General features: G+C 51.3%; 51 protein-coding genes, 4 tRNA genes and 1 other RNA gene (1 of these 56 running past the window's edge). 14 read left to right on the top strand and 42 right to left on the bottom strand.

All coding sequences use genetic code 11. The features are described from left to right. The 4 genes in view from rfbA to BLP78_RS06935 are tightly spaced (at most 54 nt apart) and all read right to left on the bottom strand, a layout consistent with a single transcriptional unit that may run on beyond the window. A protein-coding gene (gene rfbA, locus BLP78_RS06950) for a glucose-1-phosphate thymidylyltransferase RfbA (protein ID WP_090457888.1) crosses the window boundary here: on the bottom strand, nt 1–55 show its beginning. The gene continues 833 nt to the left of window position 1, outside the view; only the first 55 of its 888 coding nucleotides appear in the window; the start codon lies at nt 53–55; the stop codon falls past the left edge of the window. Continuing rightward, on the bottom strand, nt 52–954 hold the full coding sequence (rfbD, locus tag BLP78_RS06945) for a dTDP-4-dehydrorhamnose reductase (protein ID WP_090457886.1): 903 nt from the start codon (nt 952–954) through the stop codon (nt 52–54). The genes rfbA and rfbD overlap by 4 nt, the downstream gene beginning before the upstream one ends. Continuing rightward, the gene (gene rfbB / locus BLP78_RS06940; protein WP_090457884.1) at nt 954–2015 is read right to left on the bottom strand and encodes a dTDP-glucose 4,6-dehydratase; all 1062 of its coding nucleotides are present in this window, start codon (nt 2013–2015) and stop codon (nt 954–956) included. The genes rfbD and rfbB overlap by 1 nt, the downstream gene beginning before the upstream one ends. Before the next feature lie 54 nt (nt 2016–2069). Further along, complete coding sequence (locus tag BLP78_RS06935; protein ID WP_090457882.1) at nt 2070–2801, bottom strand: pseudouridine synthase; 732 nt, start codon at nt 2799–2801, stop codon at nt 2070–2072. 144 nt (nt 2802–2945) lie between these two features. On the opposite strand from BLP78_RS06935, the gene BLP78_RS06930 reads away from it, so the two are divergent. Next, nucleotides 2946–3022 (top strand) — tRNA-Val (locus BLP78_RS06930). Between the two features lie 170 nt (nt 3023–3192). Here the strand turns inward: BLP78_RS06930 and BLP78_RS15545 are convergent. The 16 genes from BLP78_RS15545 to xrtB all read right to left on the bottom strand — a co-directional run bounded on the left by BLP78_RS15545 (nt 3193) and on the right by xrtB (nt 24706). Then, complete coding sequence (locus tag BLP78_RS15545) at nt 3193–3759, bottom strand: FxDxF family PEP-CTERM protein (RefSeq protein WP_176752806.1); 567 nt, start codon at nt 3757–3759, stop codon at nt 3193–3195. A 203-nt stretch (nt 3760–3962) separates the two neighbouring features. Then, nucleotides 3963–5411 carry a mannose-1-phosphate guanylyltransferase/mannose-6-phosphate isomerase gene (locus tag BLP78_RS06920; RefSeq protein ID WP_090458006.1) on the bottom strand — a complete coding sequence of 483 codons (1449 nt, stop codon included), beginning with the start codon at nt 5409–5411 and terminating at the stop codon, nt 3963–3965. Nucleotides 5412–5518: 107 nt separating this feature from the next. After that, nucleotides 5519–6568, bottom strand: a complete 1050-nt coding sequence (galE, locus tag BLP78_RS06915) for a UDP-glucose 4-epimerase GalE (protein WP_090457880.1) — start codon at nt 6566–6568, stop codon at nt 5519–5521. A 70-nt stretch (nt 6569–6638) separates the two neighbouring features. Beyond that, a complete protein-coding gene (locus BLP78_RS06910) occupies nt 6639–7376 on the bottom strand; it encodes a WecB/TagA/CpsF family glycosyltransferase (protein WP_090457878.1) in 738 nt (245 codons plus the stop codon). After that, entirely contained in the window at nt 7373–8482 is a 1110-nt protein-coding gene (wecB, locus tag BLP78_RS06905) for a non-hydrolyzing UDP-N-acetylglucosamine 2-epimerase (RefSeq protein ID WP_090457876.1), read from the bottom strand. Before wecB ends, BLP78_RS06910 begins: the two co-directional genes overlap by 4 nt. Further along, a complete protein-coding gene (locus tag BLP78_RS06900; protein ID WP_090457874.1) occupies nt 8479–9411 on the bottom strand; it encodes a polysaccharide lyase family 20 protein in 933 nt (310 codons plus the stop codon). Before BLP78_RS06900 ends, wecB begins: the two co-directional genes overlap by 4 nt. 783 nt (nt 9412–10194) lie before the next feature. Then, on the bottom strand, nt 10195–11010 hold the full coding sequence (locus tag BLP78_RS06895; protein WP_143002904.1) for a class I SAM-dependent methyltransferase: 816 nt from the start codon (nt 11008–11010) through the stop codon (nt 10195–10197). 100 nt (nt 11011–11110) lie between these two features. Further along, entirely contained in the window at nt 11111–12430 is a 1320-nt protein-coding gene (locus BLP78_RS06890; protein WP_143002903.1) for a phenylacetate--CoA ligase family protein, read from the bottom strand. A 127-nt stretch (nt 12431–12557) separates the two neighbouring features. Further along, a complete protein-coding gene (locus BLP78_RS06885) occupies nt 12558–13628 on the bottom strand; it encodes a glycosyltransferase family 4 protein (protein ID WP_176752805.1) in 1071 nt (356 codons plus the stop codon). 228 nt (nt 13629–13856) lie between these two features. Further along, nucleotides 13857–14876, bottom strand: a complete 1020-nt coding sequence (locus BLP78_RS06880; RefSeq protein WP_218118933.1) for a glycosyltransferase family 2 protein — start codon at nt 14874–14876, stop codon at nt 13857–13859. A gap of 619 nt (nt 14877–15495) precedes the next feature. After that, nucleotides 15496–16197, bottom strand: a complete 702-nt coding sequence (locus BLP78_RS06875; protein WP_090457864.1) for a class I SAM-dependent methyltransferase — start codon at nt 16195–16197, stop codon at nt 15496–15498. A gap of 274 nt (nt 16198–16471) precedes the next feature. Further along, nucleotides 16472–17998, bottom strand: coding sequence for a lipopolysaccharide biosynthesis protein (locus BLP78_RS06870; RefSeq protein ID WP_090457861.1), 1527 nt, complete (start codon nt 17996–17998; stop codon nt 16472–16474). 667 nt (nt 17999–18665) lie between these two features. Continuing rightward, entirely contained in the window at nt 18666–20933 is a 2268-nt protein-coding gene (locus BLP78_RS06865; protein ID WP_090457859.1) for a beta-galactosidase, read from the bottom strand. Between the two features lie 365 nt (nt 20934–21298). Continuing rightward, a complete protein-coding gene (locus BLP78_RS06860; RefSeq protein WP_090457857.1) occupies nt 21299–22768 on the bottom strand; it encodes an O-antigen ligase family protein in 1470 nt (489 codons plus the stop codon). A gap of 322 nt (nt 22769–23090) precedes the next feature. Further along, the gene (gene epsI, locus BLP78_RS06850) at nt 23091–23783 is read right to left on the bottom strand and encodes an exosortase-associated protein EpsI, B-type (protein ID WP_090457853.1); all 693 of its coding nucleotides are present in this window, start codon (nt 23781–23783) and stop codon (nt 23091–23093) included. A gap of 2 nt (nt 23784–23785) precedes the next feature. Continuing rightward, nucleotides 23786–24706, bottom strand: coding sequence for an exosortase B (xrtB, locus tag BLP78_RS06845; RefSeq protein ID WP_090457850.1), 921 nt, complete (start codon nt 24704–24706; stop codon nt 23786–23788). A 1-nt stretch (nt 24707) separates the two neighbouring features. On the opposite strand from xrtB, the gene BLP78_RS06840 reads away from it, so the two are divergent. Beyond that, a complete protein-coding gene (locus tag BLP78_RS06840) occupies nt 24708–25082 on the top strand; it encodes a VanZ family protein (protein WP_176752803.1) in 375 nt (124 codons plus the stop codon). Nucleotides 25083–25282: 200 nt separating this feature from the next. Here BLP78_RS06840 and epsG read toward each other — a convergent pair whose 3' ends face one another. The 7 genes from epsG to epsA form a co-directional block, all read right to left on the bottom strand. Further along, entirely contained in the window at nt 25283–26212 is a 930-nt protein-coding gene (epsG, locus tag BLP78_RS06835; protein WP_090457848.1) for a chain length determinant protein tyrosine kinase EpsG, read from the bottom strand. Between the two features lie 21 nt (nt 26213–26233). Beyond that, nucleotides 26234–27616: a chain length determinant protein EpsF gene (gene epsF / locus BLP78_RS06830; protein WP_090457846.1), complete on the bottom strand. Its 1383-nt coding sequence runs from the start codon at nt 27614–27616 to the stop codon at nt 26234–26236. Between the two features lie 16 nt (nt 27617–27632). Further along, nucleotides 27633–28430 carry a polysaccharide export protein EpsE gene (gene epsE / locus BLP78_RS06825; protein WP_090457844.1) on the bottom strand — a complete coding sequence of 266 codons (798 nt, stop codon included), beginning with the start codon at nt 28428–28430 and terminating at the stop codon, nt 27633–27635. Nucleotides 28431–28472: 42 nt separating this feature from the next. Next, entirely contained in the window at nt 28473–29423 is a 951-nt protein-coding gene (locus BLP78_RS06820; RefSeq protein ID WP_090457841.1) for an EpsD family peptidyl-prolyl cis-trans isomerase, read from the bottom strand. Between the two features lie 559 nt (nt 29424–29982). Continuing rightward, nucleotides 29983–31266, bottom strand: a complete 1284-nt coding sequence (gene epsL, locus BLP78_RS06815; protein ID WP_090457839.1) for an XrtB/PEP-CTERM-associated polysaccharide biosynthesis outer membrane protein EpsL — start codon at nt 31264–31266, stop codon at nt 29983–29985. Between the two features lie 122 nt (nt 31267–31388). Beyond that, nucleotides 31389–32732, bottom strand: coding sequence for an undecaprenyl-phosphate glucose phosphotransferase (locus tag BLP78_RS06810; protein ID WP_256330151.1), 1344 nt, complete (start codon nt 32730–32732; stop codon nt 31389–31391). Nucleotides 32733–32799: 67 nt separating this feature from the next. After that, nucleotides 32800–33603 (bottom strand): XrtB/PEP-CTERM-associated transcriptional regulator EpsA, encoded by an 804-nt coding sequence (gene epsA, locus BLP78_RS06805; protein ID WP_090457835.1) that lies wholly within the window; start codon nt 33601–33603, stop codon nt 32800–32802. Between the two features lie 24 nt (nt 33604–33627). Between epsA and BLP78_RS06800 the strand changes: the two genes are divergently transcribed. Further along, entirely contained in the window at nt 33628–33888 is a 261-nt protein-coding gene (locus BLP78_RS06800; protein ID WP_090457833.1) for a hypothetical protein, read from the top strand. A gap of 607 nt (nt 33889–34495) precedes the next feature. Here the strand turns inward: BLP78_RS06800 and BLP78_RS15960 are convergent. Next, on the bottom strand, nt 34496–34630 hold the full coding sequence (locus BLP78_RS15960; RefSeq protein ID WP_256330134.1) for a hypothetical protein: 135 nt from the start codon (nt 34628–34630) through the stop codon (nt 34496–34498). Nucleotides 34631–34750: 120 nt separating this feature from the next. Between BLP78_RS15960 and BLP78_RS15540 the strand changes: the two genes are divergently transcribed. Further along, nucleotides 34751–34888: a hypothetical protein gene (locus BLP78_RS15540; RefSeq protein ID WP_176752802.1), complete on the top strand. Its 138-nt coding sequence runs from the start codon at nt 34751–34753 to the stop codon at nt 34886–34888. Between the two features lie 385 nt (nt 34889–35273). Beyond that, the gene (locus BLP78_RS06790; protein ID WP_090457829.1) at nt 35274–37145 is read left to right on the top strand and encodes an acyltransferase family protein; all 1872 of its coding nucleotides are present in this window, start codon (nt 35274–35276) and stop codon (nt 37143–37145) included. Nucleotides 37146–37239: 94 nt separating this feature from the next. Here the strand turns inward: BLP78_RS06790 and BLP78_RS06785 are convergent. From BLP78_RS06785 to BLP78_RS06755, 7 genes are all read right to left on the bottom strand, one after another. After that, a tRNA-His gene (locus BLP78_RS06785) sits at nt 37240–37314 on the bottom strand. Between the two features lie 60 nt (nt 37315–37374). Further along, nucleotides 37375–37451, bottom strand: a tRNA-Arg gene (locus tag BLP78_RS06780). Nucleotides 37452–37487: 36 nt separating this feature from the next. Then, nucleotides 37488–37564, bottom strand: a tRNA-Pro gene (locus BLP78_RS06775). 146 nt (nt 37565–37710) lie between these two features. After that, nucleotides 37711–38511: a GTP cyclohydrolase FolE2 gene (folE2, locus tag BLP78_RS06770; protein ID WP_090457827.1), complete on the bottom strand. Its 801-nt coding sequence runs from the start codon at nt 38509–38511 to the stop codon at nt 37711–37713. 63 nt (nt 38512–38574) lie between these two features. Next, on the bottom strand, nt 38575–40419 hold the full coding sequence (dxs, locus tag BLP78_RS06765; protein ID WP_090457825.1) for a 1-deoxy-D-xylulose-5-phosphate synthase: 1845 nt from the start codon (nt 40417–40419) through the stop codon (nt 38575–38577). Between the two features lie 45 nt (nt 40420–40464). After that, the gene (locus BLP78_RS06760) at nt 40465–41358 is read right to left on the bottom strand and encodes a polyprenyl synthetase family protein (RefSeq protein ID WP_090457823.1); all 894 of its coding nucleotides are present in this window, start codon (nt 41356–41358) and stop codon (nt 40465–40467) included. Further along, on the bottom strand, nt 41348–41602 hold the full coding sequence (locus BLP78_RS06755) for an exodeoxyribonuclease VII small subunit (RefSeq protein ID WP_025040964.1): 255 nt from the start codon (nt 41600–41602) through the stop codon (nt 41348–41350). Before BLP78_RS06755 ends, BLP78_RS06760 begins: the two co-directional genes overlap by 11 nt. Before the next feature lie 236 nt (nt 41603–41838). Here BLP78_RS06755 and BLP78_RS06750 point away from each other — a divergent pair, with 236 nt between their 5' ends. The 6 genes from BLP78_RS06750 to BLP78_RS06725 all read left to right on the top strand — a co-directional run bounded on the left by BLP78_RS06750 (nt 41839) and on the right by BLP78_RS06725 (nt 48191). Next, nucleotides 41839–42939, top strand: a complete 1101-nt coding sequence (locus tag BLP78_RS06750) for an aromatic ring-hydroxylating oxygenase subunit alpha (RefSeq protein WP_090457821.1) — start codon at nt 41839–41841, stop codon at nt 42937–42939. 49 nt (nt 42940–42988) lie between these two features. Next, the gene (locus BLP78_RS06745) at nt 42989–43333 is read left to right on the top strand and encodes a SpoIIAA family protein (protein ID WP_025040966.1); all 345 of its coding nucleotides are present in this window, start codon (nt 42989–42991) and stop codon (nt 43331–43333) included. 635 nt (nt 43334–43968) lie between these two features. Continuing rightward, a complete protein-coding gene (locus BLP78_RS06740; RefSeq protein WP_090457818.1) occupies nt 43969–45795 on the top strand; it encodes a fatty acyl-AMP ligase in 1827 nt (608 codons plus the stop codon). 7 nt (nt 45796–45802) lie between these two features. Then, nucleotides 45803–46717, top strand: coding sequence for an NAD-dependent epimerase/dehydratase family protein (locus BLP78_RS06735; protein WP_090457816.1), 915 nt, complete (start codon nt 45803–45805; stop codon nt 46715–46717). A 35-nt stretch (nt 46718–46752) separates the two neighbouring features. After that, nucleotides 46753–47007, top strand: a complete 255-nt coding sequence (locus tag BLP78_RS06730) for an acyl carrier protein (protein WP_025040969.1) — start codon at nt 46753–46755, stop codon at nt 47005–47007. After that, nucleotides 47004–48191 carry a serine palmitoyltransferase gene (locus tag BLP78_RS06725; RefSeq protein WP_090457813.1) on the top strand — a complete coding sequence of 396 codons (1188 nt, stop codon included), beginning with the start codon at nt 47004–47006 and terminating at the stop codon, nt 48189–48191. The genes BLP78_RS06730 and BLP78_RS06725 overlap by 4 nt, the downstream gene beginning before the upstream one ends. Before the next feature lie 408 nt (nt 48192–48599). Here BLP78_RS06725 and BLP78_RS06720 read toward each other — a convergent pair whose 3' ends face one another. Both BLP78_RS06720 and rnpB read right to left on the bottom strand, forming a co-directional pair. Then, the gene (locus BLP78_RS06720; protein WP_025040971.1) at nt 48600–49205 is read right to left on the bottom strand and encodes a hypothetical protein; all 606 of its coding nucleotides are present in this window, start codon (nt 49203–49205) and stop codon (nt 48600–48602) included. A gap of 431 nt (nt 49206–49636) precedes the next feature. Further along, nucleotides 49637–49939, bottom strand: an RNA gene (rnpB, locus tag BLP78_RS06715) — RNase P RNA component class A. A gap of 121 nt (nt 49940–50060) precedes the next feature. Between rnpB and BLP78_RS06710 the strand changes: the two genes are divergently transcribed. Beyond that, complete coding sequence (locus tag BLP78_RS06710) at nt 50061–50534, top strand: LEA/WHy family protein (RefSeq protein ID WP_090458003.1); 474 nt, start codon at nt 50061–50063, stop codon at nt 50532–50534. Nucleotides 50535–50619: 85 nt separating this feature from the next. Here the strand turns inward: BLP78_RS06710 and pyrE are convergent, their stop codons facing one another. After that, nucleotides 50620–51276 carry an orotate phosphoribosyltransferase gene (gene pyrE, locus BLP78_RS06705; protein WP_090457811.1) on the bottom strand — a complete coding sequence of 219 codons (657 nt, stop codon included), beginning with the start codon at nt 51274–51276 and terminating at the stop codon, nt 50620–50622. Nucleotides 51277–51303: 27 nt separating this feature from the next. On the opposite strand from pyrE, the gene BLP78_RS06700 reads away from it, so the two are divergent. After that, complete coding sequence (locus BLP78_RS06700) at nt 51304–52077, top strand: exodeoxyribonuclease III (RefSeq protein WP_090458002.1); 774 nt, start codon at nt 51304–51306, stop codon at nt 52075–52077. Nucleotides 52078–52135: 58 nt separating this feature from the next. Beyond that, nucleotides 52136–53524 carry an AmpG family muropeptide MFS transporter gene (locus BLP78_RS06695; RefSeq protein ID WP_090457809.1) on the top strand — a complete coding sequence of 463 codons (1389 nt, stop codon included), beginning with the start codon at nt 52136–52138 and terminating at the stop codon, nt 53522–53524. A gap of 12 nt (nt 53525–53536) precedes the next feature. Here the strand turns inward: BLP78_RS06695 and metW are convergent, their stop codons facing one another. From metW to BLP78_RS06675, 4 genes are all read right to left on the bottom strand, one after another. Further along, nucleotides 53537–54178, bottom strand: a complete 642-nt coding sequence (metW, locus tag BLP78_RS06690) for a methionine biosynthesis protein MetW (RefSeq protein WP_090457807.1) — start codon at nt 54176–54178, stop codon at nt 53537–53539. 162 nt (nt 54179–54340) lie between these two features. After that, the gene (gene ubiD / locus BLP78_RS06685) at nt 54341–55804 is read right to left on the bottom strand and encodes a 4-hydroxy-3-polyprenylbenzoate decarboxylase (protein ID WP_090457805.1); all 1464 of its coding nucleotides are present in this window, start codon (nt 55802–55804) and stop codon (nt 54341–54343) included. Next, nucleotides 55801–56679: a 4-hydroxybenzoate octaprenyltransferase gene (gene ubiA, locus BLP78_RS06680; RefSeq protein WP_090457802.1), complete on the bottom strand. Its 879-nt coding sequence runs from the start codon at nt 56677–56679 to the stop codon at nt 55801–55803. The genes ubiD and ubiA overlap by 4 nt, the downstream gene beginning before the upstream one ends. After that, nucleotides 56679–57221 carry a chorismate--pyruvate lyase family protein gene (locus BLP78_RS06675; RefSeq protein WP_090458001.1) on the bottom strand — a complete coding sequence of 181 codons (543 nt, stop codon included), beginning with the start codon at nt 57219–57221 and terminating at the stop codon, nt 56679–56681. The genes ubiA and BLP78_RS06675 overlap by 1 nt, the downstream gene beginning before the upstream one ends. Nucleotides 57222–57671 lie beyond the last annotated feature (450 nt).

The raw sequence follows: 57671 nt of genomic DNA, 5'->3' as shown, positions 1-57671 counted from the left end.
GGTAAAGCCGGGTGCCGGATCCGCCGGCGAGGATAATGCCTTTACGCTGGATCATCGATTCTTCTCAAGGGTTTCAGTGAGCATGCGTGCTACACCCGTTTGCCATGAAGGCAAACTCAAGTCGAAGGTGCTTTGCAGTTTTGCGGTGTCCAGGCGCGAATTTTTCGGTCGCGTGGCGGGTGAAGGAAATGCACTGGCAGGGACTGGGAGGATATTTTCTGGCGCCACCTCGAGCCTGACCCCAGCTTGACGAGCAAAGTTTAATACAAACCGGGCGTAACCGTACCATGAGGTTTCGCCCGCCGCAACCAGATGATAAAGGCCGGATACGTTCGGTCGCTTCACGGCCGTCCGAATGGCATGGGCAGTCACATCGGCCAACAGATCGGCGCCGGTTGGCGCGCCGATCTGATCGTCGATAATGGTGAGACGATCGCGCTCCTGTGCCAGACGCAACATTGTTTTTGCAAAGTTACCGCCACGCTCGGCAAAAACCCAACTGGTGCGGAAGATCAGATGACGGCAGCCAGACTCTGAAATTGCATTTTCGGCTTCCAGTTTTGTCCGACCATACACATTCAAAGGCCCGGTAGGATCGGTTTCTACCCAGGGTTTGCTCCCACTGCCGTCAAATACATAATCAGTGGAGTAATGGACCAGCCAGGCGCCAAGCTTACCGGCTTCTCTGGCAAGAGTAGCCGGAGCAAGGGCGTTAATAACACGAACCCGTTCCGGCTCGTCCTCAGCTTTGTCCACAGCGGTATGTGCGGCCGCATTCACTATCACATCGGGTGAAACCGTCTGAACGGTTTGCGCAATACCATCAAGGTTTGTGAAATCACCGCAGAAATCCTGGCTGTCAAAATCGACCGCTATCAATTCGCCCAACGGCGCGAGACTGCGTTGTAGCTCCCACCCCGCCTGCCCATTTTTACCGAACAGCAAAATTTTCATCAGGTGCGCCCATTGTAATTCTTCTCAACCCAGGTCCGGTAGGCGCCAGACTGAACATTGGCGACCCAGGACGGATTGCCAAGGTACCATTGCACGGTTTTGCGTATGCCTGTTTCAAAAGTCTCAGCAGGCTTCCAGCCCAGTTCGCGCTCGATTTTACTCGCATCGATTGCATAGCGGCGGTCATGGCCAGGACGGTCGGTGACAAAATTGATCAGGTTACGGTAGGGATCGCTGGCTCGAGGTCGTAGCGTATCCAGCAATGCACAAATCGTATGGATGATGTCGATGTTGGGTTTCTCGTTCCAGCCGCCTATATTGTAAATCTGCCCGGGAATTCCCGCTTCCAGCACACGACGGATAGCGCTGCAATGGTCTTTTACATATAGCCAATCGCGAATTTGCTGGCCGTCTCCATACACAGGCAAGGGTTTGCCGGCAAGCGCGTTGACGATGATCAACGGGATAAGTTTTTCGGGGAATTGATAAGGACCATAGTTGTTGGAGCAATTGGTGGTGAGCACAGGCAAGCCGTAGGTATGATGATATGCACGCACCAGATGGTCGCTGGCGGCTTTGGTCGCCGAGTATGGGCTATTCGGCTCGTAGCGGTGCGCCTCATTGAAGGCTGGCGCGTCCTTGGCGAGGGAACCATAAACTTCGTCGGTCGAAACCTGGAGGAAGCGAAAATCCCGCTTTGCATTTTCATCCAAGGCACTCCAGTAACTACGTCCGGCTTCCAGAAGACGAAAGGTACCGACGATATTGGTCTGTATGAAGTCTTCCGGGCCATGAATAGAACGGTCGACATGGCTTTCAGCGGCAAAATTGACGATGGCGCGGGGTCGATAGCGTCGGAGTAGATCGGTTACGAGGGTAGCGTCGCCTATATCGCCTTTTACAAAAATGTGCCGCGCATCTTCCACCAGTGTGGAAAGATTCTCCAGATTACCCGCGTAGCTGAGTATGTCGAGGTTGATTACCGCTTCGTCAGACTGCGCCAGCCAGTCCAGCACAAAGTTCGCACCAATGAATCCGGCGCCGCCCGTTACTAAAATCATTGTTATCCTTCGACTTGAGAGACTAATCGCATGGCATTTAGTGGGAACACCGGGTCAAAACTCTTCGCCATGCCGCAAAAAACGCCATTTTTCTACCGGCAGGTCACCCAATTTTACCCTGCCAATGCGGACGCGCTTTAACCCAGTGACTTTCAGCCCGACCAATTCGCACATTCTACGGATCTGGCGTTTCTTGCCTTCGCGTAAAATAAAGCGTAATTGGTCCTTATTTTGCCGGATCACTTCAGCGCGCTTTAATGCCTGGCCATCCAGACTTAGACCATGGTTCAGCAGATCCAATGCGGATTTCGATAAGGTTCCCTCAATGCGCACTAGGTATTCCTTCTCAATCCCCGATTCCGCGCCGATCAACTGTTTGGCAATGCGGCCGTCCTGCGTAAGCACCAACAAGCCGCACGAATCGATATCCAGTCGGCCCGCAGGAGCCAGACCTTTCAAATGCATCGGACTAAAACGTTTTGGTGTTTGATCGCCATGAAAGCGCGATTCTTTGTTAACCAGGCTGATCGCGGGCTTGTATCCCGGTTCCGGCTGCCCTGATACGTAGCCGATGGGCTTGTTCAACAGTATTGTAACTTGATCTAGCTGCTGGGCTTCCGCCATGTTATGCAGTCTTATTTTCTGCAGGGGATAAATCTTTGTGCCCAATTCGGTGACAGGTTCATCATCGACATATACCCATCCGCGTTCGATATAGCTATCCGCTTCCCTGCGAGAACATATTCCTTGTTGAGACATGAGCTTGGATAGCCGGATTTTTTCCATGAATCCCCGTGAGTTCCTGTAGCGGCTTTATGGTCGATATTGAAAGATATTCTCCTCCTTCCCGCCCCTTTTGCCGGAATTTTGCCAGAGTTCGATTATTATAATTTGAACCCCTGTTCTGTTTCATATAAAATTCGGTTTTCCAGGCGCGTAGCTCAGCTGGTTAGAGCACCACCTTGACATGGTGGGGGTCGTTGGTTCGAGTCCAATCGCGCCTACCAGGAAACTGGCGAGAGAGTATAAATAAGTCCACGGCATTAGCCGCTAATAACCGCCCTTGGCGGTTTTCTTTTGTGAGCCCAACATAGGCGCACAAAAGAAACGGCCTCTCGTAAGAGGCCGTAATAACGAATTACAGAGTAGATACAATAACGCCTGAATCTGGTTTGATTCAGGACGTCTTGCGGCTACTCCGACGACGAACAACCGCACCCATCAATCCAAGGCCAGCCAGAAGCATGGCATAAGTTTCTGGTTCGGGAACCGCGGATACGCTGATTGAGCCGTTGTAAAGACCGCCCAGTGTACCGTTAGTCATTCCTGTGATGTTGAGATCCATGTTACCGCCCGCGGTCGGACCCCACGCTAAATTGAGAGACTCAGCGGTGTTGTTTCCTCCGAGCACAGCCGAAGCCAGGAGTGTCTCGTCACCATTGTTTCTGATTCCATCCGGATTTGAAATCAGAGACATTGTAGAGAGCACTGTGTTGAACGTGCCGACGCCCGGAATATCCAGTGGAAAATTCAGGACACTGTAGCCTGAACCTCCGTTGGCAGGCAACGTAAAGGAAAAGACATCAGTAAAATCTCCAGCAGGTACGACGCTCCCGCTGAAAGACGTCGGCACATTAACAGCCACGTTACCAAGCTGATCATTCGTAGGCGCAGCGCTGGCTCCAGCACTCACACCTGCCAGAATCGCAACACCAATGGCTCGCTTCAAAAAAATATTAACCATGATTGTAATCTCCTATAAGTACGTACTTTGAACACTTGGATACCAACGATCTGTGCAAATTTGCAGCAGCGTCGATAATTTTTTTACGATACTTACTACACCAGATCTGGAAAAATTTAACTCGCAGAACTTGAGGTATGAAGGTTACACCTGAGAAACGAGGGGTCAATAGACCGTATGGACTAGCAAGGACCAAAAAGCATTTAACCTTCTTGCCGTCCGTAAACATCCTCAAAGCGCACGATATCATCTTCGCCCAAATATGAGCCTGATTGGACCTCGATCATCTCAAGGGGCACGCAGCCCGGATTTTCCAATCGGTGGCGAGTACCCAACGGAATAAAAGTCGATTCATTTTCGGATACGAGATAGCTGGCATCACCCCGCGTCACCTGTGCCGTTCCGCTTACTACAATCCAATGTTCCGCACGGTGATGATGCATCTGCAGCGATAGGGCGGCCCCGGGTTTGACAACGATGCGTTTTACCTGAAAACGCTCGCCGACATCGACAGCGTCGTACCAGCCCCAGGGGCGAAATACCTTGCGATGCAATTCGCCCTCGGGCCGACCCTGACGCTTGAGGCTATCAACAATTTTCTTGACATGTTGCGTCTTGTTCATGTGGGCTACCAGGATGGCGTCCGCCGTTTCGACCACCACCATATCCTCTACCCCTACGCACGCCACCAGCCTGTGCTCCGCCATGACCAGCATGTTATGGCAATCATCCAGCAACACATCTCCTTGGGATACATTGCCATGATGATCCTTGGGCAATACCTGCCACAAGGAATCCCATGCGCCAACATCAGACCAACCGGCCGACAACGGAATCACCGCACCCATCGGCAATGAGTCATCGCCCGCAGCAATACGCTCCATGACCGCGTAATCGATCGAGTCGCTCGGACATTGCATGAATGCTTCTTTGCTCACGCGTAAAAAATCGCCATCCACAACACCCCGATCCCACGCTGCACGGCAAGCCGCCAAGATGTCCGCTCGACAGCAACCGATGGCCGAGATCCATACCGAAGCATGCAGCATGAATAAGCCGCTGTTCCAGAAGTAAGAACCGGCGTCAAGATAAGCTTGTGCCGTTGCGAGATCGGGTTTCTCCACAAAACGCGCTATCCGATTGACCCCATCCTTTCCGAGAGGCTCACCGGATTGAATGTAGCCGTAACCCGTCTCAGGTGAATCCGGCTTGATACCGAAAGTCACGACCATGCCTTCATTGGCCAGCGTTATGCCTTTGCGTACCGCCGCTTGAAAACTTGATATATCCAGAATCAAATGATCAGCGGGCATCACCAGCAGGACTGGATCGTCTCCGCCGCGCATTGCCGCCAAGGCAGCCAGAGTCAGGGCGGGTGCGGTATTACGCCCGACGGGTTCAAGCAGGACCGTGCCTTCGGTTTCCATCAGGCGTAGCTGTTCCGCAATTATGAAACGGTATTCTTCGTTGCAAACGATCAGCGGTGACCCGAGTTCCACGCCGGTGAGCCCCTCCATGCGTCTCACCGTGGACTGCAACAGTGAATCTTCTCCAATAAGCGGCAAAAGCTGCTTGGGATACTTCTCGCGCGAGAGCGGCCAGAGGCGCGTGCCGGAACCTCCAGAGAGCACAACAGGAATCAATGGCTGCATGAACCTTCCATAGGGCGATATTCCCATCCGTTAAAAATCTATTCCTGAAACCACTTACTGCCAGTTCCGCTGACCGCCTGTTAATAACGATAACGCGAACCTCTTCGCTAACGTCGGCCTCCAAATCCCTCGGGATTGGCACTTTGCCAGCGCCAACTATCGGCGCACATTTCCTCCAGCCCACGTTCCGCCTTCCAACCCAGTAAATCAAATGCCAATTTGGGGTCGGCATAGCAAGACGCGATGTCACCGGGGCGCCGGGACCCAATTTGGTAAGGTACCGGCCGACCGCTTGCCTGCTCAAAAGCCCGAATCATCTCTAGTACGCTATAGCCTGTCCCCGTCCCGAGATTTACCGTCAGGCACCCCGCCTGCGCGTGCCGATCCGAAGTACCCGGGACGGCAACGGCATCCAGGACTTTCAGGGCTTTAAGGTGACCCAGCGCCAGATCCACGACATGGATATAATCCCGCACGCCGGTACCATCCGGCGTTGAATAATCGTTGCCCCAAACATTGAGAATTTCTCGCCGTCCTATCGCTACCTGGGCAACGAAAGGCATCAGGTTATCGGGAATGCCCTGTGGGTCCTCGCCGATCAGGCCGCTGGGATGGGCGCCCACCGGGTTGAAATAACGCAGGATACCGCAGTGCCAGGAAGAATCACTGCGGTATAGATCGCGCAAAATTTCCTCAACCATCAGTTTGCTGCGCCCGTAAGGGTTTGTGGCAGAGAGAGGATGGTCTTCGGTTAACGGAAGCCACTTGGGATCGCCGTAAACCGTGGCGGAAGAACTGAATACCAGGGTTTTCACATCACACTCGGTCATCGCTTCCAACAGGCGAAGGGTACCGACCACATTATTATCGTAATAAGCCAATGGCTGCTTAACCGACTCCCCCACCGCCTTGAGGCCGGCGAAATGAATAACCGCACTGGCGCCACTCTCGCGCAATGCCGCAACCAACGCGGCACGATCCCGGCTATCGCCACGCACCAGGCGCAGTTTTTTGCCGGTGATGCGTTCCACCCGGGCTAATGCCTCGGGATGGCTGTTGCAGAAATTGTCGAAAACCGTCACGTCGAAGCCCGCGTTCAGCAACTCTACGCACGTATGCGACCCGATATAACCTGCTCCGCCGGTGACAAGAATCATGGTTCTCAATTAGAAATCACAATCATTCAAAATAATTTTTCCAATAACCTCAACCTGTCGCTGAAGCAGACTAACGACGCACCAATTCTTTCAGCAGCAGCCAGAGAAAAAACATATCGTCGATAAAATAGCGTTTGAACATGCGTCGAGGCTCCTGCAAGAACCGGTAAAACCACTCAAGTCCGGACTTCTGCATCCAGACCGGTGCGCGCTTGACCTTGCCCACTACGACATCGAAACTACCGCCAACGCCCATGGCAAAAGGAATTTTCATCTCTGCCTGATAACGCCCGAGAAAATGCTCTTTTTTTGGCGAACTGATCGCAACGAATAATATGTCCGCCTGTGTGGCCTTGATGCGCTCGACGACCTCTGCCTCTTCCTCCGGCTTCCAATATCCATTGCGGTAGCCGGCGATAGTCAAGCCGGGGTACTTGCCGGCGTAAACTTGCTCCACAGCGGAAACCACATCTTGCCGAGCGCCAAGCAAGTATACCCGCCAGCCCTTCTCGGCTGAACGGCGCATTAGCGACTCGAACAGATCTACTCCCGCCACGCGTTCTTTCAGCGGCTTGCCAAGCAACCGGGATGCCCACACAACCGGCATCCCATCCACATTAATCAACTGGCAATCATTGATGATACGGCGCAATTTATCGTCGCGGCTCGCCTTGACAAGCTTATCGACATTGATAACAACATGCTGGTGAGGTCGCCCGCTCTGAATGAATGTCTCGACGGTCTGCAACGTCTCTTCCATTGATAGATTATCGATTTGACAACCCATCATCTCAATACGATGTCTCATGACAGCTCCCTCGCAAGCACTTCGACAATCCGCTGAGCGGCTCTACCATCCCACAGATGTGGTCGGCGGCCCTGCTTGCCTTCGCCGCGAAGCACCTTACGTACCTCGGCGACGATCCGTGCGGGATCCGTGCCAACCACCACATTGGACCCTTCATCCACCGTCACCGGACGCTCGGTATTTTCGCGGATAGTAATGCATGGCACGCCAAGCGCAGTGGTTTCTTCCTGGAGGCCGCCACTGTCGGTCAACACCACAGCGGCATCTTTCCATAAGTGGAGAAAGCTCATGTAGGATTGCGGTCCCACCAAAGTGATGTTCGGCCCAAGGTCGATGCCAAATTTTTCAATCGTTCCCCTGGTACGCGGATGCACAGGGAAAGCCAGCGGTAGCTCGGTTGCTATCTCGCGCAGCGCACCAACGATACGCGCCAGCATCTCGGCGCTGTCCACATTGCTCGGCCGATGCAGGGTAACCACCCCATACCGTGCATCATTGTTCGCACACACCGTCTTGAAATTGCTTGTTTCAAACCCCGAGGTATCGGAGCGAACCAGCTTTTCCGCCTGGTACAATAAATTATCAACCATCACGTGCCCGGCATAATGAATTGCCGCATCCGGCTTTCCCTCGCGCTTCAGGTGCGCAATGCCGCTTGGCTCAGTCACGAAAAACCAGTCCGCAATACTGTCGGTAACCACGCGGTTGATCTCTTCCGGCATGGTCATATCGCCACTGCGCAAACCGGCCTCTACGTGCGCCACGGGAATGCTCAGCTTCTTGGCTACAATAGAGCAGGCCAATGTCGAATTTACATCACCGACCACCAGTACCGCATCAGGCCGCTCCGTGTTGCAGAGCTCCTCAAAAGCCAGCATGATCTTGCCCGTCTGCTGCGCATGGCTACCCCCGCCCGCCGCCATGAAGATATCTGGTTGAGGAATGCCCAATTCCTCAAAAAAAACTTCATTCATCTCGCGATCATAATGCTGACCGGTATGGATAATCTTGTATGCCAGGCCACCATGGGATTGCAGCGCGCGTACGATGGGCGCAATTTTCATGAAATTCGGGCGTGCGCCAGCAACCAGATAAAGCCTTTTCACGTATTTGTCCCGGCGGACCCGGGTGAAAAACGCCGCCTGGCGGCAAAGAAACCGATTCCTGCGATTCCCGCCATCATCATCATATAGCTGCTCGGCTCGGAAACAACCGACATGGACATGGACTGAAACGTTTCCTTCCCATCTCCGATCAGAACCCCAGTCGAATAAGCCGAAATTGATTCTGTACCTGGCGACCAGCTGTATATACCGTTCTTGAACCAGACCCCCGCTTTGTCGTTGAAAGTATTGATGTGATCATGCTCTTGAAAAAGCAGTACCCCATCCTTCCAGAATTCCAGAGAACCGGTATCGTCTGCTGCCCACTTTACATGGAGATCCAGGTAGGTCCACCTCCCCGTTTCGAGCTCCCATGAAGTCAGCTCCCGACGTTCAAAATCGATTCCCGCAATAGATTTGATGTCGGCTGGAGATGTAATAGCGTCATGGTCGAATGCATTGATCAACTTCATTTTATTATCTTGAACGATAAGAGCGAGAGTCGGATTTCGAAAACCGCTCTCATTCTTGTCGGGCGCATTGAGAATTTGCGCAATAGCACTACCAACCTTGACGTATTTCCAAGTATCCGGAAGATAATAACCCCAGGAATACCAACGCTCCGAACCGACAGGATCTATGAAAGCACTTGCTTCGGAGCGGTAACCTGAATGGGTCGCAATATCGTCAGCAATATAAGTCGCGCGCATCACGGAATTCGCAGACCCTGCCGGATCTTGAACTCTTTCGAGACGGCCTGGAACACCGCTCGGCGTCGATATACCGCTAACGACATTACCATTCGCTTCCAATGCGCGATATCCGGAAAAATCGCCCGAACTGAATCTTCCATCGAAAACAATCTCGGCATATGCATAATTACAAGAAAGCGCAAAAACGAGGCCGGAAAAAATAAATTCTGATCGAATCATGAGACTTCCTTATAAGAGAAATCATACAACACCGCCTCAAAGTGAGCGGCCAGGTTGAGATGCACCCGAATTGATCCACAGTTTTTCTAATTGTGGACGCAAACATGCATCGAGTACTCGAGCTAATCTTGCTTTCCTGCTTCTCCAGGTTCGCAGCGAAGTGATGGCGCAGCAAGTCACTCCTTCAAGGCATGTGCCAGTTTTGAAATATCACTAGAATTGACCAGCAACCCCTCCTGCCCTTCTATTATGATTTCGAGTATGCATCCCACAGTGGTTGTTACAACACAACAGGAATCGACCATGACATCGCCTCTAGAATCGCCACCGACATATCTTCATTTTATGAAGGAAGTACAGATATGGCTACACGCACGAGCAAATTTTCATACTTTTGTGAGCCATCCCGCAAATTGAATCTTCTTACTGACACCCAGCTCTTCTGACGACACTCATGTCCGTTGCGTTTCACTGCCGCGTCCGATGATCAATCTGAAGCGCTCATCTAGCAAGAAACGACCTGAATCAAGCGAATCGCCATTACGCGCGCGCTCCTCCGTATTCAAACTCCCACTTCCGTTTGTTGCATGGAGTTGAAGAAATCACGTGCGTGTGGCAGAGGCCAGATTTCCTATAGATCCAGCCCCGCGCGATGATAGGGGAATTACCCGGACCGCATGAGATAGAATGAATCTAATGAGCTTCCTCCTGCGTTTTCCGCATTCATGCTCAAAAAAATCGCCGAAATCAGGATCATGCAGCACAACGCGAAGCCGTACCGTATCAGTAAGATTGTTTTCGCGCGATTAAGAAATGATCGGCTCCGAGGCCAAACACCTTTAACAGATCGAAAAATAGTTTCCTGAGTACCAAATTATTATTATCAAATTTCCTGATAAATTTGATATACGTACTCAACGTTTGATAATCGACCAAGGTTAAATTTTCTCTTGCCACAAGCACATCTAATGATTTCTTTGTAAAAAGATTGATGTGATGAGGCGGCGCAACCATGTTCCAATTCTTCAATCCCTTTACTCTCCTGTGTATACAACCAGGATTAGGTGTACTTAAAACCAGGTATCCACCAAGTTTCATTCGCTTTATTAATGCGGAAAGAAATGACCGAGGATCTACTACATGTTCTAGCACGTTGAAGCATGTCACAACATCATAGGTGAGGCTATGTTGAGATACGTCTTCCTCTATTAGCTGGACGTTTAAAATATCCTTAGCAAACCTGATTTCTTCTTTAGATACCTCCAATCCGCTCGCATCCAGCGAAAACTCCTTCGCCGCTAAAGCTACGAAATAACCATTACCCGCCCCCACATCGAGTAGACTGGGCCCGCCGATTTCCGCGATCCTTTTTAAGATGTAACGCCATCTGAATCCCCATTCGTATTCTATGGCAAGTGCTGTTTTCTGGCTCATTGTATAATAAGCATCAGTTTCGTATTGATCCTGACAAAAATTAGTATTTGCCATAATGCAGCCGCAGTCGGGGCAAACGTGAATATCTATGCCATTTTTGACGAAACTTTTTTGACTTGTACGATGGCTAGGATCAACTATACAAATTTTTTGTTCGTTATCCATTTTATCCACCCATAGGTTGGAAATACCTGTATTGAAGATCCGACTCTGAACCACCACACTGGCAGATTCTCCTCATCGGCCTCCTATTGGCTATTACTGATCACGAGGCTGTCTTTTCGCTCCCTTGCATGCTCCCGGTCGCAGCGAGCGCGGCATCCACATCATCCACTCTCATCACGAATCGGTGCTTGCCGTTTGCCATCGGTACGAAAGATAAATTCTCTACAAAACTAATATTATCAAATACGAGGGCCGCCTGAATCCTCTTCCGATAGATTAACCATGCATTTTCCGCTTCGCGGCAGTGTAGATTGACCACCAGATTGCACCGGTCGTATAGGACCTGAAAAGCAAGAATTCTGCCGTCTTCGCGGAACATATGGGTAAAGAATTCAGAATGTACCGTACTGCCCGCCTGATCAAAAACCAGATCGTTGGAACGCCCGATCACCTCGCGGATCAGTGGAAAGCCCCGGCCGCAGGGACAAGGGTTATCATCCATCACCACTAGGTCACCAGTATCATAGCGTGGCAAAAAAAAGGTCTGATTGGAAAGATCGGTGGAAATAAGCTTACCGGATTCAAGTACTTCCGGGTAGCTGCGAGTGGTAATAAGATGAAGGCCTTGTTTGAGTTCACACTCATAAGCTGAAACGCCCCCATCGTTACATCCATATTGGTTCAAGCAAGGCGCGCTAAAAGCTGTTTCGATCGTCTCGCGCATCACTGGTGTCAACACTTCCGCCGTACATACGATGCCCCGCAACGCAAAGCGTAGGCGTCGAGACCCCAGAATGTGTCGGGCGAGTTGGTAAATTGCCGATGCATAGCCATAAAGTAGCCGGAAGCCGCCCGAGGCAATTGCTTCCGCATAGCTTCGCATCCGCTCCTGCGACAGATCGAAGGCTGAGAACAGGGTTATGTTCATAAGTTTGTGGTAAACCTTCTCTTTGTAGCCAGTACCGAATAACGATGAGCCAGCAAAGAAAGCTACCGGCTCGCCCAATCGATAACCAGTCACGCGCCAGCTTAACAGGATTCCGGCCCAAAGATAGGATTGGGAGGATGTGCCCGTGAAATAGACAAACGGCTCTCCAGTGGAGCCGCCGGTCTTCTTTCGTATGCGCTTACCACTGTAGCCAGGATTCATGAGGCACTCACGGTGGCGGTTCGCAAACGCCTTGTCGATCACAGGTAATTGTTCAAAAGAATGGTAGTTGGCGTAGAGCGGAATGCAATCCCGGAGCGTATCGAAATAGTTTGTTAGCGACTGTTTCTGCCGCTGCTGGATGGTGACGGGTGATTCGAACTGGACACTTTCTAATTGGCAAAGTAAATCTAACGCGCTGGTCCTGCGCATCATATCAATGAGAAAAAATCCTCTATGGCCTAACATCGATAACTTTCCTCGCTCAATCAACGTTGCAGGATCCAAAAGATCAAAAACAGATTACCAAGCGTTTAGCGGCGCTATTAGGTTCCAACGCAATACCTTTGAGGTTGAGCCGGCCATATCTCAGGCATCCGGATGCATTTGTTATATTTTCTTAGGCCTCAATCGTGATTTTGCTCACATTAGGGAGCAGGCCGAAGCGTGCCCATATCGCCTCAAGTTGCGGAAACACTACCTCATCAGAGAATATGTGTTGTATGCGTCTTCTGCCGTTAGCGCCCAAGCGCTGCCGAAGCGGCTCATCATCGAGTAACTGGCGCAGTGCCGCTGTCAATCCGCTGATATCACCGGGCTGTACCATAACGCCCTCTTCACCCTGCCGCACCACCTCGGGAATACCGCCTACCGGAGTGGTGATCACCGGCACCCCCCATGCCATGGCTTCCAGCACTGAAATGGGTAAGCCCTCATTATATGAGGGCAATACAAATATCGACGCCGTCGATAATAGCGCCTCTTTATCTTCGCCCGTTACCCATCCCAGCAATTGCACCCTCTCCGAAACACCCAACTGTCGCGCGAGTTTGCTTGCCTCATTGACATCGCCATCACCCCCGAGCGCCAATTTCACATCCCCACTCACAACAGCGAACGCCCGGATCAGATCGAAAGCTCCCTTGCCCGTCCCGATCCGTCCGAGAAAAAGAATCCCATTCCTGACCTCGTTGTGCCCGGGCGTTTTTCGCCTGGGCAATGATACCGAGTTGTAAACGACCTCCACCTGCGCCCCCGGCACCATCTCGCGCAACTTAGCCGCCCAGCTCACCGATAAAGCTATTACAGTCGCCGCGTTTCTCAAAAGAACACGGATGATTTGACGCCGTAAAGGGCCGCATTCTCCGCGGAAAAACTCCTCGAACTGGCCCCCATGCATATGTAACACGTAGGGGACACGAAACAGGATGGCAGTGAAGGCAAAAATGGATTTCCTCCAAACGCTTGCTCTAGATGCGACATGAATATGGATCAAACCAACATGACCCTTGATGAGAAGAGCAATCATTCGCCAGTAGGCAAAAAGAGCTGTCGTCAATTTTTTCCAAGTAGAACCGTCTACATGGGTGAAGAGGTAAGTTATCCGCCATTTGTCAAACAGCCCGGTCTGGCGGTATTTCGCGACAACGGCCGCGATTCCACCTTTTGCATAAGGGTGAGTTCCAATCATGAGCAACTCCTGTCGAGCGTCCGAGTGCTTCATATTTTAAAAATATAATTCCTCACAGAAAAATAGTTCAACACCTTACCGACAAAAAGATATTTTGTAATTTTGCCCCGAGCGGGTTGAGGTGCTGCATTCCTGCTATTAGTTTGCCCATATATTGAGGTGCATGTAGAGAACCAAAAAGATCTTGCGCTTGAAATGCTGAAGAGGTATACGTCGTGCTTGGCTGAGCTAGGTTATCTCACGCGCGGCGATCGGTGCATTGGGATCCGCCAGAGCTCGACTCGCACCGAGCAGTGCAGCCACGGTCAAGATATGCCAGTTGACAAGAGAGAACCCGGCAAGTGCCATATTGCGTTTTTTGATATAGAGCGCAAGCCATATACACATCCATGCGCCAAACTCTAGGAACAGCCATGCTTCAAGAGTATCAGGTAAACCGCCTCCACGCATCACCGCTATTCCGAAGGTCGTGAGGTGTATGGCAGGTGTGAAAACCAGAGGCCATTGGTTGCACACCGCATGCCACCACCAGGTTTTACCAAAAGCCAAACGCAACAATATGCCGCCAGCATGAGCGCGACCACTCTTCCAGAGCCGGCGCAGGATACCCCAATTTGATTCCGCATGGCCGGTATGCAACACTGCCACATCCGGAAGACGAAACAAGCGCCAACCTGCGGCACGTAAACGAAAGCCTAGCTCAGCCTCCTCAAAGGCCGGAAGCCAGCGGTGGGCCAGGTAACCCACCGATTCGATTGCCTCGCGTCGATAAAGACCGCCCCCGCCCAATTTATTCACCTCTGTTGGATCGTTCACGCTCCCGACCGTTTCGGCCCGTTTCGCGTCCATCGCGTTGCGGATCTGGGTATCGAGGAGCTTGCCTCCCACCCCTGCAACGTCAGGCTCGGCGGCTAGCACCTCCAATGCCCTTGCTATGAATCCCGGTTGCAACTCCATATCACCGTCGAGAACGTAGATATACTCTCCCGCGGCGAATTGATAACCTAGTTGCACCGCAGCACCGCAGCCGCAATCTTCAGTGCGAGAAAACTGTACGATACGGACGGGATAGGAGCCCGCAATTTCGACAGTCCGATCGGTTGAAAGTGAATCAACGAGAATCACTTCCCCATCAATCGATTGCGCCTCGCGAACGGCAGCAACCAAACAGTTAGCAATCCGCGCTTCTTCATTGAATGCCTTAATAAGAATACTAACGGAACCCTTGCGCTTCATCGCGATACTCATGCTCCGAACCTTCCGATGTAAAAATCGTCACGTTGGTCACATCGTATTGGAACATCAACTGGCACCGCAACATTGAGTACCTCAACTACTATAGGATAAGTCCTTACCGGCTTGCCATGCATGATATCAAACCCTTCAGATCGCTCCCGCTCTCCGAGCGCTAGAAACCAATCTCGCGGCAAGCCGTGGATCGGGACAAAACAATATCTACTGGGTTCAAGCTTGATCACATATTCGACCATTGGCTTTGGGTCATTTATTTTGGAGACGTGATCGGTCCGATGTGAGTTTCTCCAGACCGAAGCTTACGGGTAAAATAATCTTGCAGGCCGACACGTTGATGGAATATTATCAGAAATGGCATTAAAACTGGTACATACGCCTTAATCTGACCTACTCAATTAACTACTTTTCCCGTTGTCGCCCCCAAAATCTCAGCATACTTATTTTTGATTGTTGAGAAGCTTTGAAGGCCGGAAAAACTCATCTTACATATGTTATATGTAGGTTTCGTTTCAATCTGCCAATCTGCAAAAATATCCGGCGAAAGCGGAAAACGCAAAGCTATCGATCTGCACGAGGTCTGATACAAAGTCGGCTATAGAACTTCCGTGATTTTCTACTTAGCCAGAACCAATAATGAAAATCCACCTAATACTCTTACAGCCAGATCAGAATGAAGTTGAAAGAAAAGCTTCCTAGGCACTTTCATGAGATTGGTTTTCCAACCATGATTGGAAAGCTCTAGCGAACCGCTTGTATAGCAGTAATCCACCACCTCATATCCTGTATCTCGTAGGGTTGCCAAGGCTGTTTCCTTCATAAAATAGTGGATGTGACCCACTGATGACCTGGAGCGTAATATTGGGGAGAGGCGAAAAACTGATTGAACGGATAAATCCAGAGGGATATGAAACACTTTATATACAGCTTTCTTTTTAACTTTTCTTAGAAATCCAAAGTAATCCTCAACGTGTTCAAATACGTCAATGGCCATCAATACATCGAACGCGGGATCTTCATGGTCAAGTAGATTTTCGAGAAAAAAATGAAGATTCTCTCTTTCTTTATTCTTGCAGATCGCAAAAGCTTGAGGGGAAATTTCATATCCGGAAAAAATTACTTCGCCACCGTATTGATGTGATAGACAGTTCAGTATTTCACCAGCTCCACATCCTACTTCACATAATGTCAAAGGAGTAACGCTATTTTTTTTGAGTATCTTTAATATCTGCTTTGCTTTCCATGCCGAATCCTCTTGATGCCAAGTTGGATGGTTCTCCAAATACGTCCCATCCTTATAAATATTGCCAGCGTTCATATTTGCTTCCCCCTATTACAGTATCTTCCAGAAGAGATACGCTACGGTCGGCCACCCCATGATGCCAAATATTGAATACCGTGGTGCAGCAACCTGATCGTCTGCGCATTCCTGCTTCGATATCCTTATCATCCTTTTCTTCAATGTGATTTCAATTTTACATCACCCTCGGAAAACGATTATTCGGGGAAGTTCACTGCTAATCAGCGAGCACATCTATCTGCGGAAAAGCCACGCAATCTCAGCGTCAGCTGGGTGCTCGGTGGTTTATAAATTACCAAACAAAAATCTTACGGCCGAGCAAATGGTTCAGGCTCGCCCGTTCTTCTACTCGAAAAGGTTTGAGGAGATAAGATGCCAACATAAAAAAACCGCAGGCAAGTGCAGCCATGATGGCCAATCCCGACCAGCCGTGTGTCGGTATTGCAATCTGTTGCGCCAGCAAGAATCCTGTTAAAGCCGCCGCCGCCAGTTTATAAATTCCGATAACATCGGGTCTGTAAGTGGTGGTACGCACCAGTGCAATAATAACCGTGGCGTTGAATATCATTTCGCTCACAACAATTGCGATGATGGGGCCCCACAAACCCAGACCGGATTTTAGCAGCGAATAAGTCAAAGGCAACACCAGTATTCCAAAAGCCGCCCCCCGCAAACATAGATGACTCTTACCGCTGGCTACCGCCACAGTCTCCAGTATCTGACGCTGACTGTAGAGAACGAGTGCCATCAACAAGCCTGCCAGGTAATGGCCTGACTGCATGAACTTGCCACCACTGAGCAGGGTTAACAGTTCGCCTCCGGCAAGCCAGACGAATACCAGGATGGGCATCAAAACAAACAGGCTCAGTTTCCCGACGAGATTGACGTTGCGTGTCAATTCCACCATACCACCTTCTCCTACATAAGAGGCCACCAGCTTGGGCCTGATCAGACTGAACAGCATAGTCGCCGGAAGATAGCGGGAGATTTGCCCGTAGAGCCTGAGCAAAAAGCCAAACAGCGCGGTAACTTCCAGACCGAGATAACGCTGAATCAAAAATACGAAGATTTGTGGGCTATAAGTTAGCGTTACGAGGTGGCTGGAATACATATGGCGGGCCATAAGCCACATAACAGGCCAGCTTGGCGGTTGCCACCCATCCCGTTTCAATAAACCGCCATGCGTGCGCAAATGCTTGACCAAGCTGTATAAGGCGAGCATTGTGCCTAAGGCGGATGCCGTTATCTCGGCCAGTACCACTTGGTCTAGATGAACCGCTCCATGTACCGCTGTGATACTCAGGAACAACAGCAAGGCAGCGTTACGCGTCACAAGGCTTATTTGCGCTTGGCCCTGTTGCAAAAGAGGTTCCAGGATGCTTTCACGGAGGTGCCGGCCAAAACCATCCACGAGCATCACGAGCAGATAAAGCCGCGCTATATCCACTTGGTGCGCAAGTTTCAGAGGGATCAGAAGCCAAGGCATCACCACATAAAGCAGCAGCGAACCAGCGACTAGAACAAAGCCGATCCAGGTGGTAATCTTCCAAACGAAATGCGCGAGTATTTCGCCGCTAGCGTGCAGACGAAACTCCGGTAAATAGCGCGCCGCAATCCACGGCAGGCCGAGTGACGCTATTGCCAGCGCAAATTCCATTCCGGCGATCAATGTCACGTAGGCCCCGTATTCTTCCACAGCCAGCAAGCGCACCAGCCAAAACAAAATAATCAAGGTGAATAGAGCGGAGATTGCTTTGCCGATGAGAAAATGCGCGGCGCTACGCTTGAGCGCATGGCGGGAATAAGGCGAAGCACTCATAAATGATTCTCGGTAGCTAGGGCAGCATGCCTCATGACACAGCCAAGCAAGACAACTACCAGCATGGCAAACCTTCGAAACTTATACCGAGCAGTAGCAGATAAAAAGGAATAAACGTATGACAACAGCTTAACAACTCGTCTTGCGTAAATAGCGACTTGTGTCGTCGATGAAATAGATTTCTCCGAAAAGTGGCGAGCGGGAATTCGCATGGATAGGCTGCGCATGACCACGCCCCTCGTTGCACTGATGCAACGGGGCTATAAAAATCTTGAAATGAGATATTTGAATAGCTGTAAGATTTACAGGTACTGTAAGAATTATAGCTTGGGTGGTTAAGATTCATATCTGAAGCAGGAGAGATCGAATCTGATCTCTCCTTGGATTTCCAACCCTGCATCCGGCACAAGCTGTTTCCGCCCAGGGACCTGATAACCAGGACTGCTTCATGGTTCGTTTGCTACAGGATACAGCTCAATCGGCAGCTTAACGCAATTCTTGTCCTGCTGAGCGTGATCAAACCGGCTTGACTGTAATCCGCCTGATCCGTATCGAAGTCAGGCGGATCAATATCACATTGTTTTTGGAGCAGTAAGTCCCGCAAAGAATTATCTCTCATGTCCGCATCCGGACACAGTGGTTAAAACCGGAATATACCCGCCCTTAATCATTCCCCGGCAATCTCGAAAAAGAGCGCTGGACCGTCCGGTAACGCTGCTGTATCCACGTGCAATTCGATGGCGCCTCCTGCCTGCGTAAGAGGAATCGCCTCACGCCGAGCGCCCCCTAACGTGAGCGGCCACGCCTTGAGCCCGGCACTATTCTCGGCCGCGACACGTAATGTAGCCGAGATCGTCCGAACCTGCGGCGGGAATTTACCCCGGGTTTTAATTGTAGTGCGTTCCGCATCCACGAAGGTCATGCCCGTGTTGATGGCATCGGTCAACACCCACAGCAGCAAGTGACGGCTCTGGGCAATCGGCTTTTTGTCCAGCGATGAAACTGCAAACATCGCCGGTCCGCTCGCGGTGCGTACGCTCAACGCACCTACGGAGGCATCACCGCCTTTCAGCGCCAGTGCCACTGTGCGATCGGTTACAACCTGGATAAGGCCGGCCCCAGAGTCGATGACAAGCTGCCCCGTGTCGGATTGGAATAGCTGATTCTCCGGTCGAGAGCGATTACCAGGACCTATTAATCCCACATCCTGCAAGGCTGCTACGGCGTCCGAACGTAGATCCCGCCCAGCGGCCGGACCATTCGCCGATTTTACAAGCCACCAAGGTTGCGATCCTGTCAGGTTGACCCAGAGTTCGCCAGGTTTTGTCCGCTCTGGTATCGAGCCGAAGTCCAGCCCCAGGGGAGAAATGAAGGCCAACTTTGAAAGCGGCTCAGGCAGGTGTTCCTGACCACCGTTTCTGGCCATCATCTTATCAGCATCCATGTGCACGTGGATGCGCTTCTGTGAACTCGCGACATCGCCCCGCAGATACAGCATGGCGGCGAGACGCTCAGCGGCGTGAGCGATCGGATCGCCTCCAACGCTGAATGGGTAGATCGCTTGCCGCCGCACGAACGGCGACGGGCCGTAATCGAACTGAATGGGTGATTCGGCAAATTGGCAAATCATATCCCAGTCTTGATGCGCCGCAAATGCAGGCATCAAGGCGGCCGATTCGTGCCGCCATTGATTCCAGAATGGTTGCCCGTACTCACTCACAGTAAATGGCTTGCCCCACTGTCGCGCGTTGCTGAGCCCGCGTATATATTGAGCCATATCTTTATGTAAGCTCGACTGCATCATTCGTGAGCCCGGATCGCCACCTTTGCTGGGCAAACCGGCGGAGTAGCTGTGCATGTCCACCCATTGCAGGTTGGAACGAGTAATGTCCGAGCTAATAATACCCCAATTGTCGAAAGCGGTAGTCAAGCCCTTGAAGCCCAGGTCGCGCACCCGTTTCTCCATCGCGCGATAGCCCCGCTGTTCCAAGTCGACAACGAAGCGCATAAAATCGATATCGCGGGGTCCTTTTCCCCGCACCACGACAGGCAGGTCGATTGTTCCGGTGAGGGACTCCTGAGGCTTTAGCTCAGCGCCCCAGGCTGACCGTAACGCCGTATCGTTGCTGTAACGCGCCTTCAGCCAATCACGGAACTGCGGAGCCAACTCTAGTGGATATAACGGGCCGTAGCCGGCTTTTGCCGGGTATGGCCGATAGATCTCGACGAGATAAAAAAAACTTCCCTCATTAACCAGGATAATGCCCAACATCGCGGGGTCCTTTAGGGGAGCAATTCCCGTATAGGGATTTTTCGCTCCCCACAACCGCTCGATAAGGGTCGCCCAATGGGCGAAACCCTTCGGATCGGTGAGCACATCCATTTTGGCGCGGTATTTTCTTACCCAGCGATGAGGGCGCACATCGCCCCAGGCGCCGTTGTCGGACGTCATGCCATCGACGATCCAATAAATACCCGCCGCCTTGAGCTGGGCGAGCAGGTAATGCAGGCGGTCTAATTGCTCAGGATCAAAGTCGAAATCCTTGAAACGGCCGGTCATCAGGAGTGGGTCAACATTATGTATGCGAACCAGGTTATAGCCTGTGCGCGTGAGCTCCCTTACAAGCCGGTCACTTCCGGCTTTGTCCGGCATCCCTCCACTCAGCGGGCTTAGGGCCAACGAGGCACAAAGGAAGCGCTCTGGAGTGCTGCGGCGCTCGAAGCCAATATGCCCGTCTGGTAACACAATGACCGAGCCGTGCTTGCCTGCGGGTCCGGTTGGGACCAGGGCAGAGAAATCAAGGGCACTCCCGGAAGAAACGGTAATGTCATGATCTGTAACTGTTTTCCAGTTATCCTCGGCCAACGCGCTCCGCACCATAAATAATGTTATCAGGAACGGTACAATGACGAGACTGCGAAGTAATGGGAACATTTGCAAGTCCTCCTACGGTTGTGTGTCGCTAGACTGCAAGAATAGATAACACCCTCTCTTGCGACTTCCGGCGCCTCGTGCGTTTGATCTGGCAAAAAGTGTATGGCCATTTGCTCATCTGCCCATCCTCGATAACCACATGAATCTGGTGTTTCCTTCTCCACGCGCCTTGCCGACCAATCATGATTTTTTTATGCCTTGGTGCCGAGTGAACCTTCATTATGGCGCTGCCTGGAATCTTGATACGTATTATGCTGCGACCGACGGAACACGTGATACGCGCTCGGCTCCTGCCCTGCCAGCATATCCGCAGTAGATCCTGCGCCAGCGGGTCAAAACGCTTTGGCAGGCCGAGCCCGATGCAGTCATGCTCGAACACGAACGGAACGATAATGAGAACTTGCGGGTTCGAAAGACTTGCGTGGTCTGGCGCCCCTGTCGATCACATAGATAAAATGAGCCATCATTGCAAAAAGCTCTGCTGAAAGAAGCGTGTTGAGTTGAATATTTGCCTCGAAGGCAGATCGCATCAGGAGGACGGCGAGCAGAGCTATGCTTCCGCCTCGGGTGGGTTTGGCTGCACGTATTGAGTACCGGATAAGAAAATATAAAAAAACCAATAATGCGGCAAGCCCGATGAACCCTGATCGGCTGAATATTTGCAAGAAGAGGTTGTGCGCAGTGAAAGCAGTTGCCAAGCCGAGCCGGAGGCGACTCTCAAGTCCCCAAAAATCTGCGCCCTGCCCAAATAAAGGGTTTTCCAATCCGGCGTTAATCGCTGCGACCCATATCGACGTTCGTCCAGTTGCCGTGGATAGAGTACCCACTGCACGCGCATCCAAATGGCTCTGAAGCGCGTCAAGTATGTCCGTGTCGAAGAACATTGCGAATGCCCCACCCACTACAATTGAAATAATGAAACCGCCCAATAAGGCGATCGGGATTAAGTTCCCGTCTTTACGGTCGGCAATGGCCCCATTGGTTCGGCTCAATAACCGCCAGCAAAAAATGATAAAAAAACCTACGAATGCGGCTGCAATTGATGCTTTGGACTGCGTCAGAATCAGCGTCAGGCTGGCTGCGGAAAGTATGCTCGTTCTAACCCATGCTCTAGCTGACGGCTCGGCCAATTCCAGCACGAGAAACATGCTTGCAACCGCACCGAGCCCATTCGCATGCGATGTCACTCCCCACAACCTTGAATCAAAACCCGGAATCAGCCCAACATAACCGGGCTGAAAGACAAGCCGGGGCGCAACTATCGCTGCGATCAAGCTGGAGAATACTATCAAGCCAAGACACTGTTTCCCGACAATAACCGGGTCGATTCTTGACAATCTGACCCAGAGAAACAATGCGATATATGTGAAAAGTGGGTAAATCAGGTTTACATGGAAGTAATAACGCTGCCCGAACAGAATTGGTAAAATATTAGAAGCAACGTAGAACACCACGAACGCGATAGTGATGTCATCTGGCGCTTTCAGCCCTCGGCTATCAAATCGGTCAAAGCTGGCTTTATAATTTTTGAAATTGAAAAGCCAAGCTGCACAGAGTGCCACGGAGCATCCAATCGCAGCTATAAGAAGCAGCTTTGTGGACACGGCACTTCCGACATCGGCTTCGGACGAGACAACCAGGTTTTCGTCCATAAAGGTCAAGACCCGGCCAGACAAGATAGTAGTCACTACGCTCGTGCTCGCGATAAACAGCATTAGATAGCTGAACATTCGAGCTGGCCAACGGAACCCGGCGCCTGCGACAATAACGATTGCCATGGTCGAAAGCAATGCGAGAACAAATGCAGCGAGTGGTAAGACCGTGAGTTGCAGCACAATTAATTTTCGCCAATGATTGAAAGGCCTTTCGTACGAGACGATGCGGACAAAATCGCAGGCATGTACGTGACTCCTGGCGCGATAATAAAGTCCGACGGCTTATCCCGCTGAAATATCAACCATGGCATGTCAGGCGTAATCGCAGGTGTGGTGTCCCACCGCATAGCGCATGGGATGCCAAGGTATAGGCGATACTCCCGGGCGAGCTTGATATGTGCGTATGCAAATGATCTGCGAGTGACAGATTTCGCCGGGAACAGGGCTTTGGTGATTGAATAGCCGCGGTGCGCTGTTATGCTGCCGGTAACCGCAATTTCTTTCATGGATGACCCGAGCCAGGCATGCCATTCAGCTTTTGGCGATGTTCAGAGGTTAACGCGCCAAGCATCTGATCGACAAACTGGGCTTGCATCTCATATGCGCGGGACGCTTCAGCATCGATGGAGGAAACGCGTATCAGCATTCCATCCGGGATTTTCCCATTCAAGCCGTACCTCATTTCCGCAAGTTTTTTTTGAAGACTGCCTTGAAATACGCGATCACCAACCGTTGTCCAGTAAGTGACCGGTTCGTTGCGCTGACCGAGATTGGTCAGGATACGCGTGACTGAAATCAACCCGTTTTCAGTAGTCAAGGTACCCGTTTGTTTACTCTGGAGCGAGAATCCCTGTGCAGGATAGCAAACCTCGGGATAATGCATCTGCATGGAATCCCTCTGGTCGTCTCCATAGGCGATCGCGAGCATGATGCGGTAGTCACGGTTGTCCTTGTAAACACGGCTGAGTGTCTGGGTATAAATTTTTTCAATCATTTCCTGCTGCTGCGGATCGACCATTTGCACCGAGTTCTGCTGCTCTTCGCTCCAATTCCCGAATGTATGCGGAATCATTGTATCCAGATCGACGGCAGGGCCCTGATCGGCAATTTTTTGGGTAGGACGCAGAGCCAGTGCGAGACCTGAGGCCGCAAGCATGAGTATCAAAAGAATCAAATTTCTGAAGAGTAGATTCATTGTTACGTTCCGCTCAACGTTCCATTACTGCCGCGCTGCAGCTTGACGCCGAGCTGCAGCAGCGAATCTACTCCAATGATCAGCAGCAGGGCGCTGAGGAAAAGCACCATGCCTGCGAATCCATGTAAAAAACCCTGCCCGGCTTCATCACCAAAATGATAGGTAATGAGCGTTAATACGATCACACGGATGACGTTAGCGGTAAAGGAGATGGGCACGATCAGAATGGCTAAGGTAACGTTACGGAACAGGGAGTCGTGCCGGATAATGTTAAGGTAGAGCAAACCCAGCGCCTCAAGTGTAAAAAGGGTATGCAACCCCGCGCAAGCGTCAGCTACCAGCAGTTTGTATTGCCCGATCTGGAGTATGACGCCCGTGCGGGCAATGGGATAGTTCGACCAGAAAAGAATGCTTTCAGCCACATAAGAAACCGCCATCTTCATCGGCATCGTCAGGGTATCTACCACGGTGGCGGGTAAGGGAATCATGAAAAGCATGAAGAAAAGCGGAAACCATTGTGCCTTGAGTGCGGCGCTGCCGCGCATGAGCAAAAGTATGGCGGCCAGCATCCAGATGACTGAACCGATCTCCATGAGCAGAATGCCTTGCGAACGGCCAATCACATAGAGCAGCAATGCGAAGATAAAAATGGGCCAGCCAGCTGAAGGCGCCACTGGCTGATTTTCGCTCAAGCGCCACATTTCCGGCCATTTACGATAAATAAGCCAGCAAGCGATACCGAGTACAATCGGACCATGCGCCTGCTGATCGGTACTCCAGATGCCGCGAAAGAGATCGACCAGACTGGGTAAATACAGTACGATTAATCCGGCAATAATCGGTAGCCAGATGAGCAGCCAACCGCGCCAGCCTTCCGGTTGTCCAGATGATCCGTTGAACGTAGTTGCCAAATTGGTACTCATTTTGTTTTTACAACATGCGCTATCCCGTCACCTTCGTATCGCAGCCACACTGCTGGCGCTCGGGATTACGGTTAGCTTGTTCATCGGAGGGGCGCAACCAATTGCTGTGAATCTGGTGCCGGAGCCATGGGACAAATTGCTTCATGGCATCGTGTTTGCATTGCTCGCCTGGGCACTTGGCTTTGCTAGCGGGTTCTACGGGTGGCGCAGCCTGGCTGTTGCGTTTTTCGGCTCGCTGCTGGTTGGGTTGCTGGATGAGTGGCATCAGTTGTATCTTCCTGGTCGGCAAGCTGGGTGGCCCGACTTTATTGCGGATATGGCAGGGAGTCTCATCGGCACGATATCGCTGGCGTTGTGGAGCAGAAAGCGTGGTTAGAATTCGACAATAGCGGAAAATTCCCATCGTCCAATTCTCCTCACTGATGGGAAAAGAGAAAAAGCGGATAAAAGCGGTGGAGAACACGATTGCCTCCTGATAAAAATACTTGAAGCGCTTTCGGACTACTGCGGAGGCTTGAACTACTCGCTTTTATTGCCAGTTGCAAGCCTGAGGCTTTGCACACGGTTTTTTTTCACTCAGAATTCGTTCAGCACCGAGCCTACCGGCATTGTGCCCGTTTGCTGGAGGCTACGGGCCAGTTCGATTGTTTGCGCGACTGATGTTCGATCTTTGCGGGCGACTATGAGAGCGGCTGATGCGCGCGCCGCAATAATCTGAGCTTCGGCGTATTCGTGCGCGGCAGGCGTGTCAATAATGACAACATCAAAATCACGAACCACCGATTGCAACAATTCGGGAAAGCCGGCCCGGCCGAGCAGTTCTTGCGGATTTGGCGGCACAGCACCGGCTGGCAGCACGGAAAGCCCCAGCAACGAAGGTACGCGTGCAATCGCCTCGATCCCGATACGGCCTGCCAGCATACTGGATAAACCTGCGTTGTTGCCTAACTTGAATAGTTCATGCTGACGCGGTGCCCGCAGATTTGCGTCGATGAGCAAGGTGCGCTTTCCCAGTTGCGAGAAGACGACCGCCAAATTTGCAGCAATGAAGCTGCGTCCTTCCCCTATACCGGGGCTCATGATGGCGAGGGAATTCAATCTGGCTTCAGTATCGAACCACCGCAGCATTAGCTGGCTGCGCAAAGCACGCAATTTCTCGACGATCGGGCTGAACGGTTTATAGGCGGCTACCAGTTGATAGCTGAGGCTGTTATCCCCCGCAGGAAGGTATAGGTTATTAAATTGACGGGAGAGAGCAAAACGAACATCATCCTCCGTAAGCAGGCCCAGCTCAATGGCGGTATCGCCAAAGCGTTTGCCCTGCTCCACCTGCAATCGGAGAATGCGATCCGCGTTCTCGGCGGAGAGGCGTCCGGTATCGACGAGGATGGCCCCTATTGAACTGCCATTCCCGGTGACCCGCGCTTTACCGTAAATGGGAGACTCGTCGGGTTTCGTGGTCTGATTCCGCTTGATGAGCGGGAGGCTAGCGCTTACGGGTTTCATGATCTGGTTCCGTTTTAGGTATTAACCGGCTACCGGGCCGAGCTGCTTGGGAATTTTTTGCGGCGGCCTGCTGGAAATCACCGCAAGTACTGGCAGATCGATGGCCTGGATAAGATCTTCCGATGAACGTACACGACGGCTGCCAAGTTCAAGCATAAATGCAATCGCTATTCCGAGTAAGGTACCGAGGAAAATGGAGATTAGAACGTTGAGCAGGATTCTGGGCCGCGAGTGCTTGGTTGGCATTGTCGCCGGATTCAGAATCGCAATATTGGTCTGAGCCGATAGGCTTTCGAGACGAGTTTGAGCAGAACGCTGGCTCACACCCTCAAAAGTATGCTGGGCAGCTTCCACATCACGTTTGAGTACGGCGATTTCATCGCGCTCCTTGTTGAGTTCGAGTATACGTTTTTTTTGAGACTCCATTGCTTCAAGCAGTTCTTTTTCCTTTTGCTTACCTACCTCGTAGGAGGTACTGATGCTTTCCGAGATTTGCCGGGTTTCGCTAGCCAGCCTCCTCCTGAGCGACGCAAGTTCAGTTTCCGTACGTTTCGTTTGCGGATGATTTACGCCGAGATTTATATTGCTTTCGTGGTGTTTGGCCTCGAGGCGCGCAATGTCCGATTTAAGCATATTAATCATTGGACTTTGCATCACTTCAACCAGTGTTTCGGAGTTGCCGGCGGATTTACGCTTGCTGCTGCTATCCGAAGTTTCAGCCTGCACGTTCGTTAATCGGGTAGATAATTCGTTAAGCTTGGCGGTTTCGTGATCGAGTCGCTCGTCGGTAGCGATGATGCCGGATTTTTGCTGGAATGCCGAGAGTGCCGTCTGGGCTTTTTCCAGTTTCTCACGCACCATTTTGGTCTGATCTTCAAACCAGGTGGCGGATTGACGGGCGGGTGTGACTTTCAACTCCAGGTGAACGTCGATGTAAGCCTGCGCAAAGGCATTTGCCACGGTTGCAACAAAACCGGGCTCAACGCCGCTGAATTCGATGTTGATTACATTGCTTTCACGTGAAGGTCTGACCTCAAGCTTTTGCTTGAGCAGGTCAGCCAGCCAAGTCGTCAGATCCCCTTCACCCTCCATGGCGTCCATCCATTGTTCCCGGATAGCCGGGCTTTCATCCATACGCAGCAGCTTGACCACACGCTGCGCCACACGGTCACTGGTGATGATATCCACCTGTGTCGCCATATATGCGGGCGTTGCCAACCCTGGCATGATCATGCCGGCAACAGGATCAGGCGACCTGACATCGATCACCACGGAACTGGTGGCCGTATACTGCTTGGGTAACAGCAGGCTGATAAAAAGGGTGGCAGCCACTGTAACCAGAAACGTAAGCGCGGCCACCTTGTAGCGTGCCCGGAGAATGAGCAGGAATTGTAGTAGGGTCATTACGCGCCGACCATTATTAGAAGATACTTTCCCGAACGTAAATTATATCGTTGGGCTGCACTGAATCGGTCATCTCCGGCGAGAGTCTTTCCACAATACCCTCAGCGTTTGTTCGATGAAGACGCAACCACCACTCGCTGCCACGCGACGTTGGGCCGCCGCCCTGCGCCAAGGCTTGCATGACCGTCATGCCGCGCTCGATACGATAAGCACCCGGACGCTGAGCTTCACCATAAATATAGAAAACCGGCGCACGATGGATGTAAATCGTGTCTCCTCCCGAAAGAAGGATATCTTCATTCGTTTTCTCGGCGAGGTAGAGCGCGGGAATATCTATCACTTTTCGGAAAGGTTTACCCTCTCGTAAACCGGTAACGATAGCAAAGTCATCCCCTGTTGGCGCCACGCCACCGGCAGCGGCAAGCATGTCGCTTACCCGACTGAGCGTCTCGAGCGGGAAACGGCCGGGCCGGTTGACCTGACCAAGCACGCTTACCTGGTTGCCACGCATCTGCAAGATGATGATGTTAACCTGGGGCTGCCTGACAAAGCCGCCATTCGTCAGTGCGGCGGCAATCTTCCGTTCGGCAGCCGCGATAGCAAGCCCGCCGACTTCGACAGCCCCGACGAGTGGGAAGGTAATGGAACCATTCTCGGACACGCGGGTCTCGGTCGCCAGCTCTGGGTTCTGAAAAACCTGGACACGCACGATATCTCCCGGACCGAGCGGATAGTCGAGAATATCTTGTGCATACGCACTCATGGATAACAGAGTAAATAAAAAAGCGAGTAGCCTTATCAAGGTTTTGGTCATGCTGTCATATTTCCCTTAAGTGTGTGCTAATTAGATGAGGCATCATTTCAAACCCGCAACGCCTTTCTCAATACCGATGTCAATGTCGGACTTTACGGCGCTCACGGATGGCGCTCCGGCGGATTGCGATGCCATACCGGTATCTGTGTCGGAAAATCCACCCATATAGGTAATTTTAGCTTTCTCTTTTAGCCCCTTGAGTTCCTGTTTGGCAGCTTCCGCCATGCGTTGGTTGCCAAGAAACTGCTGGATGCGTGGTAGAGCCGCAGCTTCCGGTATTGGCACGGATTGCGCAGCCGCGAGTCGCATGACAGTGATGGACTGCGGCCCTTGGATGATCAGGCCGTCACCGACTTTGAGCGGATGTATTTTAGGCAGCAACTCAAGAGGAATCTGCTCAGCTGATCGTGTAGCGCTACCGGCTCCAAATTTTATTTCCTTGTCCTTGAGCCAATTGGCGATACTTTCCATGGATTTGCCCGTATTGAGCATTTCTCGCAACTCGCCGTCCAGCCCGGCAGTTACCGGAACCACAATTTCCTGAATGTTGTATATACGACGCTCGGCAAAGAGCTGGGGATTGTCAACGTAATATTGCTTCACTTCCTCAGCAGTCGGCTTCGCCGTTTCCGCAGTCGCTTGCTCGATATATGCCCGGGCAAGAATTTCACGACGCGCGTTTTCAATAGCCATAAGAATATCTGGCGAACGGTCAAGTTTCTTGGCAACGGCTTGTTCAACAGCTAATTCCTGATCAATGAGCTTATCGAGAATTTGACGACGGATTTTAGGCGCTGTTTCAGGCGTGCCAGCGTTAGGGTTTGCTCGAGAAAGTATGTAATTAATCTGGTGAACGGAGATTTCTCCGGAGTTGACTTTAGCGGCAATCTGACTGGCGGGCTTTTCGGTGTCTTTGTTGCCACAAGCAGCAAGCGCCAGTGCCAGCGACGCGGAGAATATTTGCAATATGATTTTTTTCTGGCTGAGTTTCATGTGGGCTTGAGTGAGGGATATCAATAACAACAATGTTCAAAACTTGGATAGGATGTCCTGCATCATGCACCCACCAGCTAAAACCATAGAAAATTAGAACAATAGGCAAGTTTCGGTAAAAAATTACAGATGCATTTTAGACATAAAACATGACATTATCGTGACTTGCTCAATGCTTTATCGAACTCGCTATTCCAGTAATAAGAGAGTCGCTTAATAAAAAGAATATACACGATGCTGACCGTCGTCAATTCGTTTCTGAATGCAAATCTGATGACCTCATAAGAATACTTGAGCGGCAGCAACAGATAAATCAAACCGTTGACTTCGACATTCTGGAGTGGCGCGAAGAATCGCCTGTATCACTTTTGGTTACTGCAAAGTAGCGAGTTTGCACTTTCCGCGCAATAGTCCATACGCACTATCAGAACCTGTATAGCTGGCTTTTTCCGCCATCAGGAGGAAGAGTATCCAACCAGAGCCAGGGTGGCCGACAAGCGAATTACAGTAACCGTGCGCCACTTTTCCATATCTTTTTGAATGCGTGAGTTGTGAGTTATCAGAAATTAAGTTTTACCGAAAAACTGCCTGCAGTACTGTCAAAGTCGAAGCCCCGTAAATTGGACGCACGTCTGTCGCGATGGAAAGCAGCGCTAAGGAAAAGTATCTTGTAAGGTTGCCAATCCAACGCGACGAGGCCGGAGTGGATTGAATCGCTACGGCTAGTCGGAAGTTGAATGATGGCACCGTGCCAATCACTTAGAACATAATCGTAGCGCATGCGCAAGGCAATTTTTTCTGTAATTTGCCATATAGGTGCTATCGAAAAACGGTTATTCGATACGAAACTGCTTGAGAACCGCTGAAAGTTGGGATTCAGAAAGGCGGACCCGACAGTTTGAAAGTTGGAAAGCTGGCGCGCCCAACTGGCGGTAACGTGAACTTTGCTCGTGACTGCCCAGTTTAGATTGAAGTTGCCCACGAAACCGGCAAAATCGCGCTGAGAAAAATGCTTATGTTCACGTGACAGGTATCCCGCCCGCGCGTCGATTGAAGCTTTGCCGGTAACGGGCCATAACAAGCGTAGTTCGTGTTCCATCTCATCGAAGCGGGTATCGAAGAGGCTCGCGACAATGGGTTGTGGTCTGTTGATGAATTCCCCACGACCACTCCTTACCTTATAGGTAAGCGACGCCCCCGACGGGCGGGTGTAGCGGATGCCGCCCTCGACTGAAGAAACTTGGCTGTTAAAGTCCTGCACGGTGATTCTACTATTCTTCGATATGGTGTGATCAATACCACCGACAAGGTGCCACGCCCTGTCAATTTCAAATATTCCTTCAAAATGGTAATTGTCAGCGGTGCGCAGGTTTTGAGTGGTGGAGTTGGCGAAACCCGTCATACTCGCAAAGTTGTTAAGCGCCTCGGTGTGAAACCCGCTCAATCTACCATGAAGATAAGGAGTAGCGTACCAATGCCAGGTTGCCGTATAGTTTTTTCCGAGGAAGTTCAAGAAATCGAAATTGTTGTAGCGGTTATCGACGAGGCTGCCATTGGCCTCGAACCGCTGCATTAAATAAACCTTATTCAGGTTAAGCGCAAAGGTTGACGTTATGATCTGATCGGCTCTAGTAGGTACGCCCACTACCAAAGCAGGATTGATGAGAGGCGATAATCGGAAGACGTTGGTGTCATACATCACCGTGGTGCCAATCGTTGCGCTTAAGGTATCGCCGGGAGCGGCACGAACGTATTGCGGCACCAGCAATAAAAACAGATAGGCGACCGCGAACCAATGGTCATAACGCCGATTATTACGATAGGAAAGAGTCAGCAGCGACATTTTTTTAGTTCTTTCTTTCCGACGACATAATACCGCAGGGGTATCACCTAGAGCATATGGAGAGCAGGTAAACCACGTTTGCAGACAGTAGAAGCGACAGGTTATAGCGGCAGAGCTTGAGTTCAATAAGCAGCCCGATCTTTGAGAACTATCAAGATGGTCTTCAAGATGATATGCAGATCAAGCCGCAATGACCAGTTACGCAAATAATCGAGATCATGATCAATACGCGCCTGCATCTTATCCAGTGTTCGAGTCTCGCCGCGGTAACCGTTAACCTGGGCCCAGCCGGTAATTCCAGGTTTGACCTTGTGTCGGATCATATATCCTTTTATCAGATTGCGATAGATTTCGTTGTGTGCCACAGCATGAGGTCTGGGTCCGACAATGCTCATTCGACCCTGCAGGACGTTGACGAACTGCGGCAACTCGTCCAGCGAATTCTTACGCAGGAAAGCGCCGATGCGTGTGATGCGGCTGTCCCCCTTCTCCGCCTGCCGGATGCTATCGCCATCCTCGCACACGCGCATTGACCGGAATTTATAAACAAGGATTTCTTCCCCATCCAGACCATAACGTCGCTGTTTGAAAATGATGGGGCCGGCTGAATCCAGCCTTATCGCGATTGCGATAAGCAGAAGGAGCGGTGCAATCAACGTCAGGATAATGATGGATAAAATAATGTCGCTTGCCCGCTTGACGATCCCGTTGGAACCTGTGAAGGGCGATTCGCACACCGAGATTACCGGGGTACCGCAAACTGCGCCGCTCCGACCTTGGATAAGATCGGTAATAAACATGTCCGGTACGAAGTAGATCGAGGCCGTAGTGTCTTTCAGCTCATCGAGAATATGAAGAATGCGCGGCTGCGAGGCCATAGGCAGCGAAAGATAGATGAACTGGATGCGGTTTTCCTTGACGAATTCGGGGAGTTCACGAAGCCTGCCGAGCAGTGAACTGTGCTCCGCTTGATGAAGCCTGCTTGGGTTCCGGTCATCGAAAAACCCGGACAATGCTATTTTTGAGTAGCGTGTTTCATGAATTCGGCTGGCAAGCGCAACCCCCTGCTCGTTCATGCCGACAATGATTGCGCGCTGCGGGGGTCCCTGAAGCAAGAGCAGATAGGGAGCGGCGGAGCGCAACGCCAGTTGGGCGCCGATCTGGCTCAAGGGGGCCACCCATAACCAGGTGATCAGTGCCTGGCTGGAGAATTCGGCAATGTAGCCGGTGGCAACGCCGAGAAAGAGTAGCAGCAATGCCACCCAAAACCAACTGTAGAGGATATTGAAGATAAGCAATTTGACTGAAGATTGCAGACGCGATGTGCCCGGGAAGGTGATCGAAAATACGATGACCGCAAGAATCAGGTAGGGTGGACGCAATTCTCCGTAGACGCTGGCGCTCACAAGCCAAAGCGAAAGTGCAAGTACCGCCGGGTCCAGGATGGCCTCGACTGCGCTCAGCATATTATTGCCGAGCGGTACCTGCGCATGACGCGCGGAAACTGTTGATGCGGAAAATGTGGGATGGACTTCAGCCATGGCTTGGGCTGCGCTCAACTTTGGAAACGGCTTGCATGCGATTGTAGACGTCAAGTTTTCGGAAAATCTGGTGCAAGTGGTTCTTTACGGTGTAAGAACTGATGCACAGAATACTGCCTATTTCGGCATTGGTTTTGCCCTTCTTTACCCAATCCATTATTTCGATTTCACGCTCGCTCAATCCACGGCCTTCGCTTCGTGGTTGGTCCGCCAAGAGCGACGGCATATATGAGCGCTGCGCCAGGGGCACTATCCGGCGCAAGGCAGTGTCAAGATATGGTAATAGTATCTCCATCGCGCTGAGCGTGGAATCATCGAGTTTGTCTTCGGAGCTAAAAATAACGTAAAGGCAATCATGGTGTCCACGCTTGTCGCTGATGCCATGCAGGAGCGATGAGCGCATGCCGTGCAGAGCTCTCCCAAAAGAACATGGAGGAGTGCGGCCTGCACTAAAAATATCGAATTCACCAATACCGGGTCTGCAAATGCTTGACGTGCACGGCATTCTGCCCAGTTCGACCCAGCGATTATGAAACGCCTGCAACAATGGTGAGAGACTTGCCGGTTCCGATCGCGCGGTTCTGACTCCAGGCAGTGAGGATATAATGTCATGCCGTATGGAGTTCGAACTAAAATCGCCCCACGCGACAAGCATGATTTCGTGGGGAAGATAATGCTGCACCTCTCCCTGCAACCATCTGAGCAGGTCTACATGCCGGCGCACCGCTATCCCTTCCTGAATGATGCGGAAGTAGCGTTGGAGATGATCAGCAGAGAGTGAGGGGAAAAAACCCATGTCGTGAATGAGTAAAATATTTGGATGGGTTGGATTGTTGGAACTGCGATAAAAACATTAAAGCAAAAGTTTTTATTCTCCTTTTCTGATGAGCGCAGTCTGTTCGGCATCACACATAGCATTGCGCAGCATATTTCTATACTTTCGCGCCACCTGCTTCTCATCAAAAACTTTAATCATTCGATCTGGAGCTCGCGCTTTGGTCAACCCATGTTTAACGAGTACTTGGCGCAATATCAAGCACAATTCATGCCAGGTAATTTCCTCTTTAAACAAAGCAATTAACGCACTGATTTGGTGTTAAATGTCGCCAAAGCACATCAATTGCTTACGATTCGTATATAACCATATGTTTATTACAATATTTGGATGTCGCTGAAATGAGACACCTTGATGTGTCCCGGTTGCAGTTGCTGCTGGCTGATCGAACGCAGGAATGGTGGAGTCAATTATAGATTGCCGCAAATTCGCGTGCGATGCATGCAGCGCTAGTCGTGACGGGGTACAGCGAAGGATTCCGGGAGATTTTCACAGCGGCGGTTAGCGGGATTCGATGAGCGGTTCGCCAAGGCCGCCGCCAAGTTGCCAGGTTGGTACCCTGCCTGGCCGGCTTTGAAAACGCGATAGCCGTGATGGCGCGCTGCCGGAAAAATACCGCAAGTGACTGCGCATCCCGAATAGACAGGAGCGATTGAACGATAAAATGCGCCGCTGAGAAGGGTGATTCGCATCTTCCCCAACGACGATTCCGCCAGGCGACTGATCGGCGCCTGGCGGGTTGAGAGAAATGAGGTCTGGCAGGAACGCCACTACCTGGCTATGGACGAATTCGCGTAGCGGGCGAACGTGCCATCACCGGCAAAAAAACGTCATTGAACCGAGCAAAATAAATTTACAGCAAAATTTTGACTTGACTCCAGTTTGCCGCCACAACACAATTACCCGTCTGAATGCCTAAATGGGCAGCGGAACCTCCAATCTCATCAATGTTCTTTTGATGAATTTTTGCGACGCCTTCCGGTTTCATCCGAGCTTCCCATTAGGAAATAATTCTAATGGAAGCCAATAGCGCAATGTACTGATGCTACGGTGTTGAAGGGGTAAAGTACGAACTGTTCAAGTTGTACTAATTCAATACGGGACAACAATGGAGCTTGATCTACGCTTCAGCGACAAAGAGGTTACGGCCCCGGGTAGCCTGGGACTGATGAAACGGATGCTGGACCACATTGAGTTTGGCACCGCGCAAGGCTTGTGGATTTCCGGCACCCAACAGCAATCATGACTGCGCTCCGGAACAACTGGTGCAGCAGCTCATGCTCTCAGTCTGGTGACTTCCAGGCGATGGAGGCTGCACTCAGCATGGTGATGGAGACCTATAACCTGATGAGCCTGTTCCGCTAGGCCGCGGCGTGATCCAGAGCGGGGCAGGGATTTCCAGCACACACTGAAAACCCTGTGCTACAAGCTATTCGCCAAGGGCGGCTTCATCACCACGGAGGACCGAACACGCATACTCAGGCTTGCTGTCGCCATGCGCCATGGACAGTGGATGGAAGGCCCTTGGGATCGCTCTAAAACTTTCAATCCCCCAGTCGCTTTCTCTCCACTTTTTAACCCTTGAAAGGGTTCTAATAGAAAATCTCGGTTCATTCCCGACACGAATGTAAATGAAATACAGAAGAGAAATAGATGGTTTGCGAGCTGTCGCCGTTCTGCCGGTAATTTTTTTTCATTCCGGTTCAGAGTGGTTTAAGGGCGGCTTCGTTGGCGTTGATATTTTTTTCGTCATCAGCGGGTATCTCATCACATCAATAATTCTTGCTGAAAAAGAAGCAGGTAAATTCACGCTTCTCACTTTCTATGAAAGAAGAGCGCGGCGGATTCTTCCAGCACTTTTTTTTGTAATGCTGATATGTCTGCCATTCGCTTGGTATTGGATGCTGCCATACCAGTTGATAGACTTCGGACAAAGTCTTATCGGGGTGCCTGTTTTTTCGTCGAACGTGGTATTTTGGCTACAGTCAGGTTACTTTGAAGCTGCAGCGGAAAAAAAACCTTTACTTCATACTTGGACTTTAGCGGTCGAGGAACAGTTTTACATCATCTTTCCTCTTCTGATCATTATTTTTTGGCGACGAGGCAAGAATTGGTTGGCGGTACTATTTTCCGTTGCCGCTGTTGCCAGTATAGGGCTAGCGGAATGGGGTTGGTGGAACCACCCCGTACCTAATTTCTTTCTGGCACCCACCCGCGCCTGGGAGCTTCTGATTGGGTCACTGCTTGCCGTCTACTATCCTATGCTGCACAGGAGGAGATACCTTCCACCAGTCAGCCAGCTAGTCAGCTTCGCTGGTTTTGTCTTGATCACCTACGCTATTTTCAATTTCGATAAAGAGACGCCCTACCCCAGCGTTTATACTTTAATCCCCACACTCGGTACAGCCTTAATTATTCTCTTTTCCAATCCTGACACAATTGTCGGGCGAGTGCTTGCTCACCGATGGCTTGTAGGCATAGGGTTGATTAGCTATAGCATCTATTTGTGGCATCAACCGTTGTTTGCTTTTGCTCGCATCAGGAATTTTGATGTACCCAATACCTGGTTGCCCTCCCTTTTATGCGTTTCCTCTATTGTGCTTGCCTATTTGACGTGGCAATACGTTGAACGTCCATTCAGAGATAAGCAAATTGTGAATAGAAAGGTATTGTTCTTTTCCGCTTTATCCATGAGTGCGTTAATGATAAGCATCGGTACGGTATTTATATTGAAAGATGGCTATGCCTCGCGCTATCCGGAGAGTGACAGGTACTTGGCCAGTCTTAGTTTTTCAGATCAGAAATGGTATGTAAGCAGGCGTTTTTATGATGCGCAGCTTTCGGCGTTTGATGCCAGACGTCCAAAGATCTTTATCGTCGGTGACAGCTATGCAATGGATTTCGTGAATACGTATTCCGAGAACGATTACATGAGGAATGCCAGTGTTTCGACGTTACTGGTTAAGGCTGAGTGTGGCCTGGTAATTTCAGGGCGTGATTTTTCCTCGCATATATCTCCCGCCAAGAGGGCGAGCTGCGAGCGGAGAAAGCCTTTTGAGCAAGAAAAGACAATTAATCGTATAAAAGAGTCGGATGTGCTGATTCTGGCCGCGGCATGGAAGTTATGGGAAGCACAATACCTAGACGAGACTATGACTGCTCTGAAGCGCTTGGGCGCCAAGAAAATCTTGGTGGTAGGAAGAAAGAATTTCGGAAAAGTAGAGCCCATCAGCTATTTGGGTATGCCCAACGATCAGCGAAAAGATCTCACGAATGCTGTCGAGGAATCCCATCATGTGGTGAATGAGTTCATGAAGAAAAACCTCTCCTCAGAGATCTTCATCGATTTTCAGAACACCGTTTGCGGTGATGAAAAGCTCTGCCCTTTATTTACCGCGGATTCTCGCCTGATTTCGTATGACGGTGGGCATTTAACCAAGGAGGGAGCGACATATGTTGGAGAAAGATTGTTTACTCACCCACTACTCGCACAATTCAGATAGATGATCTGCTTTAGGAAAGCTGGACACACATGAGGAGTCTTCGGCAAACTGAGCTATTGAAGGCGGTTTGCCATGAGACGAAAGCAATTTTCGATGGGGTGGCTGATGGGGATCGAACCCACGACAACCGGAATCACAATCCGGGACTCTACCACTGAGCTACAGCCACCATCCGAGAAAAATAACGCATTGTTGATGCTCAGGCACCAATGGCTAAAGAAATAGCCTATGGCGTGCCCGACAGGAATCGAACCTGTAACCCCCAGCTTAGAAGGCTGGTGCTCTATCCGGTTGAGCTACGGGCACCACTCAAATCGGATTTCGCCTCAGATTAGCATGAATTGGTCGGGGTGGAGAGATTTGAACTCCCGACATCCTGGTCCCAAACCAGGCGCGCTACCAGGCTACGCTACACCCCGGAAGGGCGATAATATACCTTTCCGGCTACAAAAGGTCAATTTATACTGTTGGGGAATGGTATATCGAATCTCACGCATTGACAGGAATTTCTTCCGCATTTCCAGCACACAGGTTAATTTGCCGACTTCTTGATTTGAGCTGAACCTCAGCTCTCGCATTTATCCCGCTCGATCAACGCATACGCAGAGTGATTATGGATGGATTCGAAATTTTCAGATTCCACCACATAGGCGTCTATACGTTCGTCCCGATTCAGTATCGCTGCTATGTCACGCACCACGTCCTCGACGAATTTCGGATTATCGTAAGCCTTTTCGGTTACATACTTCTCATCCGAACGTTTCAATAATCCGTAGAGTTCACACGACGCCTGGTCTTCTGCCATACGTACCAGATCTTCTATCCATACGAAGCTCCTGGTTCTAACTGATATTGACACATGGGATCGCTGGTTATGTGCGCCATAATCGGAAACTTGCTTCGAGCACGGGCACAGGCTGGTCACGGGTACAACGACTTTCAGGGTGAATTGGTAGCTTCCTTTTTTTTGTTCGCCGGTAAAAGTCACTTCATAATCCAGCAGGCTTTTTATGCGTGAAACGGGAGCCATTTTGCTGATGAAATAAGGAAACGTCATTTCGATATCGCCAGATTCCGTTTCCAGCTTCTCCACCATGGCCTGTAACAGGCTTTCAAACGATTCCACGGAAATCGCCCGATCGTGGCTGTTAAGTATTTCCACAAAGCGCGACATGTGTACGCCTTTGAATTGATGCGGTAGATCCACATACATATTGAATACGGCGACAGTGTGCTGGATAGACCCATCCTTGTCTCTTATCGAGATCGGATGACGGATGGCCCTGATACCCGCCCTGTTGATTGCAATATGCCGGGCATCGAATGCATTCTGCACGTCCGCAATAGGAAAATTCGCATCGTTCATGAGGGGATATTTTTTCCTGGAAGCGAACACGGATGCATGGATATATGCATCCGGTTGCGTTGACTACTCAAAAAATCTTGCTCTGACGGACTCGACGATGGTCGCCTTATCCAATCCGCAATCAGCCAGCATTTGAGAGCACTCACCCTGATCTATGAAAACATCGGGCAAACCCAATTGCAATACGGGAACCGTGAAACCCCTGCTTGCCAGAGATTCGATCACCGCACTACCCGCTCCACCCATGATCGTATTTTCTTCAACCGTTACCAGCAATTCGTAGTCTGCCGCTAACGACGCGACCAGATCGTCGTCCAGGGGTTTGACAAAACGCATATTAGCCACGGTAGCATTTAATTCTTCTGCCGCTTCAAGGCAAGGCTTGAGCATGCTGCCGAAAGCCAGCAGCGCGATTTTTACGCCTTCCCGGCGAATCTCACCCCGGCCTATCGGTAACATCTGCATCTGCGCTTGCGGCGTTATACCCGTTCCCATGCCTCGGGGATATCGCACCGCTGTGGGCGTATCCATCTGAAATGCGGTATAGAGCATCTGACGGCATTCATTCTCATCCGCAGGAGTCATTACGGTGATGTTCGGGATACAGCGCAAATAGGTTAAATCGAAACTCCCGGCATGCGTAGGGCCATCTGCTCCAACCAATCCGGCCCGATCGATAGCAAATACGACCGGCAGATTCTGAATGGCGACATCGTGAATCAACTGATCGTAAGCGCGCTGCAAAAAAGTCGAATAAATAGCGACAACCGGCTTCAATCCGTCGCAGGCCAAGCCCGCGGCAAAAGTGACTGCGTGCTGCTCCGCGATACCGACATCATAATAACGATCAGGATATTCCTGAGAGAATCTCACCAAGCCGGAACCCTCGCGCATAGCCGGCGTAATCCCGACCAGGCGCTGGTCCAGCGCAGCCATGTCGCATAGCCAGTCTCCAAAAATCTGCGTATAAGAGGGCTTGCCTGCGGCTTTGGGAATGATACCGGCGTCCGGATTAAACTTGGTTACACCGTGATAGAGAATCGGGTCTTCCTCCGCCGCCTTATAGCCCGCGCCTTTGCGCGTTACGATATGCAGAAACTGGGGACCGTCAAGATGCTTGATGTTGTTGAGCGTGCCTACCAGCGCGTCGAGATCATGACCATCGATAGGGCCGATATAGTTGAAACCGAACTCTTCAAATAGCGTACTGGGCGTCACCATGCCTTTTACATGCTCTTCGGCGCGCTTGGCGAGTTCAAGCACGGGTGGAACGACACCCAGCATTTTTTCGCCGGCACGACGTGCCGTCGCATAAAACTGACCTGACATGAGCCTTGCAAGATAATTGTTGAGTGCGCCTACCGGGCGCGAAATCGACATGTCGTTGTCATTGAGAATCACCAATAAATTGGTGTCCATGGCCCCCGCATTGTTCAGGGCTTCGAATGCCATACCTGCACTCATGGCGCCGTCGCCAATCACTGCAACCACGCATCGGCCTTTACCCTCGCGTTGCGCTGCTACCGCCATACCTAAAGCAGCGCTGATGGAGGTGCTGGAGTGAGCTGTACCGAAGGCGTCGTACTCGCTTTCGTCACGCCGGGGAAATCCTGCTATACCGCCCTGCATGCGTAGCCTGCTCATGCCCTCACGACGACTGGTAAGAATTTTATGGGCATAAGTCTGATGGCCCACATCCCATACCAGGCGATCATTGGGTGTGTTAAAAACATAGTGCAGTGCTATGGTCAATTCAACCGTACCGAGATTGGAAGATAGGTGCCCGCCCGTTTTAGAAACGGATTCGACCAGGAACTGCCGCAACTCGTCGGCAAGTTGCGGCAGCATCTTGCGTTCCAGCCTTCGCAACTTTGAAGGGGTAGTGATGGTATCAAGCAGTGGGTACATTTAAACCTTGAAAATTATAGTATTCTTTACCGAAGAAAATACGGGTCAAAACTCCCGCTGGATGATGAAGTCGGTTACTTGCCGCAACCGCCCCACCTTTGCGCCAAAAACATCCAGCGACTGATATGCATCGCGCCGCAGCTCTTCAGCCAACTCACGTGCCCGACTGCTCCCGAGGATACTCACGTAGGTTGGCTTATTATTTTCGGCATCCTTGCCGGCGGTTTTACCCAGCGTCGCGGTAGTCGCTTCTGCATCGAGCACGTCGTCCACTACCTGGAATGCCAAGCCGATACACTTCGCGAAATGATCAAGGCTCATCAGTTGGCTCTCGTTCAAACTACTACCGCAACCCGCACCAAGCATTACAGCAGCCCGAATAAGCGCTCCAGTCTTATGAATATGCATAAACTCCAGCTCCGGCAGACTTAATGTCTTTCCAACGCTGGCAAGATCAACGGCCTGCCCTCCCGCCATACCGCGAGAACCCGCCGCTTGCGCCAGATGCTTGACCATTTCCAATTGCATTTTCGGGGTATCAGCCAAGCAATGTTCGCCCAGTAATTGAAAGGCGAGGCTTTGTAAACTATCGCCCGCCAGCAATGCAATGGCTTCGCCATACTCGATATGACAAGTAGGCTTACCCCGCCGCAACACGTCGTTATCCATGCTGGGCAAATCGTCATGCACCAGCGAATAGGCATGTATCAGTTCCACTGCGGCCGCGGCAATCGTCACCCGCTCTTCAGCCGCCCCGTTCAGCTCTCCTGCCGCAAAGGCAAGCAATGGCCGCACGCGCTTGCCTCCACCCAGAACGGTATAGCGCATGGCGTCGTGCAGACGTTCGGGAGCAACGTTTGCAGCGGGAAGCAAGGTCTGCAGGGAATTTTCGATGCGTACCTGGCGGCTCCTCGCCCAATCCTGGAAATCAGTGGTCATCGATACCAGACGGGGAGAAATTTTTCAGCGTGTCGGCCTCAAGAAGACGTACCTGTTGTTGCGCATCCTGTAGCTTTAATTGGCAGTATTGTAGCAACTCCGCACCACGTTTGTGAGCTTCGAGCGATATTTCAAGCGGCATTTGTCCTGCTTCCATTTCTATTACAATAGATTCCAATTCTGTCAAAGCGGCTTCGAAACTTTCGGGCCGTGAAAATTTGACGGAGTTAACGGGCTTTGTCATGATAAACACATTGTCGCAAATTAGGTATATTGCGGGCAAGCTACAAAAATAACGCAATAAGCAGGGTCAGGTCAATTAATCCACGAAACTTTCCCTCAAAAACGATCTCTTGGTGGCAATTATAAGCGTTTCAGAACGAGAGCAAGCGCTTTCCACTTTGCCCGGTGCGTTTATTCAGCATTTTTAATCTTTCAACTCTCTTTTTTATTCCTCAAAAGATCTAAAAGTAACGAAATATGGCCGATCTCGTTGATGTTTTCCAACTGGCACCGACTCAACTACCGGTTGAATGGTACCTTGACCCCCACATTCTCGACCTGGAAAAGCACCTTTTGTTCGACCAGGGGCCCGGCTATGTCGGCCATGAAATCATGCTGCCGAATGTGGGCGACTATTATGTGCGGGAATGGATGAGTAATGCCAAGTTTCTGGTGCGTAACAAAGGCGGCATTGAACTTCTATCCAATGTTTGCCGGCACCGGCAATCTCTGCTGCTGAAGGGCCGCGGCAATGCCAGAAACATTGTCTGCCCCATACATCGATGGACTTACGATATGAGCGGCACGCTGCTGGGTGCCCCTCATTTTTCGAAAAATCCCTGTCTCAACCTTGGCAGCACACCGCTTCAGAATTGGAACGGGTTGCTATTTGAAGGCAAGAGAAACATCGCGCGCGACCTAGCACCCCTGAGCCTTCTCAAGGATTTCGATTTTTCCGGCCATGTACTGGAACGGGTCCAGGTAGAAGAATATGCCTGCAACTGGAAAACTTTCATCGAAGTTTACCTGGAAGACTATCACGTCGAATCATATCATCCAGGCTTGAACAACTTCGTTGATACCGCTGAACTTAAATGGGAATTTTCAGAGTGGTACAACGTACAGACGGTGGGTGTGAATGATGCGTTTACTCGTCCCGGCACGCCGGTCTACGCTAAATGGCATGAGCAACTATTGCGCCAGAGTTCAGGAAAAATGCCGAGGTACGGTGCGATCTGGATGCTCTACTATCCAAACATCATGCTAGAATGGTACCCGCATGTATTGATTATCAGCACGCTGATTCCGACGGGAACAGAGCGCTGCACCAACGTCGTCGAGTTTTACTATCCGGAAGACATTGTCTTGTTCGAACGTGAATTCATTGAAGCGGAACAGGCCGCCTATCATGAAACCGCGGTTGAAGATGACGAAATATGCAAGCTGATGACAGCCGGACGCCGCGCGCTATACGAGCAGGGAATCAATGAAACAGGCCCGTATCAGTCACCGATGGAAGATGGCATGGTTCATTTCCATGAATTTGTGCGACGCGAAATCGGGCCGCACATAAAGTGATTTCGAATTTGCCACTGACTAATTTTGCATGCTTTTTTGAGGTTACCCCATGATTACCATTCAGGAAGCTGACAATTTAATCAGCGTTGCTGTTTTCGGTGAGTTTACCTTGGCTGACTATAAGCAATTCGAGGAGCAGGTACTCTACAAATCCAGGCGCGACAGCAAAGTGAATGTGCTGTTCGATTGGCGCGACATGCTGGGCTACACTGTCGATGTCGCATGGGAAGACCTCAAATTCATCCGCGCGCACGGCAGCGAATTCAACCGGGTTGCAATAATTACCGAGAACCAGTGGCAGGCCTGGGGTGCTTGGGTATCCAATCTATTCGTTGATGCCGACATCAGGGTATTCGGTCACTACACCGATGCCAAAGCTTGGGTAGAAGCGTAAAGCGGCCTGGCGCGGACTCAAACTTATCTGCACTTATCACGATCAGGAAGGCTGAATTCCTCCCACTACCCGCCTATCCCTTCCATGAGCATGTAATGAACATGCCCGTGGACAAGCTGAAGCCCCGCATGACGAACATGACATCGCTCGTTCATTTGGCAGTCGTATTCGTGTAGAATGCCTGCTGAAGAGGTCGAGGCCAGGTGTGGCCAGTCCCAACCGAAGATGCAGGTTCAAGTAGTGTTGCAAAAAAACGACACATTTCTCTTCTATTCTCCAAAATCTCTTTATATTGGCCGCCAACTCGTACAGAATGGAACCTGTCGATCTTGCTGTGTTAAGGAAGGCTTGCTGTTTATTTAAACGACGCCTGACACGACTGAAAATGGTGGCATCACGGCTACATGGATATGACGGATGGTATTGTGTTGACAACGAAGTCAACAGAAATGTCGTCCGTTACTGATCTTGGTAGCGCACCTGAGCTCCTGGTATTTAATTGATAAAGATTCAAACTCAAGCTGAGCATTCCGAACTCGAGCGGTAAACAGATAGCGATCAGAACTACTGTATTTCGGACCGGATTACTTACATTACAAAAAGATGATTAGACCATTAATTTGGAGGGGAAGACCTTGAGTTCAACAATAGCGAAGTTGAACGCTCCGCTAACGCAAGCGTTTGATCCTCGGTTATTAGACGAGTCGCCGATAGCAATAACCCCAACACCGACGTACAACACTCAAGATCAACGATTAGCTGATTTTGAAACCTTGACCGCTGCCTTGGAATATGCGGCAGCCGGCGTCGCGGGATTTAATTTCTATGATGCCAAAGGCAATCTACGCTCGATCCTTCCGTATCAGGCGTTAAAGCAAAATGCCCAGACGTCAGCCCAACGCTTGATGGGCATGGGTCTGACCAGCGGCAATCGCGTGGCCATTATTGCCGATACCACCCCGGAATTTGTAGAATTGTTCTTTGCATGCCGCTATGCCGGATTGGTTCCTTTTGCGATGCCGGTACCAGTCAATCTTGGCAGTCATGCTGTATATGTTCAGCAGCTGCGGGGGATGCTTGATGCGGGTCAGGCGAGCGCCGCCATAGCCAATGTGGACTATATTAATTTTCTGAGCGAAGCTGCAGAGGGATCCCAGGGATTACGCTGGGTCGGCACGCCGGAACAACTCGGAAAGTTTGCAGTTCCCGATATAGCGCTACCGACAAATACCCCCGACGAAATCGCTTATCTTCAATTCACCTCTGGCAGCACGCGCACTCCGCGTGGGGTAATTATTACCGAACGTGCACTGATGAGCAATCTACAGGGAATTGTTCGGCACGGACTGGAAATACGCGCTGGCGACCGCTGCGCATCATGGCTACCGTTTTATCACGATATGGGATTGGTGGGCATGGTGATGGCACCAATGGTGGCGCAGGTTTCCGTCGACTATCTGGCCACCCGCGATTTTGCCATTCGACCTCTGCAATGGTTGCGGCTGATTAGTCGAAATCGTGCTACCGTGGCGTTTAGCCAGCCATTCGGACTCAAACTTTGCACCTTGCGAGTCCGCGATTCCGATTTGGAAGATCTTGATCTTAGCAGTTGGCGAGCGGCGGGTGTCGGTGCAGAGATGATCCGGCCCGATACTTTAAGGTATTTTGCGGAAAAATTTGCACCCGCGGGTTTTGATGCGCGAGCCTTTCTCCCTTGCTATGGGCTGGCGGAATCAACGCTTGCCGTAACTTTCTCTCAAATTGGGAAAGGTTTTCAGAGCATTCAGGTTGACGCTGGAACCTTGATTGATAAAAAAATGGCGGTTCGGTTACAGGTGGAGGGCAGGAAATATAGCGAATTTGTAAATTGTGGACGGCCCTTGCCAGGACACACGGTCAAGATCGTCGATGATGCTGGTCAGGAATTGTCTGATTTAAAAGTGGGCAGCGTGCTGGTGCAAGGCAGCAGTATCATGACGGGCTACTTTAACAATCCGGAAGACACCCAAAAAACGCTGCAGCCCGGAAACTGGCTGGATACAGGAGATCTTGGTTTCCTGTTCGAGGGCGATCTTTATGTCACTGGCCGTCGTACAGATGTAATTATCGTTAACGGGCGCAATATCCGCGCACAGGACATAGAAGAACTTGCCGAGCAACAACCTGAGGTGAGAGCCCGGGAGGCGTCTGCCTTTGGTATAACCGATACTAATGATGTTACAACGATCGTTTTGGTCATAGAATGCCGTCTAACCTCGATAGCAGATCGTCAATCTCTCACCAGTCGGTTGCAACGTCTTGTATATATGGCATTTGGCGTTAATTGCCTGGTCGAATTGGTTTCGCCGCATACTTTGCCCCGCACTTCCTCAGGTAAGCTATCGCGTTTTGCCGCACGTCAGGGTTTCATACAGCGGACACAATTGACTGACCAGCTATCTGCTGAGTCCGGGGAAAAATAACCAGCATATGTCAGGGTCCTGGGTGGCCGTGACCGGTGCCACCGGCTTTATTGGTCGTGTTCTGCTACAGTCACTGATCAAGGAAGGGTGGAAGGTCAAGGCCTTGACCCGGCGTCCGCGGGCTGACGATGAATTTACGCAGTGGATTGAAGGTGATTTAGATAATTACCAAGCGCTGCGGAGCCTCGTCACGGGTGTTTCGGCAGTTGTACATTGCGCAGGGCAGGTTCGCGGTAGCTCTCTCAAGGATTTCGTCCATACTAATGTGGATGGTACGGACAACCTCGTGCGTGCTTCAATAGAACAGAGTTCACCGCCTCGTTTCCTCCTTATATCTTCCTTGGCTGCCAGACAACCGGAGCTCTCCTGGTATGCAGCCAGCAAGCGCATGGCTGAGCAACTGGTTAGTGACCACTCGCAAAGGATGCCATATGCGGTTTTTCGTCCGACCGCCGTCTATGGTCCAGGTGATAAAGAAATGAGTCCGCTTTTCAGAGCGACCCGCCGTGGCGTGTTGCCGATGGTGGGTCAAAGCGCAATGCGTTTTGGTTTGCTACACGTTAATGATTTGGTAGCGGCTGTTATATGCTGGCTTTCCACCAAGAATCCCGTGCAAGGTGTCTATGAACTTGATGATGGGACGCCCGGAGGCTACAATAGTCAATCCGTAGCGGTAATTGCGCAGGAAGTCTGGAAGCGGCCCGTACATTGTATCTTCTTTCCGGCATCGCTTGTTTGGTTGGTTGCGACCATTAATTTATGGTCGGCGCGGTTGCTACGATATTCCCCAATGCTGACTCCGGGGAAAGTCAGGGAATTACAGCATCCCAACTGGGTTTGCGATATAACGCCTCTAACTCACGCGCTTCCCGGTTGGCGGCCCTCTGTCCAACTGCGTGATGCCTTGCCTCAAGCGGTATAATTTCTAACAAACAAATCAATTCAAACCGAGCAGCCATGGCGAGCGATTACACCGATGTTCTGCAGAAACTTTGCCATCACCTTAAGCAATTTTGTGAGCCCGACGCGCAAATCACACCGCAGACCGATCTCATTCATCAACTTGCGATCGACTCTGTCAAATTGCTGAATCTGGTTATGGAAATTGAAGATGAGTTTGACATTTCCGTTCCGCTCAATGCGCTTGCGGATGTGCAGACTGTTCACGAGCTTGCGAATTTAATCCATCAGATAAAGTCTGCACAACAATGAGTTTGCTAGATAAGCTTGATGCCGTTGCTGCGGCGAGAAAAGCCCTGCTACCCGAGGGAATTGACGTTTTTGGCACGCCCATAGAAGAGGTTTATTCTTCGACCGAGGCAAGAATTGGCGATCGCCGCATACTATTCCTGGGCACGAATAACTATCTCGGACTTACCTTCGCGCCGGAGTGTCTGGCGGCAGCGCACTCAGCAATCGATAACGAGGGCACGGGCACTACCGGTTCCCGCATGGCCAATGGTAGCTACAGTGGACACCGTGCTCTTGAGCGGGAATTTGCCGATTTTTACCACTGCCATTCCTGTATTGTCTTTACAACCGGATATCAAGCCAATCTCGCTACGATCTCCGGCTTGGCTGGCGTTGATGATGTCGTTCTCATCGATGGTGACTCCCATGCAAGCATCTATGACGGATGCCGTTTAAGCGGCGCTGAAATCATCAGGTTCAGGCACAATGATATGGTGGATCTGGAAAAGCGTCTCCGACGTCTGGGAGACCGCTCTCGCTCCACGTTAATCATTGTTGAAGGTATTTACAGCATGCTGGGCGATCGAGCGCCACTTGCGGATATTGTCAAACTAAAGGATGCTTACGGCAGCACGCTTCTTCTTGACGAGGCACATTCACTCGGCGTCCTCGGCAAGACAGGCCAGGGTCTGGTAGAAGAAACAGGGCTCATCGACAAAGTTGATTTCATCACAGGTACATTCAGTAAAAGCCTCGGCGGCATTGGAGGCTACTGCGTGAGCAATCATGCGCAACTTGATCAGTTACGCTATGTCAGCCGCCCTTATATATTCACCGCATCGCCTACGCCAGCTACTATCGCATCAACCCGGGCAGCACTCAAATTACTGCATGACGGCATCGAGCTACGCCAACAGCTTTGGAAGAATGTGCACCAGCTTTATTCTCGGCTCGATGATCTCGGTTATCAGCTTGGCCCGGAGCCAAGCCCCGTTATCGCAATCATACTCGACGCGCCGCGACAGGCGCTGATGCTATGGAAGGGCCTACTTGATCATGGTATTTATGTAAATTTAGTATTACCGCCGGCCACACCTGACGGCCGCTCATTGGTACGTTGCAGCGTTAGCGCAGTTCATACCAGCGAACAGATGGATCATGTAGGCAGCGCTTTCGCCGAGTTGCGCGAGATTATTTTCGAATAGGCTCTGAGCAATTGCTTGGTCTTTTCGCTTCTCAGCTGTGGAGGCTTCGTCCTGTTACGGCAGAGTCTGATAGCCCCACATCGGTCCCGAATCTAACCAACAAACAATGAAAGTGACGGATATCGCTTATCAGCGATAAATCAAAAAGCAGAAACTTGGGACTTCCATGTTCCTGGCAGTCTGTCGGACTTGAAGAATCGCGGCGAAAAAGTGATTGGGTGAAGGCAGATTTTGAGAATTTTGAAGGTCGATAGTTATTCTATTGGCCGAAAAAGCGGCGCAATATGAACCGCCCAGACGCTTTTACAGCCGATTTCCTTTAAAACACCGACAGACTGCTAGGGTCACCCATGATGGGCAACCGCTAGATGGAAAACGCAAAGCTTGTGCCTGCTCGATACCGCTAAGTCAGGAAGTTTTGGGACTCGTTGTCCGACGGCGTAAGAAAAAGAAGGCTGCGGCGCCGGCGGCACCCAGTAAGAGTACGATCTCTGTCGCGCCAAAGCCTGAGTTATGGCCATCGTGACCTCCACCTCCTCCGACATGTACTGGAATGCGTACGGCTGTCGTCATCTTCCCGCCCTTCTCTGTCTCCAGTAGCAAGGCATACTGGCCGAGTTCCTCCAGGTTCAGCGAGAAGGTGATGCTTCCAGATGCGTACTCTTTGGCTGGTATGGACATAATCTCATGCTCTCCGCCCCCCTCTCCATGCCCTTCCATAACCATACGGACTGCAATGGGTATTTCCCGGGAGTCGAGATCCGTCAAGTCCACCGTGAAATACAACTCGCCAACTTCCGGAACATGGTCGCAATACGCATGAGTGGGCGGAAGTGCACCCTTGGGTTTTTCATAGGCACTGAAGGCAACGGGAAAAGCACCTGATTTGATGGCGCAGTCTCCCGAATGATGGCCTTCATGAGCAAGCATAAGCTGGGCGTGGACTGGCAGCGCCACCAGTGCTACGAGCGTAGCACACGCTAGCCCAGCAGCCCACTCAAACATTTTCTTCATAATATCTCCGGTTTCGAATTCGCAAATTCATCGCGCACAGCGCTGACGATAGTAAAAGATTGTATAACAAACCATCCGGGAATAGGAAATAGAGTACGTCCGGTCGTTTTGCGAAAAGATGAGCTAACTAGACTTGAATGTGTTTTATCCCAGCACTGCCGCGATTGTGGCATGGGACAATCCAAGCAATCCAGCTACGTACTTACCTCAACCATACGCTGATTGATGCAATATTGCTGAGCTCCGGCATCATATAGGAGTGGCGAAGGTAAATGGCGGTTATGTCGTGGAATTATTCAGTAAGTCGAATGAGAATTCAATCACCGAAACCGAATCAATCAATATCAGCCGCGCATCACCTTCCGCGCGACCTCAGCTTTGTGTGAGAACCATTTTTTTGTTTTGTATCGGCGTTGATCTCATACAAAAGAAAATGAAGCTGGCCGGTAAGCCGGGTTCTGTCGTGGACAGTCATTCCTCTAGGCGTGCGGTTACCCGCAAGCTCAAGCAACCTACCCGCAGGCTCAGCGAGCCGCATCATTGCCTGCCTATTTGGTCTTGCTCCGGATGGAGGTTACCGCGTTTCACCGTAACTTAATACGCTCGTCTCTGTGGCCCTATTCCGCACCTCACGGCGGCCGGCCATTAACCGGCATCCTGCTCTATGGAGCCCGGACTTTCCTCCCCCTGCCTTCCATTACTGAAAAACAAGCGGCGACTGTCTAGCCAGCTTCGATAGGGATAATACCCTAACGCGGCACAGAGGAAGCAAACTTCTCAATCAGAGGTGTACGGAAATGCACAGCTTATGAAATATTCGAGGTATGATCCGGATTCGGAAAACGGATGACCCGGATGAACCGTAGCAAACTGCTTATTTCTGCGTTAGTGCTTATCCTTTCCGGATGCGCTTTATTGCATCCTCAGGAACCCCTTCGGATCTCTGTAGCGGGACTTGATCCGTTGGAGGGACAGGGCATGGAAGCCCGCTTCGCGGTACAACTCAGAATCCAGAACCATAGCGACAAACCGATCGATTATGACGGCATTGCACTCGATCTCGATCTACGTGGAATGAGCTTCGCAAGCGGCGTCAGCGATCAGCGCGGCACAATCTCCCGTTTTGGAGAAACGGTCGTTACGGTGCCTGTGACCGTGCCCGCGACTGCAATTATCCGTCATGCGTTTGACCTGGCGACCGGCGATCGTACAAAAACCGAATACGAACTGCACGGGCGGCTGGGCGGAGCGGGGCTCGCTATTGGAAGAAGCTTCAACTCCACGGGAGAAATTACGTTGCCAACCCTGCCGCCAGAGGAAACGCAGTAAATACGATTGCGCGGTTACCCCAACCGGGCGCCGACTTGCCTGAACGCAGGCATCACCCCACATCAACCCGGCCTTGCAAGCCTAGTTATGCAGCGCCCGATTGATTAACACCATACCGTGCGCGATATTCTTCCATCGCACGCAGGTTGTGTACCAAGTCCTTCCTGTCCCGCAGATAACTGATGATACTGTCCAGGTTGGCAATGCTTGTGCCGTTAATACCAAATTCATGATGCACCTCCTGCATGGCGGAAAGCGTCCCGTTGCCGCGCTCCATCCGATCCAGCGCTATGATGAGTCCACCGGGAACAGCGCCAGAACCGAGAATATAACCAACCGATTCGCGTACTGACGTACCGGCGGAAATCACATCGTCAACGATCAGTACCCGTCCGCCAAGGGGAGCACCCACGAGGTTTCCGCCTTCGCCGTGGTCTTTCACTTCTTTACGATTAAAACAGAAAGGGTAGTTATACCCGCGCTCTGCCAACTCGATGGCTATGGCGCTAACCAACGGAATGCCTTTGTAGGCGGAGCCGAAGAGCATGTCAAACGGAAGCTGGGCGGCAAGAATGGCTTTGGCGTAAAATTGGCCCAGCTTTCTCAGAGAGTCGCCGTCGTTAAACAGTCCGGCATTGAAAAAATAGGGCGACATCCGCCCGGCTTTTGTTTTAAATTCACCGAAACAAAGTACATGGCGGCTGATGGCAAATTCAATAAATTCCTGGCGAAAATTGGACATTGCAATGATGAACCCGAGAAGATGGATATGCGAATTATAACGGTTAACCTGAACGGCATACGCTCTGCGGCAAACAAGGGGTTCTTTCAATGGTTGCCGACGCAGGAAGCAGACATCGTATGTATGCAGGAATTGAAAGCACAGGCCGCTGATATTACCCGCGAAATAGTATCGCCTGATGGCTATCACGGCCATTTTCATTGCGCTGAAAAAAAAGGATATAGCGGCGTAGGCACGTACAGCCGATGTAAGCCGGACAACGTTATCTCGGGCTTGGGCATCGCCGAGATCGACGCGGAAGGACGTTATCTGCGCCTTGATTTTGGCCGGGTGAGCGTGATATCGGTCTATTTTCCTTCCGGCTCCAGCGGAGAACATCGGCAAGCCGCGAAATTCTTCTTTCTGGAGCGATTTTTTCCCATGCTCAAACAACTGGCGGATTGCGGCAGGGAGATCATTTTATGCGGCGACTGGAATATTGCCCACAAGGAGATCGACCTGAAAAACTGGCGATCCAATCAGAAAAATTCCGGCTTTCTCCCGGAAGAACGCACCTGGCTTACTGACGTTTTTCACGAGCTTGGATTTGTCGACGTGTTCCGTCAAATCAATCCGGAGCCTGAGCAATATACGTGGTGGTCCAATCGAGGGCAGGCATGGGCAAAAAATGTGGGCTGGCGTATCGATTATCAGATTGCGACCCCCGGAATTGCCGCCAAGGCCAAGGCTGTTTCCATTTATAAGACGGAGCGGTTTTCCGATCATTCACCGCTTATTATCGACTACGACTACAGCTTATGATCCCGAATCAGGTAATCGATCGATTGGATGCACTGCCTCGAATGCCGGATTTGGTCTAATGCCCGCTGCCTTGTCCGGCTGGCTGCACGCTTTTCGTATTTACACCCACCCACGCGTGTTGGGAATGCTGTCATTGGGCTTCTCTGCCGGGTTGCCGCTGTTACTGGTACTGGGGACCTTGTCATTCTGGTTACGGGAAGCGGGGATTGATCGTTCCACTATTGGCCACCTGAGCTGGATCGGATTGGCTTACGGCTTCAAATGGATGTGGTCCCCCCTGGTGGATCGTCTGCCGTTGCCATTATTAACCCGTTTACTGGGGCGACGGCGCGCATGGCTTTTGCTATCGCAAATCTCTATTGTCGTCGCGCTGATCGGCATAGCGAGCACCGATCCGCTCGAAAATTTGACACATACGGTCTTTTTCGCCTTGGCCGTCGCCTTCGCTTCTGCAACGCAGGATATTGCACTGGACGCCTATCGAATCGAAGCGGTATCGCTGAGGCTTCAAGGCGCCATGGCCGCCACCTATCAAGCAGGTTATCGCATGGCGATGATTCTGGCTTCCGCCGGCGCCTTATGGATAGCAGCGGCGGTAGATCCTTCGGAAGCCACCTATGACTACGCTCCCTGGCGAACTGCCTACCTGGCGATGGCGGCCTTTATGGTGGTCGGGATTATTACCACGCTCATGATACGGGAGCCCGACGTCCCCGTTAACCGTCTCATCTCGGAGAATGAAGATCGCGCCAAGGCTGCTATTGCGCACTGGAATCTGAGCGTACGGCTTACGCAACTGCTGGCCTGGCTGTACGGGGCAATGGTTGCGCCCTTCAGGGACTTTATTGTGCGCCATGGCGGACAGGCATTGCTGATTCTGGCTTTAATCGCGGTCTATCGCATCTCGGATGTGGTGATGGGCGTGATGAGCAACCCGTTCTATGTCGACATGGGATATTCCAAGGATGAAGTGGCAACAGTCTCCAAGGTTTATGGCGTAGTCATGACGATCGCCGGCGCGGCCATCGGCGGTGTATTCATAGCGAAAATCGGCATTATGCGCACGCTTTTCCTCGGAGCGGTATTATCGGCGGCGACTAATCTTCTGTTTGTCTGGCTCACAGGGCGCGGGCACGACGTCACCGGGCTCATATTCACCATTTCCGCCGATAATCTTTCAGCCGGCATTGCCTCTTCCGCTTTTATCGCCTATCTTTCCGGCCTGACCAACTCCGCCTATTCCGCCACGCAATACGCCCTGTTCAGCTCGGTGATGCTGTTGTTGCCAAAATTTATCGCGGGGTTCAGCGGCGACTTTGTCGATGCTTACGGTTATGCCAGTTTCTTTACCGGCACAGCGTTACTGGGTCTCCCTGTGCTGGTTCTAGTATGGCTGGCCGGGCGGGCGAAATTTGACACTGCGGATTCCGAAATGCATCGCAGCTAAGGAAATTTGCGCTTACTTCTGCTGTTCGAACCGATAAAACGCCAGCATTCCCAGCAAATTAGGCAAAAATGTGTTCTGATGATTGCCATTCAGCACCCGGCGTTCGAGAATGCGGGCGCCATGCTGGCTGCAAAATTCTTCAAAATCGCCAAGCGTGCAATTATGAATGTTGGGCGTGTCGAACCATTGATAGGGCAGCGCTTCCGAAACCGGCATATGGCCGGCTAAAACCTGCAGGCGATTTTTCCAATAGCCGAAATTCGGAAATGAAACAATACCCTCTTTACTCACCCGTAGCATTTCCTTCACGATTCGCTCGGTATTCTTGACCGCCTGCAGTGTTTGGGAGAGCACTACATAATCGAATGAATCCGATTCGAAACTCTGCAGGCCTGACTCCAGATCGCTCTGAATTACGTTCACGCCATTATTGAAACATGCCAGAACATTGGCGTCATCAATTTCAACGCCGTAGCCCCGGACGTCACGCGTATCACGCAAGAAACACATGAGCGAACCGTCACCGCAACCGAGATCGAGTACTCTCGTACCCGGCTTTACCCATGCCGCGATTACGCCGAAATCCGGACGAAGCGCAACGGAAGGACTACATTCTTCAACACCAGCCACGTCGTCAGTATTTGCGCGATCCATTATTTCAGATAGTAAGGTTTACAAGCTTCAACCGGGATGACGGGGATCACCATCAAGAAGCATGAGGTAAGGAAAAGTAGCGATATTGCCTATTGTAGCGTCTAATAACAGATCGCATGCAAGCCCAAATTGGATCCACTCGCGAAAGCTGCGGCTACATGTCTAAAACCCCAGATCTTTCCAGATTCTGTCCACGCGCTCCTTTACCGCAACATCCATCACAATTGGCGTGCCCCATTCGCGGTTCGTCTCCCCCGGCCATTTGTTGGTCGCATCCAGCCCCATCTTTCCGCCCAGGCCCGATACCGGACTGGCGAAGTCAAGGTAATCTATCGGCGTATTTTCCACGATCAGTGTATCGCGCGCGGGGTCGACGCGCGTGGTAATGGCCCAGATGACTTCCTTCCAATCACGGATATTGACGTCGTCGTCAGTGACAATGATGAATTTGGTATACATGAATTGCCGCAGAAAGCTCCACACACCGAACATGACTCGCTTGGCATGGCCCGCATACTGCTTTTTCATGCTCACCACCGCCATGCGATAGGAACAGCCTTCCGGTGGAAGATAAAAGTCGACGATTTCGGTAAACTGTTTTTGCAGCAGTGGCACGAACACTTCATTGAGCGCCAAACCAAGTATTGCCGGTTCATCCGGTGGCTTGCCCGTGTATGTCGAATGATAAATCGGGTCACGCCGCATGGTGATGCGCTCGACGGTAAATACCGGAAAGGTTTCCTGCTCATTGTAGTAGCCGGTATGATCGCCGAACGGGCCTTCCAACGCCGTTTCTCCAGGGTGGATATACCCTTCCAGTACGATTTCGGCACTCGCCGGAACCTGCAGATCATGGCTCAGGCATTTGACGATCTCCGTTTTTGCACCGCGCAGCAAACCGGCGAACTGGTACTCGCTCAGGCTGTCGGGTACCGGTGTGACGGCACCGAGTATGGTCGCCGGGTCTGCTCCCAACGCCACAGCCAACGGATAAGGCTGCCCTGGATTAGCCAGACAAAAATCGCGAAAATCCAACGCACCTCCACGATGGGCCAGCCAGCGCATGATGAGCTTATTCGGCCCGATCACCTGCTGGCGATAAATCCCCAGATTCTGCCGCGTCTTGTGCGGCCCCCGCGTAACAGTCAATCCCCAGGTGACCAGCGGACCCGCATCTCCCGGCCAGCAGGTCTGGATCGGCAGCCTGCCGAGATCCACATCCTTACCCTCCCACACGATATCCTGGCAGGGCGCTCTGGAAAGCTCTCTCGGCGCCATATTGAGTACCTGTTTCAGGACGGGCAGCTTGTCCCATGCATCCCTCAGCCCTTTGGGCGGATCAGGTTCCTTGAGATACGCCAGAAGTTTACCGACTTCTCGCAATGCCTCGACCGAATCCTGCCCCATGCCCATCGCTACGCGCCTTGGCGTACCGAACAGGTTTCCCAGCACAGGAATGGTATGTCCCTTGGGCTTTTCAAACAGGATGGCGGGACCACCGGCTTTCAATGCCCGGTCGCAGATTTCGGTCATCTCCAGATACGGATCGATTTCGACCGTTACGCGTTTCAATTCCCCCTGCTTCTCCAATTGGGCGATGAAATCGCGCAGGTCCTTGTATTTCATATGGATGAGGCCTCATTTATCAGGTAATCAAGCGCGATACCAACGAAAATCGCCGCGCCGACCCAGTTGTTGTGCAAAAAGGCTTTGAAGCAGCGGGCGCGGTCGCGATCGTGAATCAGGCGGTACTGGTAAAATACCAATCCCAGCGCGACGATGAGACTCGCGTAATAAATAGCGCCGAGTTTCTGGATCAGTCCCACGACGATCATGGTACTCAGAAACAGGATATGGCACAGCATCACGCCCACTACGTCGAAACGGCCGAAAGTAATGGCGGACGTCCTGATCCCGATCTTGAGATCGTCAACTTTATCCACAATGGCATATTCGGTATCGTAAGCGATCACCCAAAGCAGATTCGCCACCATCAATAGCCAGGCAATATAGGGCACTTCTCCGGTCTGCGCGGCAAAAGCCATCGGAATTCCAAAACTGAAAGCGATGCCGAGGTAGGCTTGCGGCATCGCGAAGAAACGTTTAGTGAACGGATAGCTCGCGGCCAGAAATAGCGCCAGCACCGACAGCGCAAGCGTAAGATGGTTCAGCGGCAGTATCAGCAGAAACGCGCACAGACTTAATCCCGCTGCCAGCAACAGCGCTTCTTTGGAACTCAACTTGCCGGTCGCCAATGGCCGATTTTTGGTGCGCTCCACATGCGAATCGAAATTGCGGTCTGCATAGTCGTTGACGACGCAACCGGCGGAACGCATCAGTACGGTACCCAGTATAAATATCGCCAGGATATGCATGCTGGGCATGCCGCCGGCGGCAAGCCATAAACCCCATAATGTCGGCCACAGCAGCAGCAGAATACCGATGGGCTTGTCCAGGCGCATCAGTTTTTCATAATGGCCGAGGCGTTGCGTGAGCGTCACTATGCCAACTCCAGAATGGAAGGAAGAAATACTTCGGTGACGAGTATGGATTGCCCTTGCAAACTGAATAAGGAGCGCCGTGCCCAAAGACCAGGCGGCTTTGCCTGTAAATGCCGGCAAGCACGGATGAAAAGCGGGTGCGTTGAATTCAGCTTTTTGAAGCGAAGCGGTGTACGTTCGACCGCTGGATTGGTAAACAATACGGTACCCAGTGATCTGCTGCCCAAGCCGCTCAACCCGCGCCATGCGCCCCTCAGATCTTCCCTCGCCACCACCGAATGGGCAAATACCACCGGTGTGTCACCACAATACAGGTATACCTCCCGCACCAATGCCAACTCGTTTCGACGCAGATTCATCATGGCAAGTTCATCGACGCACACCCCGGCCAGGCGCTGGAATACCGGCTTGACACGGAAATTGCCGCAACAATGCTGCTGGATGAGCTGAGTGAGTGAACCACGGTTCAGCAGCCACCCTCGGGCTTGGGGCGAAACGGAAGACGGGGCAGGATGCCAGGCCGACAACTGGGCAGCGTTCATCGCAGCGAAACCAAAAAAGGGTGAATTATGCCGCATATTCCAGCGCGGCTGAATCCTATCCTCCCCACGGTGGACTGCTCTGGCATCACTCGGGCTCTTTCCTATCAAGACCAGAAAACTCTCCAGGCTCATGTGTCGATAAGGGAGTATACAAGCGGTATAGAATGTATGAAATCGACATGAGTTTGAAAAAAGTGTCGATTGGGCTGAATTTATATTTTGGGAGGCTATAATTTCTTAACAGCAGTAGACGATAGACGAGCAATTTGCTCTCGTTTCGGAAGGAGCGGCCATTATCGAAAAAGACGGACGATCGCCTTATACCGTAAACCGCGAAGCGTTCATCTTTCCTGCCTCCTTTGCGCAGCAAAGGCTGTGGTTTTTCGAGCAATTGCATCCGGGCAGTGCGGTTTATCATTTGAGCACCGTGCTGCCGTTCGAGGGTCCGCT

The organism is Nitrosospira sp. Nsp1 (genome assembly GCF_900100985.1).
GTDB lineage: Bacteria > Pseudomonadota > Gammaproteobacteria > Burkholderiales > Nitrosomonadaceae > Nitrosospira.
Note: the sequence above shows the minus strand (reverse complement) of the source record. Positions and strands in the feature narration are given on the sequence as shown.

Bases quoted from the DNA above. Each gene is read 5' to 3' on its own strand.
- BLP78_RS06745 (WP_025040966.1), top strand. From the start codon at position 42,989: ATGATTACCATTCAGGAAGCTGACAATTTAATCAGCGTTGCTGTTTTC.
- BLP78_RS06790 (WP_090457829.1), top strand. From the start codon at position 35,274: ATGAAATACAGAAGAGAAATAGATGGTTTGCGAGCTGTCGCCGTTCTG.
- BLP78_RS06755 (WP_025040964.1), bottom strand. From the start codon at position 41,602: ATGACAAAGCCCGTTAACTCCGTCAAATTTTCACGGCCCGAAAGTTTC.
- BLP78_RS06720 (WP_025040971.1), bottom strand. From the start codon at position 49,205: ATGAAGAAAATGTTTGAGTGGGCTGCTGGGCTAGCGTGTGCTACGCTC.
- BLP78_RS06920 (WP_090458006.1), bottom strand. From the start codon at position 5,411: ATGCAGCCATTGATTCCTGTTGTGCTCTCTGGAGGTTCCGGCACGCGC.
- BLP78_RS06935 (WP_090457882.1), bottom strand. From the start codon at position 2,801: ATGGAAAAAATCCGGCTATCCAAGCTCATGTCTCAACAAGGAATATGT.
- BLP78_RS06875 (WP_090457864.1), bottom strand. From the start codon at position 16,197: ATGAACGCTGGCAATATTTATAAGGATGGGACGTATTTGGAGAACCAT.
- BLP78_RS06885 (WP_176752805.1), bottom strand. From the start codon at position 13,628: ATGATTGGAACTCACCCTTATGCAAAAGGTGGAATCGCGGCCGTTGTC.
- BLP78_RS06750 (WP_090457821.1), top strand. From the start codon at position 41,839: ATGGCCGATCTCGTTGATGTTTTCCAACTGGCACCGACTCAACTACCG.
- BLP78_RS06870 (WP_090457861.1), bottom strand. From the start codon at position 17,998: ATGAGTGCTTCGCCTTATTCCCGCCATGCGCTCAAGCGTAGCGCCGCG.
- BLP78_RS06710 (WP_090458003.1), top strand. From the start codon at position 50,061: ATGAACCGTAGCAAACTGCTTATTTCTGCGTTAGTGCTTATCCTTTCC.
- BLP78_RS06810 (WP_256330151.1), bottom strand. From the start codon at position 32,732: ATGCTGAGCGCAGTCGAGGCCATCCTGGACCCGGCGGTACTTGCACTT.
- BLP78_RS06675 (WP_090458001.1), bottom strand. From the start codon at position 57,221: ATGAACGCTGCCCAGTTGTCGGCCTGGCATCCTGCCCCGTCTTCCGTT.
- BLP78_RS06900 (WP_090457874.1), bottom strand. From the start codon at position 9,411: ATGATTCGATCAGAATTTATTTTTTCCGGCCTCGTTTTTGCGCTTTCT.
- epsA (WP_090457835.1), bottom strand. From the start codon at position 33,603: ATGGGTTTTTTCCCCTCACTCTCTGCTGATCATCTCCAACGCTACTTC.
- BLP78_RS15960 (WP_256330134.1), bottom strand. From the start codon at position 34,630: ATGAAACCGGAAGGCGTCGCAAAAATTCATCAAAAGAACATTGATGAG.
- epsL (WP_090457839.1), bottom strand. From the start codon at position 31,266: ATGTCGCTGCTGACTCTTTCCTATCGTAATAATCGGCGTTATGACCAT.
- BLP78_RS06700 (WP_090458002.1), top strand. From the start codon at position 51,304: ATGCGAATTATAACGGTTAACCTGAACGGCATACGCTCTGCGGCAAAC.
- dxs (WP_090457825.1), bottom strand. From the start codon at position 40,419: ATGTACCCACTGCTTGATACCATCACTACCCCTTCAAAGTTGCGAAGG.
- epsI (WP_090457853.1), bottom strand. From the start codon at position 23,783: ATGAATCTACTCTTCAGAAATTTGATTCTTTTGATACTCATGCTTGCG.
- rfbD (WP_090457886.1), bottom strand. From the start codon at position 954: ATGAAAATTTTGCTGTTCGGTAAAAATGGGCAGGCGGGGTGGGAGCTA.
- BLP78_RS15540 (WP_176752802.1), top strand. From the start codon at position 34,751: ATGGAGCTTGATCTACGCTTCAGCGACAAAGAGGTTACGGCCCCGGGT.
- ubiD (WP_090457805.1), bottom strand. From the start codon at position 55,804: ATGAAATACAAGGACCTGCGCGATTTCATCGCCCAATTGGAGAAGCAG.
- BLP78_RS15545 (WP_176752806.1), bottom strand. From the start codon at position 3,759: ATGGTTAATATTTTTTTGAAGCGAGCCATTGGTGTTGCGATTCTGGCA.
- BLP78_RS06725 (WP_090457813.1), top strand. From the start codon at position 47,004: ATGAGTTTGCTAGATAAGCTTGATGCCGTTGCTGCGGCGAGAAAAGCC.
- BLP78_RS06695 (WP_090457809.1), top strand. From the start codon at position 52,136: ATGCCCGCTGCCTTGTCCGGCTGGCTGCACGCTTTTCGTATTTACACC.
- BLP78_RS06735 (WP_090457816.1), top strand. From the start codon at position 45,803: ATGTCAGGGTCCTGGGTGGCCGTGACCGGTGCCACCGGCTTTATTGGT.
- BLP78_RS06800 (WP_090457833.1), top strand. From the start codon at position 33,628: ATGGGTTGGATTGTTGGAACTGCGATAAAAACATTAAAGCAAAAGTTT.
- pyrE (WP_090457811.1), bottom strand. From the start codon at position 51,276: ATGTCCAATTTTCGCCAGGAATTTATTGAATTTGCCATCAGCCGCCAT.
- BLP78_RS06880 (WP_218118933.1), bottom strand. From the start codon at position 14,876: ATGAGTATCGCGATGAAGCGCAAGGGTTCCGTTAGTATTCTTATTAAG.
- BLP78_RS06730 (WP_025040969.1), top strand. From the start codon at position 46,753: ATGGCGAGCGATTACACCGATGTTCTGCAGAAACTTTGCCATCACCTT.
- rfbB (WP_090457884.1), bottom strand. From the start codon at position 2,015: ATGATTTTAGTAACGGGCGGCGCCGGATTCATTGGTGCGAACTTTGTG.
- epsF (WP_090457846.1), bottom strand. From the start codon at position 27,616: ATGACCCTACTACAATTCCTGCTCATTCTCCGGGCACGCTACAAGGTG.
- galE (WP_090457880.1), bottom strand. From the start codon at position 6,568: ATGATTCTTGTCACCGGCGGAGCAGGTTATATCGGGTCGCATACGTGC.
- BLP78_RS06865 (WP_090457859.1), bottom strand. From the start codon at position 20,933: ATGTTCCCATTACTTCGCAGTCTCGTCATTGTACCGTTCCTGATAACA.
- metW (WP_090457807.1), bottom strand. From the start codon at position 54,178: ATGGATCGCGCAAATACTGACGACGTGGCTGGTGTTGAAGAATGTAGT.
- epsE (WP_090457844.1), bottom strand. From the start codon at position 28,430: ATGACCAAAACCTTGATAAGGCTACTCGCTTTTTTATTTACTCTGTTA.
- folE2 (WP_090457827.1), bottom strand. From the start codon at position 38,511: ATGAACGATGCGAATTTTCCTATTGCGGACGTGCAGAATGCATTCGAT.
- epsG (WP_090457848.1), bottom strand. From the start codon at position 26,212: ATGAAACCCGTAAGCGCTAGCCTCCCGCTCATCAAGCGGAATCAGACC.
- xrtB (WP_090457850.1), bottom strand. From the start codon at position 24,706: ATGAGTACCAATTTGGCAACTACGTTCAACGGATCATCTGGACAACCG.
- BLP78_RS06895 (WP_143002904.1), bottom strand. From the start codon at position 11,010: ATGGATAACGAACAAAAAATTTGTATAGTTGATCCTAGCCATCGTACA.
- BLP78_RS06910 (WP_090457878.1), bottom strand. From the start codon at position 7,376: ATGAGACATCGTATTGAGATGATGGGTTGTCAAATCGATAATCTATCA.
- BLP78_RS06760 (WP_090457823.1), bottom strand. From the start codon at position 41,358: ATGACCACTGATTTCCAGGATTGGGCGAGGAGCCGCCAGGTACGCATC.
- BLP78_RS06820 (WP_090457841.1), bottom strand. From the start codon at position 29,423: ATGAAACTCAGCCAGAAAAAAATCATATTGCAAATATTCTCCGCGTCG.